The sequence below is a fragment of the Streptomyces sp. SPB074 genome, from assembly GCF_000154905.1.
GTDB lineage: Bacteria > Actinomycetota > Actinomycetes > Streptomycetales > Streptomycetaceae > Streptomyces.
This window is the reverse complement of record NZ_GG770540.1, coordinates 93,411-148,568: the sequence shown is the minus strand read 5'-3', so window position 1 is coordinate 148,568 and position 55,158 is coordinate 93,411. Positions and strand designations below refer to the sequence as shown.

48 protein-coding genes, 1 tRNA gene, 6 pseudogenes and 3 CRISPR repeat arrays (1 of these 58 cut by a window edge) are annotated in these 55,158 nt (G+C 71.3%); of the genes and pseudogenes, 23 read left to right on the top strand and 32 right to left on the bottom strand.

From position 1 onward, the window contains the following. A protein-coding gene (locus SSBG_RS29960) for a replication-relaxation family protein (protein ID WP_037872342.1) crosses the window boundary here: on the bottom strand, window positions 1–783 show its 5' portion. 309 nt of this gene lie to the left of the window's left edge; 783 of the gene's 1,092 nt are visible here — the first part of the coding sequence; its start codon is at window positions 781–783; its stop codon lies beyond the left edge, outside the window. 428 nt (window positions 784–1,211) lie between these two features. On the opposite strand from SSBG_RS29960, the gene SSBG_RS29955 reads away from it, so the two are divergent. Further along, window positions 1,212–1,736 (top strand): DUF3223 domain-containing protein, encoded by a 525-nt coding sequence (locus SSBG_RS29955; RefSeq protein ID WP_234010805.1) that lies wholly within the window; start codon window positions 1,212–1,214, stop codon window positions 1,734–1,736. A 717-nt stretch (window positions 1,737–2,453) separates the two neighbouring features. Here SSBG_RS29955 and SSBG_RS29950 read toward each other — a convergent pair. The 5 genes from SSBG_RS29950 to SSBG_RS33930 all read right to left on the bottom strand — a co-directional run bounded on the left by SSBG_RS29950 (window position 2,454) and on the right by SSBG_RS33930 (window position 8,326). Continuing rightward, window positions 2,454–2,645, bottom strand: a complete 192-nt coding sequence (locus SSBG_RS29950) for a hypothetical protein (protein ID WP_037872391.1) — start codon at window positions 2,643–2,645, stop codon at window positions 2,454–2,456. A 125-nt stretch (window positions 2,646–2,770) separates the two neighbouring features. Beyond that, entirely contained in the window at window positions 2,771–4,675 is a 1,905-nt protein-coding gene (mobF, locus tag SSBG_RS32015; protein WP_008749757.1) for a MobF family relaxase, read from the bottom strand. A 771-nt stretch (window positions 4,676–5,446) separates the two neighbouring features. Beyond that, on the bottom strand, window positions 5,447–6,580 hold the full coding sequence (locus tag SSBG_RS32005) for a ParB/RepB/Spo0J family partition protein (protein ID WP_008749755.1): 1,134 nt from the start codon (window positions 6,578–6,580) through the stop codon (window positions 5,447–5,449). Beyond that, entirely contained in the window at window positions 6,577–7,749 is a 1,173-nt protein-coding gene (locus SSBG_RS29935; RefSeq protein ID WP_008749754.1) for a ParA family protein, read from the bottom strand. Before SSBG_RS29935 ends, SSBG_RS32005 begins: the two co-directional genes overlap by 4 nt. 304 nt (window positions 7,750–8,053) lie before the next feature. Then, on the bottom strand, window positions 8,054–8,326 hold the full coding sequence (locus tag SSBG_RS33930) for a hypothetical protein (protein WP_008749753.1): 273 nt from the start codon (window positions 8,324–8,326) through the stop codon (window positions 8,054–8,056). A 225-nt stretch (window positions 8,327–8,551) separates the two neighbouring features. On the opposite strand from SSBG_RS33930, the pseudogene SSBG_RS31995 reads away from it, so the two are divergent. Then, a pseudogene (locus SSBG_RS31995) lies at window positions 8,552–9,555 on the top strand (IS5 family transposase). On the opposite strand, the gene SSBG_RS29920 reads toward SSBG_RS31995, so the two are convergent. The 3 genes and pseudogenes from SSBG_RS29920 to SSBG_RS31990 all read right to left on the bottom strand — a co-directional run bounded on the left by SSBG_RS29920 (window position 9,556) and on the right by SSBG_RS31990 (window position 11,891). Continuing rightward, window positions 9,556–10,047 carry a hypothetical protein gene (locus SSBG_RS29920; protein WP_008749752.1) on the bottom strand — a complete coding sequence of 164 codons (492 nt, stop codon included), beginning with the start codon at window positions 10,045–10,047 and terminating at the stop codon, window positions 9,556–9,558. It lies immediately after the preceding pseudogene. A 102-nt stretch (window positions 10,048–10,149) separates the two neighbouring features. Next, a complete protein-coding gene (locus tag SSBG_RS29915) occupies window positions 10,150–10,695 on the bottom strand; it encodes a S1 family peptidase (protein WP_267880288.1) in 546 nt (181 codons plus the stop codon). 192 nt (window positions 10,696–10,887) lie between these two features. Then, window positions 10,888–11,891 (bottom strand): annotated as a pseudogene (locus SSBG_RS31990) (IS5 family transposase). Window positions 11,892–13,381: 1,490 nt separating this feature from the next. Between SSBG_RS31990 and SSBG_RS29900 the strand changes: the two are divergent. Next, the gene (locus SSBG_RS29900; RefSeq protein ID WP_234010804.1) at window positions 13,382–15,808 is read left to right on the top strand and encodes a hypothetical protein; all 2,427 of its coding nucleotides are present in this window, start codon (window positions 13,382–13,384) and stop codon (window positions 15,806–15,808) included. A gap of 488 nt (window positions 15,809–16,296) precedes the next feature. After that, window positions 16,297–17,046: a CRISPR direct-repeat array (repeat unit 28 nt; unit sequence CGGCTCACCCCCGCAGCGCGGGGCGGAC). A gap of 26 nt (window positions 17,047–17,072) precedes the next feature. Here SSBG_RS29900 and SSBG_RS29895 read toward each other — a convergent pair. After that, on the bottom strand, window positions 17,073–17,342 hold the full coding sequence (locus tag SSBG_RS29895; RefSeq protein ID WP_008749749.1) for a sigma factor-like helix-turn-helix DNA-binding protein: 270 nt from the start codon (window positions 17,340–17,342) through the stop codon (window positions 17,073–17,075). Window positions 17,343–17,419: 77 nt separating this feature from the next. Here SSBG_RS29895 and SSBG_RS35545 point away from each other — a divergent pair, with 77 nt between their 5' ends. Both SSBG_RS35545 and SSBG_RS33505 read left to right on the top strand, forming a co-directional pair. After that, window positions 17,420–17,545 (top strand): hypothetical protein, encoded by a 126-nt coding sequence (locus SSBG_RS35545; RefSeq protein WP_267880287.1) that lies wholly within the window; start codon window positions 17,420–17,422, stop codon window positions 17,543–17,545. Between the two features lie 96 nt (window positions 17,546–17,641). After that, window positions 17,642–17,818, top strand: coding sequence for a hypothetical protein (locus SSBG_RS33505; protein WP_158677855.1), 177 nt, complete (start codon window positions 17,642–17,644; stop codon window positions 17,816–17,818). 56 nt (window positions 17,819–17,874) lie between these two features. Here SSBG_RS33505 and SSBG_RS29890 read toward each other — a convergent pair whose 3' ends face one another. Then, window positions 17,875–18,219, bottom strand: coding sequence for a DUF6233 domain-containing protein (locus SSBG_RS29890; RefSeq protein WP_008749748.1), 345 nt, complete (start codon window positions 18,217–18,219; stop codon window positions 17,875–17,877). 111 nt (window positions 18,220–18,330) lie between these two features. Here SSBG_RS29890 and SSBG_RS29885 point away from each other — a divergent pair, with 111 nt between their 5' ends. The 5 genes from SSBG_RS29885 (at window position 18,331) to SSBG_RS33925 (ending at window position 20,917) form a co-directional block, all read left to right on the top strand. After that, the gene (locus SSBG_RS29885; RefSeq protein WP_037872341.1) at window positions 18,331–18,564 is read left to right on the top strand and encodes a hypothetical protein; all 234 of its coding nucleotides are present in this window, start codon (window positions 18,331–18,333) and stop codon (window positions 18,562–18,564) included. A 151-nt stretch (window positions 18,565–18,715) separates the two neighbouring features. Then, a complete protein-coding gene (locus SSBG_RS29880; protein WP_008749746.1) occupies window positions 18,716–19,924 on the top strand; it encodes a helix-turn-helix domain-containing protein in 1,209 nt (402 codons plus the stop codon). A 161-nt stretch (window positions 19,925–20,085) separates the two neighbouring features. Continuing rightward, a complete protein-coding gene (locus SSBG_RS29875; RefSeq protein ID WP_008749745.1) occupies window positions 20,086–20,538 on the top strand; it encodes a hypothetical protein in 453 nt (150 codons plus the stop codon). Continuing rightward, window positions 20,535–20,741, top strand: a complete 207-nt coding sequence (locus SSBG_RS29870; RefSeq protein WP_008749744.1) for a hypothetical protein — start codon at window positions 20,535–20,537, stop codon at window positions 20,739–20,741. Before SSBG_RS29875 ends, SSBG_RS29870 begins: the two co-directional genes overlap by 4 nt. Next, complete coding sequence (locus tag SSBG_RS33925) at window positions 20,741–20,917, top strand: hypothetical protein (RefSeq protein ID WP_199781487.1); 177 nt, start codon at window positions 20,741–20,743, stop codon at window positions 20,915–20,917. The genes SSBG_RS29870 and SSBG_RS33925 overlap by 1 nt, the downstream gene beginning before the upstream one ends. A 617-nt stretch (window positions 20,918–21,534) precedes the next feature. On the opposite strand, the gene SSBG_RS29860 is transcribed toward SSBG_RS33925, so the two are convergent. The 9 genes from SSBG_RS29860 to cas3 form a co-directional block, all read right to left on the bottom strand. Next, window positions 21,535–21,762 carry a helix-turn-helix domain-containing protein gene (locus SSBG_RS29860; RefSeq protein WP_008749740.1) on the bottom strand — a complete coding sequence of 76 codons (228 nt, stop codon included), beginning with the start codon at window positions 21,760–21,762 and terminating at the stop codon, window positions 21,535–21,537. A gap of 51 nt (window positions 21,763–21,813) precedes the next feature. Beyond that, a CRISPR array of direct repeats spans window positions 21,814–23,946; the repeat unit is 28 nt; unit sequence CGGCTCACCCCCGCAGCGCGGGGCGGAC. A gap of 24 nt (window positions 23,947–23,970) precedes the next feature. Then, the gene (gene cas2e / locus SSBG_RS29855) at window positions 23,971–24,270 is read right to left on the bottom strand and encodes a type I-E CRISPR-associated endoribonuclease Cas2e (protein WP_324603600.1); all 300 of its coding nucleotides are present in this window, start codon (window positions 24,268–24,270) and stop codon (window positions 23,971–23,973) included. Between the two features lie 10 nt (window positions 24,271–24,280). After that, on the bottom strand, window positions 24,281–25,300 hold the full coding sequence (cas1e, locus tag SSBG_RS29850) for a type I-E CRISPR-associated endonuclease Cas1e (protein WP_008749734.1): 1,020 nt from the start codon (window positions 25,298–25,300) through the stop codon (window positions 24,281–24,283). Next, the gene (gene cas6e / locus SSBG_RS29845; RefSeq protein WP_008749733.1) at window positions 25,297–25,950 is read right to left on the bottom strand and encodes a type I-E CRISPR-associated protein Cas6/Cse3/CasE; all 654 of its coding nucleotides are present in this window, start codon (window positions 25,948–25,950) and stop codon (window positions 25,297–25,299) included. Before cas6e ends, cas1e begins: the two co-directional genes overlap by 4 nt. Continuing rightward, the gene (cas5e, locus tag SSBG_RS29840) at window positions 25,947–26,846 is read right to left on the bottom strand and encodes a type I-E CRISPR-associated protein Cas5/CasD (protein WP_008749732.1); all 900 of its coding nucleotides are present in this window, start codon (window positions 26,844–26,846) and stop codon (window positions 25,947–25,949) included. The genes cas6e and cas5e overlap by 4 nt, the downstream gene beginning before the upstream one ends. After that, complete coding sequence (cas7e, locus tag SSBG_RS29835) at window positions 26,843–28,024, bottom strand: type I-E CRISPR-associated protein Cas7/Cse4/CasC (RefSeq protein ID WP_008749731.1); 1,182 nt, start codon at window positions 28,022–28,024, stop codon at window positions 26,843–26,845. The genes cas5e and cas7e overlap by 4 nt, the downstream gene beginning before the upstream one ends. Before the next feature lie 92 nt (window positions 28,025–28,116). Beyond that, on the bottom strand, window positions 28,117–28,995 hold the full coding sequence (gene casB / locus SSBG_RS29830) for a type I-E CRISPR-associated protein Cse2/CasB (protein ID WP_008749730.1): 879 nt from the start codon (window positions 28,993–28,995) through the stop codon (window positions 28,117–28,119). A 132-nt stretch (window positions 28,996–29,127) separates the two neighbouring features. After that, a complete protein-coding gene (gene casA, locus SSBG_RS29825) occupies window positions 29,128–30,642 on the bottom strand; it encodes a type I-E CRISPR-associated protein Cse1/CasA (protein WP_008749729.1) in 1,515 nt (504 codons plus the stop codon). Window positions 30,643–30,840: 198 nt separating this feature from the next. Then, on the bottom strand, window positions 30,841–33,729 hold the full coding sequence (cas3, locus tag SSBG_RS29820) for a CRISPR-associated helicase Cas3' (protein WP_234010808.1): 2,889 nt from the start codon (window positions 33,727–33,729) through the stop codon (window positions 30,841–30,843). 352 nt (window positions 33,730–34,081) lie between these two features. Then, window positions 34,082–34,770: a CRISPR direct-repeat array (repeat unit 28 nt; unit sequence GTTTTCCCCGCGCTGCGGGGGTGAGCCG). 81 nt (window positions 34,771–34,851) lie between these two features. Between cas3 and SSBG_RS29815 the strand changes: the two are divergent. The 3 genes and pseudogenes from SSBG_RS29815 to SSBG_RS29810 form a co-directional block, all read left to right on the top strand. After that, window positions 34,852–35,642 (top strand): annotated as a pseudogene (locus SSBG_RS29815) (IS5 family transposase); the annotation flags it as partial. Window positions 35,643–35,693: 51 nt separating this feature from the next. After that, window positions 35,694–35,786: pseudogene (locus SSBG_RS36310) on the top strand (hypothetical protein); the annotation flags it as partial. 20 nt (window positions 35,787–35,806) lie between these two features. Further along, window positions 35,807–36,016 (top strand): hypothetical protein, encoded by a 210-nt coding sequence (locus SSBG_RS29810; RefSeq protein WP_037872338.1) that lies wholly within the window; start codon window positions 35,807–35,809, stop codon window positions 36,014–36,016. 27 nt (window positions 36,017–36,043) lie between these two features. Here the strand turns inward: SSBG_RS29810 and SSBG_RS29805 are convergent. Next, window positions 36,044–36,128, bottom strand: a tRNA-Leu gene (locus SSBG_RS29805). A 508-nt stretch (window positions 36,129–36,636) separates the two neighbouring features. Between SSBG_RS29805 and SSBG_RS29800 the strand changes: the two genes are divergently transcribed. After that, window positions 36,637–36,846 carry a hypothetical protein gene (locus tag SSBG_RS29800; RefSeq protein WP_037872337.1) on the top strand — a complete coding sequence of 70 codons (210 nt, stop codon included), beginning with the start codon at window positions 36,637–36,639 and terminating at the stop codon, window positions 36,844–36,846. A 21-nt stretch (window positions 36,847–36,867) separates the two neighbouring features. On the opposite strand, the gene SSBG_RS29795 is transcribed toward SSBG_RS29800, so the two are convergent. The 3 genes and pseudogenes from SSBG_RS29795 to SSBG_RS29785 all read right to left on the bottom strand — a co-directional run. Further along, on the bottom strand, window positions 36,868–37,296 hold the full coding sequence (locus tag SSBG_RS29795; RefSeq protein ID WP_106429468.1) for a serine/threonine protein kinase: 429 nt from the start codon (window positions 37,294–37,296) through the stop codon (window positions 36,868–36,870). 95 nt (window positions 37,297–37,391) lie between these two features. Then, a complete protein-coding gene (locus SSBG_RS29790) occupies window positions 37,392–37,778 on the bottom strand; it encodes a hypothetical protein (RefSeq protein WP_037872335.1) in 387 nt (128 codons plus the stop codon). Between the two features lie 143 nt (window positions 37,779–37,921). Continuing rightward, window positions 37,922–38,692, bottom strand: a pseudogene (locus tag SSBG_RS29785) (ATP-dependent DNA ligase); the annotation flags it as partial. 275 nt (window positions 38,693–38,967) lie between these two features. Between SSBG_RS29785 and SSBG_RS29780 the strand changes: the two are divergent. After that, a complete protein-coding gene (locus SSBG_RS29780; RefSeq protein WP_008749723.1) occupies window positions 38,968–39,882 on the top strand; it encodes a transposase family protein in 915 nt (304 codons plus the stop codon). A gap of 56 nt (window positions 39,883–39,938) precedes the next feature. Here the strand turns inward: SSBG_RS29780 and SSBG_RS29775 are convergent. Together SSBG_RS29775 and SSBG_RS35300 are read right to left on the bottom strand one after the other, a co-directional pair. Next, a pseudogene (locus SSBG_RS29775) lies at window positions 39,939–40,280 on the bottom strand (helix-turn-helix domain-containing protein); the annotation flags it as partial. 405 nt (window positions 40,281–40,685) lie between these two features. Beyond that, window positions 40,686–41,345 carry a hypothetical protein gene (locus SSBG_RS35300; RefSeq protein ID WP_008749721.1) on the bottom strand — a complete coding sequence of 220 codons (660 nt, stop codon included), beginning with the start codon at window positions 41,343–41,345 and terminating at the stop codon, window positions 40,686–40,688. 333 nt (window positions 41,346–41,678) lie between these two features. On the opposite strand from SSBG_RS35300, the gene SSBG_RS30435 reads away from it, so the two are divergent. The 3 genes from SSBG_RS30435 to SSBG_RS29760 all read left to right on the top strand — a co-directional run bounded on the left by SSBG_RS30435 (window position 41,679) and on the right by SSBG_RS29760 (window position 45,512). After that, window positions 41,679–41,990 carry a hypothetical protein gene (locus SSBG_RS30435; protein WP_050776955.1) on the top strand — a complete coding sequence of 104 codons (312 nt, stop codon included), beginning with the start codon at window positions 41,679–41,681 and terminating at the stop codon, window positions 41,988–41,990. After that, window positions 41,959–42,366 (top strand): hypothetical protein, encoded by a 408-nt coding sequence (locus SSBG_RS29765; protein WP_008749719.1) that lies wholly within the window; start codon window positions 41,959–41,961, stop codon window positions 42,364–42,366. The genes SSBG_RS30435 and SSBG_RS29765 overlap by 32 nt, the downstream gene beginning before the upstream one ends. Window positions 42,367–42,455: 89 nt before the next feature. Then, window positions 42,456–45,512, top strand: a complete 3,057-nt coding sequence (locus SSBG_RS29760; protein ID WP_037872333.1) for a Tn3 family transposase — start codon at window positions 42,456–42,458, stop codon at window positions 45,510–45,512. A gap of 45 nt (window positions 45,513–45,557) precedes the next feature. Here the strand turns inward: SSBG_RS29760 and fabV are convergent, their stop codons facing one another. Then, a complete protein-coding gene (gene fabV / locus SSBG_RS29755; RefSeq protein WP_037872332.1) occupies window positions 45,558–46,772 on the bottom strand; it encodes an enoyl-[acyl-carrier-protein] reductase FabV in 1,215 nt (404 codons plus the stop codon). 250 nt (window positions 46,773–47,022) lie between these two features. Continuing rightward, window positions 47,023–47,997: a tyrosine-type recombinase/integrase gene (locus SSBG_RS29750; RefSeq protein ID WP_008749716.1), complete on the bottom strand. Its 975-nt coding sequence runs from the start codon at window positions 47,995–47,997 to the stop codon at window positions 47,023–47,025. A gap of 87 nt (window positions 47,998–48,084) precedes the next feature. On the opposite strand from SSBG_RS29750, the gene SSBG_RS29745 reads away from it, so the two are divergent. Further along, entirely contained in the window at window positions 48,085–48,642 is a 558-nt protein-coding gene (locus SSBG_RS29745; RefSeq protein ID WP_158677854.1) for a GNAT family N-acetyltransferase, read from the top strand. 589 nt (window positions 48,643–49,231) lie between these two features. Beyond that, window positions 49,232–49,702 (top strand): DUF6233 domain-containing protein, encoded by a 471-nt coding sequence (locus SSBG_RS29740; RefSeq protein ID WP_008749714.1) that lies wholly within the window; start codon window positions 49,232–49,234, stop codon window positions 49,700–49,702. 106 nt (window positions 49,703–49,808) lie between these two features. Here the strand turns inward: SSBG_RS29740 and SSBG_RS29735 are convergent, their stop codons facing one another. From SSBG_RS29735 to SSBG_RS29720, 4 genes are all read right to left on the bottom strand, one after another. Continuing rightward, window positions 49,809–51,071 carry a tyrosine-type recombinase/integrase gene (locus SSBG_RS29735; protein ID WP_008749713.1) on the bottom strand — a complete coding sequence of 421 codons (1,263 nt, stop codon included), beginning with the start codon at window positions 51,069–51,071 and terminating at the stop codon, window positions 49,809–49,811. Between the two features lie 139 nt (window positions 51,072–51,210). Beyond that, window positions 51,211–51,567 carry a hypothetical protein gene (locus tag SSBG_RS29730; protein WP_008749712.1) on the bottom strand — a complete coding sequence of 119 codons (357 nt, stop codon included), beginning with the start codon at window positions 51,565–51,567 and terminating at the stop codon, window positions 51,211–51,213. Beyond that, entirely contained in the window at window positions 51,564–52,550 is a 987-nt protein-coding gene (locus SSBG_RS29725) for a ParA family protein (RefSeq protein ID WP_050776954.1), read from the bottom strand. Before SSBG_RS29725 ends, SSBG_RS29730 begins: the two co-directional genes overlap by 4 nt. 182 nt (window positions 52,551–52,732) lie before the next feature. After that, on the bottom strand, window positions 52,733–53,095 hold the full coding sequence (locus tag SSBG_RS29720) for a hypothetical protein (protein WP_008749710.1): 363 nt from the start codon (window positions 53,093–53,095) through the stop codon (window positions 52,733–52,735). A gap of 362 nt (window positions 53,096–53,457) precedes the next feature. Here SSBG_RS29720 and SSBG_RS32370 point away from each other — a divergent pair, with 362 nt between their 5' ends. The 3 genes from SSBG_RS32370 to SSBG_RS30430 are packed head-to-tail and all read left to right on the top strand — an operon-like array spanning window position 53,458 to window position 54,907. Further along, complete coding sequence (locus SSBG_RS32370; RefSeq protein WP_008749709.1) at window positions 53,458–53,658, top strand: hypothetical protein; 201 nt, start codon at window positions 53,458–53,460, stop codon at window positions 53,656–53,658. Then, window positions 53,655–54,269 carry a sigma-70 family RNA polymerase sigma factor gene (locus tag SSBG_RS29710; RefSeq protein WP_008749708.1) on the top strand — a complete coding sequence of 205 codons (615 nt, stop codon included), beginning with the start codon at window positions 53,655–53,657 and terminating at the stop codon, window positions 54,267–54,269. The genes SSBG_RS32370 and SSBG_RS29710 overlap by 4 nt, the downstream gene beginning before the upstream one ends. 2 nt (window positions 54,270–54,271) lie before the next feature. Further along, window positions 54,272–54,907 carry a hypothetical protein gene (locus SSBG_RS30430; protein ID WP_158677853.1) on the top strand — a complete coding sequence of 212 codons (636 nt, stop codon included), beginning with the start codon at window positions 54,272–54,274 and terminating at the stop codon, window positions 54,905–54,907. The last annotated feature ends 251 nt before the right edge of the window (window positions 54,908–55,158 follow it).

Below are 55,158 nucleotides of genomic sequence, written 5' to 3'. Positions count from 1 at the left end.
GTTGCGGTAGGCGTCGTAGCGTTCCAGCTTGGCGAGCAGGCGGGCGTAGGACATGGTGCGGTCGATCTCCACGAACGCGCTGGAGCCATCGGCCAGGAGCGCTACGGCATCGGGCAGAAGGTTCCCGGCGGGGGTGGGGTGGGGAACTTCCACCTGCCAGTCGGCGTGGTCGGCCAGCCCGGCCTGGTGGAAGGCGATGACGGTGTCGACCAGGGCGAGGCCGTGCTCGCGCAGGCCCGTCTTGCTGGCCGCGATGCGCTTGCCCGTCGTCCGTCCGGTCGTCGGCGCGAGCTCACCGGAGGCGGCGGCTTCGGCGAGGCCCGCCGGGGTGCAGTACCAGTAGCTCTGCTGGGCGCGGTGGGTCCGGCCGACCAGAGCCGGGGATTCGCCGAGCAGGTTGCGCAGCGCACGGCGGACATGGTCGGTGTCCTGCTGATGGGGCAGCAGCAGCGCCTTGAGCTGGCGGGGTGTGGCCAGGCGCAGCTGGGCGAGGGTGAGCAGGACCTCCCCGCGGAGGTCCGCGCCGGCCTTCGACGCCGCCTTCCGGGGCCGGGACGCTTCTCCAGGGGCATCAGGAACAGGAGAAGAGGAGTTGCAACCGGCAGGGGCAGGCGAATCGGGGGTCTGATCAGCAACAACCGTCAGACAACGGCTGGAGACTGCGGGGCTGAGAGCGGGGCTTGTCTCAGGGCTCGGAGCGGGGCTCGCCGTCGCAGCGGTGTCCGTCGGAGCGGGCGGAGTGTGCGGGTCGGGCGGAGTGTGCGGGTCGGGTGCGGTAGTCATCGCGGCCTCGGGTTTCTCCGGCCGTACGTGGCCGGGTCGGCGGTTGTCCGGCCCGAGCGCGGGTCTGCGCGCGGGCCGGAGCCACCGTGAGGAAGGACCCCTTGTCCGCGGTCTGCCGATCAACGACGGCGGGTGTCCGATTCCTCCTTGACCACCCCCATGTCCTCCTGTTTTGTCCGTGAGCGGCATCATGATCGGCTCCCTGTCCCCCGCCAGGCTGACAGCAAGAGCAAAGCTCCCGCCGGACCGGGGAATGTGCTCTAGCGTGAGCGTCCCGTCACCCGCTTGGCAGAGGAGCTCAACGTGCCCGAGGTATGGATCGGCCCGCGCCGCTACGCGACGAAGAAGGCCCGACAGGAAGCGGCGCAGGCGGTTCTGGGCCGCTACGGCTTCGGGCAGGCATCGACCGGGAGGACGACGACCTGCTGTTGCGGGACCTGCTGGACATGCACCCCGACGCGGCGGAGAAGGTCGGCCCGGGGGTGGACCGCTTCCGGATCATCCCCACCCCGCGCGGTCACCACAAAGGCCCGGAAGCGGTCCAGGTCGACGGCAGCAAGGTCGCCTTCTCGTACAAGAAGTGCCTGGCCCCTCCCACCCACCGGCAGCGCGTGCTGGCCTCGATGCGCACCGAGGTCCAACCGCAGGTCAACGCCTACTACGAGTCGCGCAAGGCGTCGAACACGCTCGTGTCCGACGAGAGCGGCCAGCCTCTGGCCACCGACGCCACGCACGTCGCCTACTTCCAGGGCCCGCGCTTCCACGACATCGCGACGGAGTTCGTCCAGGCCGCCGGCGGCTTCGATGCCGTCGACCTGACCGCAGAGACAGCGCGGGGGCTGGCCCTGTTCACCGACCGGCCCCTGGCGGAACGCTGGCACGCCCACTACCAGGAGCACGCCGTACTCGGGCTCCTGTCGGCCAAAGAGAACCTGCGCCGCCCGCGCGTGTAGCGCACTGGATGTCCGGGCTGGCAGCGCGCGGGTGCGGACCGGCACGCATGGTGCGTTGAGTTGCGCGCGTTCCCCACCCGGTGGAGCGCACCGGGTGGACTCTTCCCGCGCCTGGTGCGCTTCGCGGCGGCCTCCACTCTCCACTCGGCGCGGACGGTGTCGTGCGCTTCCACCCGGTGGACCGCACCGCGATGCGGCGATGCACGGCATCCTCCGCGCCACGCACTGCCCCTACGGACGGTGACGGTGCGCGGTGCGGCGGGAGGGAGAAGTCTCCCCTCGCGCATCGGGCATCAAGGGCGCGATGCGAGGCGTTTCCGTGGGTGGTAGCGGAGTGTGTCAAGGGGAAACGTCGAAGATCACGCCGAAACTCGTAGCTGGACAAGGGTTGCTTTCCACCGGATGGGCTGGATGGAATTTGGCGGCGCACCCGGTCAAGGGGGGGGCATCGAGTGGAGCGGACGGGAGTGGCGGTCACTCCGACGCGCGGCAGTGGAACGCGCGGTGCGGCGCACCGGTGCGGTGGTGCGGCGGGTGGGAGTGCACGGCATCGTCGGCGGCCGCACCGGTGCACCCGATGCACCGCACCACCGCACCGGATGCCGGGTGTTCCGCACCCCACCGGGTGGAGCGCACCGAATGGAGCGCCCGATCCACGCCACCGTGGCCTCCACTCCCCTCGTGCAACGGCCGCGCGATGGAAGCCACCGCGTCCACTCATCCTCGGCGGCGGCCCCGTACGGTGCGCCACGGGTTCGACCGGCCGCCGGGGTACTGCCGGGAGCGGCGCCAGGCCGGCTGCGGCTTCGGCGACGGGTACAGCGCCGTCCGCAGGCGGCTGGCGTCGGCCAGGTGCTCCAGGCGCTCGCGCTGCTTCGGCGAGAGCTGTATCAGGATCAGGTCGGCCACGGGTTCCTCCTCGTTCACGGGGGCAGTCCCCGTACTCTCGCCGCGCCCTGGTGTCTGCGGGGCCGGGGCGCCGGGTGCGTGCCGGGTGCTGGCGCGGCGGCTTCGATGTGCGTCCCGCCGGGCGGTCACGGCCGTGGACCGGGCCCCTGGCCGTGACCGGGGTGCCGGTGCTGCTGCTCGTGCTGCTGGCGGTGGCCGTCGGCGAGGTCGTCGGGCGCGGCCGGGGGCTTCGTGTCTTCGTAGGTGCGGCGGCGGGCGTCAGCGGCGCGGGTGAAGGCGGCGAGCCGCTCCAGGTTCTTCGGCGTGCGCAGCCATGTCCCCGCGTCGGTCGTGCGGCCCTGGAGGTACTCGTCGGGCATCGCGGCCTGCTGGTGGGCGTGGACGGCGGCGGCCTGCTGCGCCGGGGTGAGGGCGGCGTCCCGGCCGGGGTGGTCGACGGCGTGCGGCGGGGCTGACGGCTGGTCGTGGTGCTGCTCGCCGGTGTGCGCGGCGGCCGACGTCGCGGCCGAGGCGTCAGCCTGCCCGGCGGAAGTGGTGCGGGCGGCGCGGATCGCGTTGCGTACGGCGAGGCTGGCAACCCGGGCCCGCTCGTAGCGGGACGACTCCCGGGGCGGCGTGCCGTCGGTGCCGGCGATGAACCAGGGATCGGGCTCGGGGAAGTCGGCGGTGTAGAAGATCTGGTCGGCGGCCGGGGCCCGGCGGTCGGGCTGAGGGTCGGTGGTCTGGCGGCCGTGGTCGGCCAGGGCGCGGCCCGCGATGTAGTCGTCCAGGCCGCGCGTGAACTCGCGGCCGCGCAGGGTCTCCAGCAGATGCCGGCGCGCTTCGGCCAGGACGTGGCGGCGGGCGAACTTGCCGCGCACGGTGAAGACGACCGCGGCGACGTCGACGGCGGCGAGCACGACGTCGACGTGCGGGTCCACCCGGGCCCGGATCGCCGCACCCGCCGCGCGGCAGCGGTGAAGGAGCCCGTCGACCACCTGCTTGCCGAACTTCAGCAGCGCGGACGCCTTCCACCACGCGAGCAGCTGCTCCAGCGGGCGCGGGGTCTTCTTCTCCCGGCGGGTGTCCTGCGCCGCCCACCACCCCAGACCGTGCCGGGCCTGCTCGCCGGGCAGCCGCCCGTGCTCCTGCGCGTACTTGTAGGTCAGGCCCTCCAGGACGCCCTCGATCTGCTGGCGGCGGGTGGCCGACCAGTCGATGAGCTCGGAGTCGACACCGGCGATCTCCATCACGGGACGCAGGCCCGGCGTCACCTCCCGGGGCACCGTCGCCAACCCGAGCTCCTCGCACACCTCGGTCGTCATCGCGAGGGTGTAGAGCGTCCCGGCGGCCACCACGTGGCGGTAGAGGCGGCGGGTGTCCAGCGCGCCCCACTTCGGATCACCGTTGCCGTCCAGGCGCTGCACGCGGTTGAGGACCAAGCAGTGCTCGTGCAGGAGCGGGAAACCGTCCCGGTTGTCGAAGTGCCGGAACGCCGCGACCACGAGGGCCGGCGTCTTCGCGCGGCTGCGGCCCGATGACCACCGGGTCTCGGCGACTTCGTCCTCGAGCCAGCGCAGTGCCCTGTCGACGGCCCGCTCGTGCGCCCGCTCGATGACCCGGCGCGTGTGGGCGTCTCCCAGCGCCCACAGCACGATCAGGGACGCCTGCGGGCGGAAAGTGAAGTCGAGGGCGAGCAGCGGGGTCTGATTGCAAGCCTCGATCTCCTCGATCGGCTGCCCGAGCACGGTCGCCCGCCGCGCGGTGGCCGGGTCGGCGCCGTCGTCCAGGAGGTGCTGCTGGATCCGGTCGGCGTCCGGGTGCCGGCCCTGCCCGAAGGTCAGCTCCATCTGCCGCTCGGACACCTCCGCGCCTGCGGTGAGCCCGAGGGCGGTCAGGCCGCGCCCCCACCACCGTCCCGGCGGGAGGCCGGCCGTTTCCTGGGCGTCCTTGAGGGACTGGCCGACCGGGCGGCGGCCGTCCCCGAAGGCGACTCCGCGTACGTAGTAGCGCCAGGCGTTACGCCTCTGGACCTTCGCGACACTCAGCATCCCGACAGGGGACACCGGTCCTGACCTGTACAAAAGCCCGATCTCGTGGGGCGGGAGGGTTCACCGGAACTTCACGGCCGATCCCGTCGGGCGGACGTTTCCGGCGGCGCCGCGCCCGCCCGGCGGACACCACCCGGGCCATGCAAATGCTGCGCGCCACCAGTCCCACACGCCACACGCCCCGAAAACGCCAAGTAGCCGACTGCAGCGGTATCCAGCGCCCCTTCACGTACAGCTCCCCCGCGCGACAGCCAAGAACGCCGCCGCCTGCACCACGTCACCCCGTCTCCCGCCCCCGGCAACACCGGGGACTCCTTGCTGCCAGGAGGACCGACGCGCCCACCTACGAAACCCTGCCGTGCTTCACCACCGACCTGGACCGCCTCACCTCAGAGCAGCGCCACCGTTTCCGCCAGACCGTGGCGGCCTTCGTCGAGGATCTGCGCACCGGCCGCTTCCGCACCGGCCTCCGCGTCAAGCTTGTTCAGCGCGCGCCCGGCATCTACGAGCTGATCTGGTCCATGGGCACCGGCCCCGCAGGACGCGCAAAGACGAACCGTCAGACCCCTACCGGCTTTTCCCAGACCGGCGCGACATCTGCGGAGGGTGGCAGGGGATCCAAGACGCGATGCTCCCCGCCACGAGACCCGACGACGAACGTGCGAATACAGCGCCCCACGCGTCTCGCATATCCATCATCTGTGGCCTCCGTGCCTCTCCTTTGTGGTGGTCGCGCAACGCGAGCGTCGCCGCGCGACCACCACAGCAAGATCACGCATCGCGTAGCAGGCCTGCGGCGACTTGTTGCAGGATGCGTGCGAGCGATTCACGCGCGGGCACATCAAGGTCGCCGCGCATGTCCGCGATGACCGCGTCGACTCCGGTGCTGCGCTGGAAGTAGTGCAGGATGAAGGCGCTGCGCTGATCGGCGGTGAGCTCCTCGAAGGCGGCGTTCATGAGCGTCTCGCCGTGCTGGCGTGGCAGCGCCGCACTCGGCCGAGGCGCTGCCACCGTTCGCTCTTCCTCGAGGGGTGGCGCTACCTGGGGTGGGGCTGCCGATGAGCGAGGCTTGGGATTATCACGCCGTGATAGCTGACCTTGCTCAGCCGGTGCCGGAACTTGCGGCTGGCCCCCGGGTGTGGAAAAGGGCTCGGGATTATCACGGCGTGATAGTTGGCCCGGCTGTGCGACTTCGGGTGAAGCGGCGGCGCGCTCGTCGGCTTTCCTTTTCTGCTCTGTGGGGGAAAGCTTGCCAAGGTTGCGGACGTGCTCGCTCTTGCGTGCGCCGGTGGCGAGATCCTTCTGGAGTTCGGGAGAGAGCTTGAGGAGGGAGAGCTTGCTGGAGATCGTGCTCTGTGGCAGGCCGAGTCGTTTGGCTGCCTTCGTCTGGGAGCCGTAGTAGTCGACGAGCTGTTTGAGCGCGTTCGCCTCCTCGAGGTCGGTCATGTCGTCGCGGTGGTAGTTGGCGATGAACGCCGATTCGAGGAGGGCCTCGTCGGTGGTGACGCGGGCGTTGTCGACGCGGACGGGGATGGTGGCGAGCCCGACGCGGCGGGCGGCTTCGAGGCGGCGGTGGCCGTCAACGACGACGTACTGGCTGCCCGCGTCGAGATCGGTGACCCGGTCGGCGCGGTCCTTGAGGTAGGCGTCGGTGGTGGCGATGACGATGGGGAGGATGATCCCGACCTCGCGGACGGTCTCGACGATCTCCTCAAGGTTGCGCAGGTGGTTGCGCGGGTTGTCGGGGTTGTCGCTGACGAGGGTGACGGGGAGCTCGGTGACATGCGTGCTGGCGGCATCGTCGCCGTTGATGGTCCGGTCGATGGCGGCGCGGCGGGAACTGCGGGCGCTCCGCGCGGTGCCGAAGGCGGGTGCGCTGCCGAGGGTGTCGGCCTTGCTGGTCATCGGGTCGCTCCTCGCGCTACTTGCCGCATGGCTTCTGCCTGGTCGCTGTGGGGGGCGTAGGAGAGGAGCGGCATGCGTTTGCGTACGGCTTCGCGTTGCTCTTTGAGGTCGCCGATGACGGCGAGGACTTTGGGGTCTCCGATGGCCTTCCAGCTTTCGAGGGAGGAGGTGGCGACGTAGCCGCGGCGGGAGTCGTAGAGGTTGACGACGAGGCCGAGGTAGTCGATCTCTTGGGAGAGGTCCTCGCAGAGGTCCTCGATCTGCTGGGCGAGCATGCCGTAGGCGGTGGCGGAGGAGTCCTCGGCGAGGACCGGGATGATGACGCCGCTCGTGCCGGGGGGTGTGTCGCGGCGGCGGCGGCCGTAGTAGAGGGCAGCGTCCATGGCGATGCCGAGGCTGGGCGGGCAGTCGATGATGACGACGTCGTAGTCGGTTTCCAGGGGGCGCAGGGCCAGTTCGAGGGCGGCTTCTTTCTGGAAGCCGCGCTTCTGGGTGGCGACGACGGCGATTTTCGCGTCGAGGAGGAAGCCGTCGAAGCAGGCGGGCAGGACGTTGAGGCGCTTGCCGTAGCGGGGATCCTCTATGGTCACGACCAGGTCGCGCAGCTCACCCTTGCTGTCTCCGCACATGTGGGAGACGAGGCTGTCGTGCTCGGGCTCGATCTGGGGGACGCCGAGTTGTTCGCTGAGGTGGCCCTGGGGGTCGAAGTCGACGATGAGGACGCGCTTGCCGGCCTCGGCGTAGGCCTGTCCGATGCCGGCGGAGACGGCGGTCTTGCCGACGCCGCCTTTCTGGTTTCCGACGATCTTCCGCTCCGGTTCTACGGCGATCGTCGTGGTCTGGCGGGGGGAGGGGTTGACGGTGAGCCAGACGTTCACGGACTGGGCCAGGCCCTGGGTGTAGGAGACGTTCCGCTCGGCGCAGGTCGCCTTGAAGTCGTCGTACATCCCTGGGGGAAGCCATGTTGAGAAGGAGCGGGCCCCGGTCGTGTCGACCGTGTCGGGGTCGTGGGGGCTTGATAGTGCGCGCCAGGCAGTGATGCCGGCCTCGACCGCCTCCTGGATGTCGAGAGCGAGTTCCGCGGCCCGGATTTTCAGTGCTTGCTGGAGCGGGGCTGGCAGCTTGGACGCCACCTTTTCCCGGTCTCCGTCAGGGTATGGAGAGGCCATGACGTCACCTTACTTACTCGACGGCCTCACGGTATATCCGCTTCGCTCCAACTGACGAGGTTTCATCCCATCGCCGCGCTCGTGATTATCACGGCGTGATAATCACGAGCGCGTCCTGTCCGACCGGAGCAGCGTTGGAGAGCTTGCACATCCCATGCTGGATACGGGTGGTGCGGGCCTGGTGGCGCTTGGAATGACCGATGACCTGCGACGCTGATGCCGGAGGAGAAGAACGCGGCCATCGCCACCATGACCAGGAGCCCGGACCGACCGATAGGCCCGGAGGCGTCAACTCTGACTCGGACTACGACGAGATTCCTTGCAGGCCCTTATAAGAAACGGGGCGACCCGTGTGTGCATCGAGCACCGGGCGGTCATTCACAGGGTGGGCCAGTTTCACCGTCACCTGCTGCATTTTCGCCTGCTTGGTGCAGCTGCTGCCCTCGCCATGGCCCTCAACAGTAGCCGACAGCACAACGCTGCCGCGCGTTTCGAGCACGTCCACCTTAGCGCCGTCATCACAGATGCCGTGGAGGGCGACTACAGTCACCGAGCGCCCGCCTGCGGAGATCTTCACGAGCCGGTTGAGGGGATACCCGGGTATGTCGCGGGCTGCCTTGATCGGCGCTGAGGGAACCTTCGACGGGACGGCCGCTGCATGCTTGAGAGGGGTGGCGTAGCCGTCCAGAGTAAGGAGCCAAGCCGGAACCGTTGCCAGTCCGCGACTAGGGAGCGTATCGAGTCGTGATCAATCTGCGGGATGTGCCTTCGTGGCACGGTCTGGTCCGGTAGACCGTCGTACGTGACGCGAGTGCAACTGACCGACCCGGAGTGGGATTTCATTGAGCCGTACCTGCCGATCGGCGAGTACGGCCCGTACCCCGAGCGGCTGCGGCAGCAGTTCGAGGGCGTGATCTGGCGGTTCAAGACGGGCGGCCAGTGGCGGGAGATACCGGCAGAGTTCGGCGCCTGGTCGACCGTCCACAACCGCTTCCGGCAGTGGCGTGACGCCGGGGTCTTCGAGGCCCTGCTGGAGGGCCTGATCGCGGAAGCCGCGAAGCGCGGTGAGGTGGACCTGTCCCTGGTCAGCATCGACTCCACCACCGCCCGTGCCCACCACGACGCGGCCGGGATGCACCTCGACGAGGACGTCGTCACCGCCCTGGAGAAAGCCGCCGCCGAGGAGGAGAAGGCCAGGTCAAAGGGGGCGGCTGCGACGAACAAACCGGGCAGGAGACCGAAAGCGATCCCGCGCGGGAAGAACGACGACGCGTCCGGCGTCGGCGCAAACTCCGGCTGAAGGCCGCCCTCCTCGGACGCTCCAGGGGCGGGCAGACCAGCAAGATCCACCTCGCCGCCGACCGCAAGTGCCGCCCGCTGGCGTTCATCCTGACCGCGGGCCAGGCAGCGGACAGCCCACAGTTCATCCCCGTCCTGAAGAAGGTGCGGATACGCGGGCCCGTCGGCCGCCCCCGCACCCGGCCGGACGCAGTCGCCGCAGACAAGGCTTACTCGTCTCGCGGCAACCGTGCCCACCTGCGCAAACGCCGTATCAAAGCGGTCATCCCGGAGAAGAAGGACCAGGCCGCCAACCGGAAGAAGAAAGGCAGTGGAGGCGGCAGGCCCGTCAGTCACGACACCGAGCTCTACAAGGAACGGAACACCGTCGAGCGGACGATCAACAGGATGAAGGCATGGCGAGGCATCGCCACCCGCTACGACAAGACCCCGGGGAGCTACCTCGCCGGACTCCACCTCCGGGCCTCCATGATCTGGATCAAGGACCTCACACGAGCAGCCTCTTGATCACAACCGAATACGCTCCCTAGTGGGCAAGGTCATCTTGCCCAGTTTCGCCCCGGTCACCGTGAGGTGCGGCTGCCCGCCGATGTGAGTATCTGCCAAGGCCCTGTAGGACTCGTCCGCATCCACCAGCGGCCGGGCGAGTGAGTCGTCCTTAGTCCACGTCACCCGCCCATCCTTCGGCCCGGTGCTGGGCAGCTCCCCCCTCAAGATGAAGTTCCGACTTTCGTAAGCCTGCTTGTCGGACTGGCTGCGCAGGCCGCCGCGTGGCAGCTGGACCGTTTCCCCCATCGGGTAGTAGCCAGCCCTCCACGCGGCAGCCGCAGCCGAGCCGTCCCACGCCGCAGCGACCTTCTGGGCGCGGTCTGCGAGTCCGTCCGTGTCCCCGCCAGCAGCTTCCTTGTGGCTGCCGCAACCGGATACGGCCCCCAAGCCAGCCACGGACAAGGCAACCCCAGCGAGCAGACTGACCGAGCGGAATGCCCTGATGCGCATGTGTCCTCCCAGACAACGGAGCGGCGGTTAGCTTCTCTGTCCTGTGACGTGGCCGGGCGAAAAAGGGTTCACGGGTCGCGACGGCTGAACTGGCCGGTCCCGTCAGTACACGTGGAGGCCGCGCTCGTTCAGCACGGACTGTACCTTCGTGAAATAGTTCCGGTAGGTGCCACTGGTGTCAGAGGTGCATGTGGTCTCGGAAGTGCCGCCGGAGAGGAGACCCAGGGCCGTAGTTCCGTTGAGCGCTGGCCCCCCGCTGTCGCCGCCCAGCGCGCAGTTGTTCGTCTCCATCATGCCGTACAGGGTCTTGCCCTCGATGTTCACGGTCACGCTTGTTTTGGTGACGTTACCCGTCAAGTCCTGGCTGTTGACGCCGATCCGGTCGATGTGCTCGCCCTCTGCCGGGTAACGGGATTTGTCGACCTGCTTATAGATGCCACCCCAGTACCGCACGGTCCCGAGCGGATTGATGTCAGAGCCGTCCGCCTTGATCGTGGCCCAGTCGCAGCCGCGCGTCGCATCGCAGTATCCGCCGGTGCCCGTACCGTAGTTGTACGCGGTCTGGGTGCCGATTTTGGCACCGTTCCAGTCCATGTACCAGGTGTTGCCCGTCCCCGGTACGCAGTGGCCAGCAGTTAGCGTGTAGATCGTCCCCGATGAGTTCTTGGTGTTGAACCCGGCGCTGCACAGCCAGCCACTGGAGGTGATCCCGTTGGCGCCGCGCAGGTCGGTCGCCTTGAACTTCAGTTCGTTGTCGACGCTCTCGATACGTATCGCGCCGGGGTAAGCTGCCGCGACCTTCTCTATTCGGGCCCGGCTAGGGAGCGTATTCGGTTGTGATCAAGAGGCTGCTCGTGTGAGGTCCTTGATCCAGATCATCGAGGCGCGTAGGTAGAGTCCGGCGAGGTAGCTGTCGGGGGTCTTGTCGTAGCGCGTGGCGATGCCTCGCCATGCCTTGAGCTTGTTGATCAGACGCTCGACGGTGTTCCGCTCCTTGTAGAGGTCTGCGTTGTGGCTGACGGGCCGGCCGCCGTGGGAGCCCTTCTTGTTCCGGTTGGCGGCCTGGTCCTTCTTCTCCGGGATGACCGCTTTGATACGGCGTTTGCGCAGGTGGGCACGGTTGCCGCGGGACGAGTACGCCTTGTCTGCGGCGACCGCGTCCGGCCGGGTGCGGGGACGGCCGACGAGCCCGCGGACCCGTACCTTCCCCAGCACTGGGATGAACTGCGGACTGTCGGCGGCCTGCCCCTCGGTCAGGATGAACGCCAGCGGGCGGCACCTCCGGTCGCCGGCGACATAGATCTTGCTGGTCTGCCCGCCCCTGGAGCGTCCGAGCAGGGCGGCCTTCAGCCGAAGTTTGCGTCGGCGCCGGACGCGCCGTCGTTCTTCCCGCCCGGGATCGCTCCCGGCCTCCTGCCCGGTTTGTTCGTCGCAGCCGCCCCCTTCGACCTGGCCTTCTCCGCCTCGGCGGCAGCCTTCTCCAGAGCGGTGAGGACCTCCTCGTCCAGGTGCATGCCGGCCGCGTCGTGGTGGGCACGGGCGGTGGTGGAGTCGATGCTGACCAGGGACAGGTCCACCTCACCGCGCTTCGCGGCTTCCGCGATCAGGCCCTCCAGCAGGGCCTCGAAGACCCCGGCGTCACGCCACTGCCGGAAGCGGTTGTGGACGGTCGACCAGGCGCCGAACTCTGCCGGCATCTCCCGCCACTGGCCGCCCGTCTTGAACCGCCAGATCACGCCCTCGAACTGCTGCCGCAGCCGCTCGGGGTACGGGCCGTACTCGCCGATCGGCAGGTACGGCTCAATGAAATCCCACTCCGGGTCGGTCAGTTGCACTCGCGTCACGTACGACGGTCTACCGGACCAGACCGTGCCACGAAGGCACATCCCGCAGATTGATCACGACTCGATACGCTCCCTAGTCCGGCCGACCGCCAGGCCGCTGCCCTGCGAAGACATATGCGGCCAGTGGCAGCGCAAACCTGCGAGAGAAAGCACCGTCATGCGCAGCGTAGCTAAATCTCGGTTCAACCGAGATTTCCCTCGGGATGGGTGGAGCCGATGACCGCCACCCACCCCACCTTGCTGGCGATGCTCCCGTTCGTAGAGATTTGCGGTGATGTGCCGTCTGTTCCTGTACGCGCAGTGGCGGGTGGGGCACCGGAGCGCCGCCGCCGGGGTAGGGTGATCCTCGCGCCAATGATCTCTGCGGATCGAGGGCGTGCGCAGAAATGTAAGCGGCTCCGCTCCCCTGGGCTGGTAACCCAGGATCGACGCGGAGCCGGTGCCGGAGGCGGTTTGCAAGAACCCCTCGGGCTGGCCGCAACCGCGAAGAGGAAGCGACATGAAGCAGGGTACCCGGAATTCATCCCGGTCAGACAGGCGGAGCGACAGTTCCGGCGTGAGGATCACACCGCCGATGCACGTCACCCCTGTCCCTCCTACCGCCGCACACGCGTGACCGCCCGGAGCGGGGCTGCCCCCGCTCTCGCCGTCATGCCCACACGCCTCATCCCCGAGGTCCGCGTTGTCGGGGCCTCGGGGCAAACCCCACTCGCTGAGGGGGGTCGGATGACGTAGGGCTTGTGAGCGGGAGGTTTCCTCGTCCCCCTGCCAGGGGGGACTCGCGCCTCTACCGCTCGGCCGCTGAGCGAGTTCGATGGTTCCACCCATCGGCCGTCAACGGCCCTTCGTGCTACTGCTCGGCCTGCCAGGGCCGGGCTTAGGCCCACCGGATGCCAGTCCGGACGGGCGACCTTCAGGTTCTCCCAGAACCGCACCCCATCGAGATGGGGCCTTTCACGTACCCGGCGCAAGCCGAGAACGGAGTTCATAGTGCCGTACGTTCCCGACCCCTGTCATCTCTCAGGCCCCCAAGTGGGCGTTTCGCGCGAAAAGTACCTTCATCAGTCGGGTGAGGCTTTTAAGTACCTTCATTCGTTCATGTTCTCGCGTGGGCGGGGTCCGCAGGGTGCCGTCACGAGCGAGGGGGCTGCTACCGGTCTCCGGTGTCGTGTCCCGTCGCGCGGGACACGACCGCAGGTTGTGGCTCGGGGGTCGGGAACCAGTGGGGTCCTCGGCCTCTCCCGGTCTCTGTCCACAGGCAGCCCGCGTGAGGCTGCCAGGATGATCACTGTCTCGTACGTGCGGGTGGGTCGGTGAGTGCCGTGGCGGCGTCGGCCGCTGGGGTGCCGGTCCCGCGTTCGTTTTCCGGCGCGTCGTCGCGGAGTGGGTTGCGGTCTGTTCCTGCTGGGTCTGCTGTGGGCGGGCCGGAGCGGGGGCGGGCGGCGGGGGCGCTCTCGCTGGGTTCGGACATGCAAGCTCGGTTGCGGGGTGTGGTGCGTGCGTTGCTGGATGCGCCGGGGCTGGAGGGTGCTCCGTACGCGGTGCAGCTGGCGGTGGTGGTGTTGGCGTCGCGTACGCCGTGGGGGTCGGGTGTGGTGGAGATCCGTACCTCACAGGTGGCCCGGTGGGTGGGCTTGTCCCGGTCGTACACGGCCTCGGTGGTTGTCCCGTGGCTGCGCGCGTCGGGCGTGGTCGAGGTGGAGTCGGATCAGGGGGAGTTCAAGGAGGACGTGGGGTTGCGGTGCCGGGTGGTGCCGCTGCTGGAGGCCCGGGGGGTGGTCGGTCATCCGCTGAACCTGCGCCGCTCCGAGCTGGCGATGATGTTGTTCGTGATGGAGGCGCTGATGGCGCCGGGCTGGACGCTGAAGAGCGGGGAGGTGATCCCGTCCGGGCTGCTGGCTGCTCGGACAGGGAAGGGCGCGCCGACGGACCGGCTCGCGCTGCTGCTGCTGGTGCTGGAGGCGCGGGAAGACGGCCGGGTCCGTCAGTGCGGCGGCGTCGTGAAGGGCCAGCGGGGCCGTGCGGCGGTGACGCTCGCGCGGCTGCTGGGCTGCACGGCGGCAGCGGCGGAGCGGGTGCTGGAGCGCCTGGAGGAGTGGGGCGTGGTGGTACGGCCGCGCGCGGGGACGGGCTCGGGGCTGGGGCAGCGGGGACGTCTGGTGGTGCCGGCGGTGGCGGCCGCGCGCGGCGGCCAGATCACGGCCGGGCGCGGGACTCCCGGCATGATGGGGGCCCCTTCGGAGGGGGCGGTGGCTGGGTTTTCAGGCCCCGACGTTGCGGCAACCCCAAGTGAGGAGTCCGAGGCCGGGGAAAAGCCGCAGGTCAGTGAGGTGCCTGAGGCCGATAACCCCGCGATTGCAGACCCCGACGATGCGGCAACCCTTCACGCTAACCACGCTTCTGGGGTTCCTGTCGTGGGTGAGGTTGAGGAGGTGGGCGGTTTTTCCGGCGTAGCCGGTCTGGGGTCCTCGCCGTTTCCGGAGCGCGTGTGCGTGGGCGAGGAGCCGGAGCTCGGCGAGGAGGCCGAGGGCCTCTGCGGGTCGTCGGGAGCGGGGGAAGGCCCGCTGCGCGGGGAACAGCCGAACACCTTCCCGATCCCCTCGCAGCACCAGCAGCCCGCCACCGCTGGCGCGGGCCACACGCGCACCGGTAGCGGGAAGGTTCCCGGGCCTCGGCTGCCTCGTCGGCGCCTGGTCCAGGTCCCGGAGCTGGGTGATGCGCTGCGGCCGGTGGGGTGGCTGTGGGACCGGCTCTCCGGCTGGCAGCAGCAGCAGATCGAGACCGCCGCCCGCGCCGAGCTCGTACGGCTGGCCGGGCTCGTGCCGCTGCCGCAGGACGCTCCGCGGGCGCTGGCCGAGCGGCTGGAGGCCCGGATCGCGCAGAGCCGGGGCCTGGTGATGATCCGCCAGCCCTACCCCTGGCTGCTGCACCGCGCCCTCGTCCAGCGCCCGGCCTGCTCGGACACGCGGTGCGACGACGGGATCAGCCTGGACACCGGCCAGGCCTGTGAGAGCTGCGGGAACGTGATCCACCTCCGCCGCGCGCACCGGGCCCGCCTCGGTGCCGAGCTCGACCAGGAGCAGCCCGACCTCCCCGCCGCCGAGCGCCGGCGTGTCCTCGAGGAGCGGCTGCGCGCGCACACCGAGCGCGAGGCCGAGGCCCGCGAGCGGCGCCATGCCGCCCAGCGCGCGCGCAGCGACCGGATGCGTGCCGCCGCACGGGAGCGAGCGGCCCGGGAGCAGGAGGAGGCCGCTGCCCGCGAGCGCGTCCGGCAGGCCCTGCCGTGTGCGGACTGCGGCCGCGAGGATGCGGCCGGGCTGTGCCAGGGGTGCGGCCGCATCCGCGAGCTGAACGCCCTGATCGTGGAGGCCGGGATGTGCCAGGTCTCCTGGACCGTCAACCCCCGCCACACAGGCGAAGTCGCCGCCGTCATGGACCAGGTCCGCGACGACGTCCTGGCCCAGGTCGCGGTGAGCGTGGGCGAGCTGCGCGCCGCGCTCGACGCCGACGGCGTCAACGTCGCCGACGACCCGTCCTTCCCCGACGTCGCCTCGGTGCGCGGCCTGCGGGCCGCCCGGGAGGCCGCCGCCGACTACCGGGCCACCGCACTCGCGCAGCTCGCCCGCACCCGCCACGCGCAGACCGAGGGCCGCTACGCCCACGCCGCCGAGCAGTCCCGCAGCCACCACCGCCACGACCCCACCGGCCCGCAATCCCTCGCCGCGGCCGCCCGCGCCGCCGAAACCGCCCGCACGCGCACGGCCGAGCACCTCCTCACCCAGCGCCTGACCCACCTGCGCGAACAGCACCTCCCCACCCCCGCCGCATCCGACGAGGAGCGTCTGAGCGAGGCCTTCGCCTGCGTCCCGGGAAGTGCCGCACGGGACCGGCCCGGAGCGGACGACCTCCGTGCGTAGGGAGCGAGCGCGTTCCGCGGCTCACCTCCGCGCGTGCGGAGCGGACACGGAGCCTCGACATGGGTGACGCCTGGCAACCGACTCACCTCCGCGCGTGCGGAGCGGAAGCCGTAGGTCTGCTCCTCCATGAAGGCCGGAAGATCCTCCGCGGAGTCGACAGCACACCGTCCGCCTCCAGCCGCGCGAGGACCGGAGTATCCCCGCGGGCGCTGGGTCGACGGGCTCATCGAGCAGATCACCCCTGTTCGGCGGAGGATCCTCGCGTGGGCGAGGTCGAAGGGGACATCGACGAGCCGCGCCGCGAGCACCGGGGAGGATTCCGCACGTGCGGAGCGGACGAGGAAGGGGGCGGGCGGAGCCGGGGCCGTGATGGCTCACCGCCGCGCGTGCGGAGCGGGCCAGAGGCTGCCCATGACGCTCGCCGCCAAGGGCGGTTCCCCGCAGCGCGGGGCGGATAGCCGGTGAACCGACGGGAGGGAGAGGGAGAGCGGCTCACCCCCGCAGCGCGGGGCGGATCCGGCCGGCTGCCCGCTGTCGGCCTCCTGGTACGGCTCACCCCCGCAGCGCGGGGCGGGTACCGTCACCCGCTCGCCCTCGCCGCCCCGCGTCGGCTCACCCCCGCAGCGCGGGTTGCGGGTCTGCGCGGCGGCCCTCTCCGCGCGCCGGGTGTCGGCTCACCCCCGCAGCGCGGGGCGGGTCGCAGGAGGCTCTGCTCGGCCTGCTCGGCCCGCGGCTCACCCCCGCAGCGCGGGGCGGGTCCCTCTGCCCCACCCTCAAATGCCTTGGTCCACGGCTCACCCCCGCAGCGCGGGGCGGGTATGGCGTGCGCGGTCTCGGCGAACTGCTTCGCCGGCGCACCCCCGCAGCGCGGGGCGGGTGGGCCTCAGACCACGGCTGAGGAGCGCGAAGACGGCTCACCCCCGCAGCGCGGGGCGGACGCCGGGAACTTGCTGCCGTACGGGGACGCGAGCGGCTCACCCCCGCAGCGCGGGGCGGACTCAGAGGCTGGCGTCGGCATGCCCTCGTCCGGCGGCTCACCCCCGCAGCGCGGGGCGGACTTGCTGATCGCGGTACCGGCGGCCTTCACCACCGGCTCACCCCCGCAGCGCGGGGCGGACTTATGGCCGCATGAAGTAACACCCTCGTACGTCGGCTCACCCCCGCAGCGCGGGGCGGACTACTTTCCGCGAGCTTTTCGGGTGCGTGCGGCCGGCTCACCCCCGCAGCGCGGGGCGGACCCCCTGCTCCAGCAGGTGGGCGGGGCTCAGTGCTTTGTGGAGCGGCTGACGCCCTTGGTGATCTGCGAGACGCGCGGCTGCGAGATGCCGAGGAGGTCGGCTGTCTCGGCGAGCGTGCGCGTCTCACGGATCGCGACGACGGCATCTTGCCGCATGGTGCGGAGTTCGCGTTGCAGGTCGGGGACTGCGTCGAGGACGGCGCTGACGGCGCGGGCGCGGTCGACGAGGTCGGGGATGGTGGCGAGCTGGGCGATGATCTCGCGGATCGCGGTGGTGGCGTCGGGGGTCTCGGACATGATTTAAGGGTACCCCTTGACAGCCTATTAGGGGTACCCCTAAACTGAGGGCACCTCAGCAGGAAGGGGGTGAACAAGTGAACAGTGGGGACATCACCCTCGCGGTGGGGATCGCGACCCTCGCGGTCAACGCGATCGCGGCGATCGCAGCCGTAAAGGCCATCCGGAAGCCCAAGCGCCGGGGCCGCCACCGCAAGGAGTGACAGAGGGCCCCGGAGATGCCGATAACAACTCCGGGGCCCGCCCCCCACAATCCCACGCCGGACACCGGCCACACAACGACATGAGAGGAGGAGAGGATGACGACCCCGATGAAGGCCCTCACGGTCAGCACCACCGCGAGCCTGATCGCCGTCGCTGCGGTCACCGCCAGCGGCGCCAGCACCCCCTGGCTCGCCGGCCTCTGGACCGCCTGGGCGCTGCTCGCCGCCACCACCATCGCGCTCATCGCCGCCGAGCGCCGGCATACCGGCTGAGCCCGCGGCCGGCCCGCGCCCCCGCTGCCCGCTCCGGGCGGCGGGGGCTTCGCGCGTCAGCCCATCCACCCGAGAGCCGTGTCCGGTCGGCAGTGGTCGCACGCCTCGACCCCCTCGGCGAGCGCGCGCAGCGCCTGGTCGCGGGAGATCCCCCGCGTCCGCTTCCCGATCATGTGGCAGTCCCCGCTGTGTACGAGGATCGCCCGCCGGTCCCTTCCGATGCTCAGCTCGGCCACCCACTCCGGCGGGGTCGGGCGGCGGGCCTCTCGCGCGGCGACCTCGCGCTCGCGCTGCTCTTCGGCGGCGATCCATCCGGCGATCTGCGTGAGCGACGCGCGCGCCTGCTGCTCCACGACGCGGTACGCGAAGCGGAGGAGATCGAGACGGGACGGTTCGGACACGTGTTCGATAATAGGAGCGTGCGGAACGCACGCATCCGCCGGGGGCGGGTGCCACACTGAGACCGGCCCGCCGTGCATCCCCCGTCGCGGCGGGCCACCCACGGAGGAGCCATGACGCACCGCCCCTACCCGAACCGCGACCGCGCGCTCCGACACCTGCGGCACATGCAGGCCGTCTACCTGTACGGGCGCGTCCCGGCGCGGTACGTCCTCGGCTTCGACCAGACGCCCACCGAAGAGGTGCTGGCCATCCAGGAAGCAGTGCGCCGAATGGCCTTCCATGCGGATCTCGCCAGTCACGGCTTCGGTGTGCCCGTGGACCTGGATCGGCTCGACGCCGCCTGACCTACTCCGCGTCCGCGTGCCCCCGACGACGCCAATCTGCCCCGCCCTTCCCTGCCGTGCGCGGGGAGGGGGAGCTTCGTCGTTTCTCCGCCACCCCTCAGGTGGCTGGCCCGCAGTACCGTGGACTCACAATCTCCTGGCGGGGGTCCACATGAACAGCACAGCGTCCATCGGCGACCGCATTCGCACTCTGCGCGAGCTGCGCGACATCACCCAAGAGCAGCTCGCCGCGCGAGCGGAGGTATCCGTCGACACGGTCCGGAAGCTGGAGCAGAACACTCGGCAGTCGGCCCGCATCACCACCCTGCGTGCCCTGGCGCGAGCCCTCGACGTGCAACTTGAACGGCTCGTCGGACAGCCGACCGTCAGTCCGCAGCTCTCCGAGGACGGCGGCCTCCTCGCGCTCCGCGACTCCGTCCAGGCGCTCGACGCCCTCCCTGGTGTCTCCTTCGACGCCGACGAGGACGCTCCCGCCGAACGGGCGTTCTCCGACGCCGTGGCCACCGCCACCCTCGCGTACTGGAAAGGGGAGTACGCGCAGCTCTCCAGCACGCTGCCGATGCTCCTGCGCGACGGGCGCGCAGCCGCGCGCGAGCACGGCACCGAGCTGGTGTGGTCCCGGCTCGCCCTCGCGTACCAGCTCGCCGCCAGCCTCTCAGTGCAGTCCGGTCACCCCGACTGGGCGTTCGCCGCAGTCGAGCGGCAGCTCGACGCCGCGCACCGCGCCTCCGATCCGCTTCTGGAAGGCATGGCCGTCTCCACGCTGTCCTGGGTGCTCCTGCGGCAGGGCCGCTGGGAGCAGGCCGCGACCGTCGCCGAGCGCAAGGCGGATGAGCTGGAGCCGAGCTTCCGGCGCGCGACCCCTTCGCAGTACGCCGTCTACGGCAACCTCCTCATCGCCGCCGCCACTCCGACCGCGCGCCACGGGGACCAGGACGTCGCGCAGCAGATGCTTACAGCGGCCGAAGCGGCCGCTGTTCGGTCCGGGCCGGTCCGCGCATACGGCAGCGCCTTCTCTGTGACGGACGTGCGGACGCAGCGCGTCAACGTAGCGCTCACCGATCCGGACACGGGTGCGGCCTCGGCGCTCGCCCTGGCGGCAGGCGTTGACACGGCGGCGATCAGCCGCCCCGTGCACTCCGCGTCGTACCGCACGGACGTGGCGCAGGCGCAGCAGCAGACCGGCGATCACCAGGGCGCTCTCGCGACGCTCCTGGAGGTCGAACACGATCAGCCGGAATGGATGCGCCTCCAGCCGTCAGCCCTCGCCACCGTGCGCGAGCTGCTCGACGCGGAGCGGCGCCGGAACTCGGGCCTTCGAGGGCTCGCGTCGCGTCTGGGCGTTGACCTCACGTTGTAGGACAACGCGTCCTAGTCGGCTCATACTTACCTCGCAACCTGGTGTCCTTTGTCGCTGGGGAGTAATGCCGCGCGCACCTAGCGTGACGTGCACGACAGGGCGGCGCCGGGCGATCCCCGCCAGGCACCCGGCGCCGCCACCCGTGCACGAGGAGGCGACCCATGGACCCCATGCCACACCTCGGTATCCCCCGCGCCGAGGGGATGAAGTGGCTCGCGGAAACGGCGGGCAACCCCACTGCCGTCCTCCGCTTATGGGACCGAGGCGAAACCGCGGCCCTTGCGTCCGTGGGCACTTGGCGGGTGGTCGAGGCGCCGCTCTACCCGAGCATCGATGCGCTCCTCGCCATCCGCCCGACCGGTAACCTCGGCCCCGTCCTGGGGTCCTCGACCGACCGGCTCGCCTGGTGGCTCGTGGCGGCCGGAACCGCCACGCTGCTCGACGCGATCCCGGGGGCCGTCGTCCATCCTGCCGGGTGGACGCTGGACTGCCCCGCACCCGGTGTCGGCGCTGGCGGGCGAACCTGGCTGCATCCGCCCTACGGCACCGGCCTGCTCACCCCCGCGCGCCTGCTTTGCGCGGCGCTCCTGGACGCCCGGGTGATGGCGCGGTGAGCACCTACGTGGACGAAGACCTTCTCCCCGCCGTCGAGACGCTCACGGCCGAGCAGCGGCGCGGCGCCGCCTGCGTGTGGTGCGAGACCCCGCTCCAGCCCGGCATCGACGACGTCGACCTCGGCGCCCGCCACGCCACCGCGCACGCCCCCGCCTGGTTTCCCCGCGGCTGCCGCCGCTGCTGCTACGGCAGGGACGATTGATGACCGCCAAGCTCGGCCGCACGATCGCCTGGTGCGCGTGGCACCGCGACCTCGCCGACGACGTCGCCCTCATCCAGCCAGCGCCCGAACCCGCCACCGAGCCCGGCGGTGCCCTCTACGCCTGCCGCCGCTGCCGCGAGACGTACCGCCTCACCCCGTGGGAGGACCGAACGTGAGAACCCGCACCTGTGAGCGCTGCGACCAACCGTTCGGGCCCGGCCAGGAGGTCGAGTCGATCGTCCGCGACGCGATCTCCGGAGCACGGCCGAACGCCTATGTGCACCGGATCTGCCCGCCGCGACACGAGCGGCTGCCGCGCGGCCTCCCGAGCATCCCGGCCAACCCCGCCTCACGGAGGGCATCGTGAACTGCCCCAAGTGCGGGGCGAGTACCAGCCAGGGCAGCGGCGGGGGGTGGGTCTGTTTCACCTGCGGATGGACCTCCGGGGTCGCCGCACACCCCGCTACGCTCCCGGTACTCGAACGAACACAGAGAGTGCACCATGCCGAACGCGCAGGCCGCGACACCCGAGCCCACCCCACCGCCCACTGAACCCGACGACGCCCAGGGGGCCACCCTCGAAAGCGCGGAGGAGCCCCCGACTCTCCGGCGGCTCACGTACATGAGGTGCCCGAACTGCGGCGTCCTGATGGCCGGCGTCGCCGACCGGTACGCGTGCACTGCGTGCGAGACCTACGTCAGCTACGAGCCGTAGCCCCGAACTCCCGCCCCACGCCCCCCGTCGAGGGCGGGACGCCGCAGCCCCCGGCCGGAGGCAAGACCGGCCGGGGGCTCACGGCAGCAAGTCGCGCACCTCGCAGTCGAGAGCGTGGGTGAGGCGGAAGAGGTAGCTGACCTTCGTCTCCCGGGTTCCGCTCTCGATGCGCTGCACGGTGTGGGCCGACAGGCCGGTGCGTTCGGCGACCTGCTCTTGGGAGAGGTTGCGCCACAGGCGGTGGTCGCGGATGCGGTCGGCTAGCTGGCGGCGGAAGGCGTCGAGGGCGTCGGGTTCGGGCGGCACCTTGGCACCGTCAGCGCCACAAGATCAACAAGCCACCCCAGAACTGGAAGAAGGCTCACCCCCGCAGCGCGGGGCGGACCTCCTGGCCGAGAGCATCGAGGCCGACCGCGTCGGCTCACCCCCGCAGCGCGGGGCGGACAACGGCGGTGGAAGGCCGCGCTCGAAGTTGGCCGGCTCACCCCCGCAGCGCGGGGCGGACCGTACGACATGGCGTACGGGACGGTGCGGAGGCGGCTCACCCCCGCAGCGCGGGGCGGACGAGCCGAGGGGCAGGGCGCCGAGCGCGTCGGTCGGCTCACCCCCGCAGCGCGGGGCGGACCGTGTAGAGGCCGCTGGACACGACCCAGTGGACGCCGGCTCACCCCCGCAGCGCGGGGCGGACACCACCCCCACCGACCAGGCCGCCCTCGACGCCGGCTCACCCCCGCAGCGCGGGGCGGACGGGCGGCGCTGAGGGCGACGTGCAGGCACAGGCGGCTCACCCCCGCAGCGCGGGGCGGACGCCTGGTTCGTCGCTGAGCCTGTCAGGTGGAGCGGCTCACCCCCGCAGCGCGGGGCGGACAGGTACAGCTCCCGGCCGAGGTAGTTGATCGCCGGCTCACCCCCGCAGCGCGGGGCGGACGTCGATGGGGCCCTCGTCGTCGGGGTCGAGGTCGGCTCACCCCCGCAGCGCGGGGCGGACTAATTGATCGCCTTGCCGAGCGCGAGGATGTCCGGCTCACCCCCGCAGCGCGGGGCGGACTCCGGCGGCGGTCTGCTTCACACGAAACGCCTCGGCTCACCCCCGCAGCGCGGGGCGGACGCGGACGTACGCGGATACCTCGTGCTGCGCAGCGGCTCACCCCCGCAGCGCGGGGCGGACTGCCAGCGCCACTGCTCTGTCGCGACGGCGTGCGGCTCACCCCCGCAGCGCGGGGCGGACGAGGGGCTGAATGTGGTGCTCAAGACGCGATCCGGCTCACCCCCGCAGCGCGGGGCGGACCCGGAGTGGACCGACGCGGGCGCCGACCGGGTCGGCTCACCCCCGCAGCGCGGGGCGGACTACGGGTGTGCGTTGCGACGGACTGCGCCCGGCGGCTCACCCCCGCAGCGCGGGGCGGACCGCTCCAGCTCCTCGCGGTTCCGCTGCACGATCGGCTCACCCCCGCAGCGCGGGGCGGACAGCAGGCCCTCACCCGCGTCCTCGGCCAGGACCGGCTCACCCCCGCAGCGCGGGGCGGACGGCCTGCAAACCCGGCCGTCCCGGTGCCACCCCGGCTCACCCCCGCAGCGCGGGGCGGACAGGTACAGCTCCCGGCCGAGGTAGTTGATCGCCGGCTCACCCCCGCAGCGCGGGGCGGACCTCGTGAAGAAGGCGGAGCGCCGGATCAGGCGCGGCTCACCCCCGCAGCGCGGGGCGGACGTCCTCCCGGAGAGCGAGGCCGCGCGCCTCCCCGGCTCACCCCCGCAGCGCGGGGCGGACCCGGCCTCGCCCACCGAGGTCACGGTGATGACCGGCTCACCCCCGCAGCGCGGGGCGGACTCGGCGTTCTCCAGCTTGGCCTGCCCGAGCAGCGGCTCACCCCCGCAGCGCGGGGCGGACGAGGACGCACGTGGTGCAGGCCCACATGAAGGGGGCTCACCCCCGCAGCGCGGGGCGGACCCCTGGTCGAGGGACCAGTTCCAAACCGCGAGCGGCTCACCCCCGCAGCGCGGGGCGGACACTGTGCCGCTCGCCGTCCACGGCCCCGTGCTCGGCTCACCCCCGCAGCGCGGGGCGGACCCGAGCCCGCCCGCCCGCACCCCCAGCGCCGCCGGCTCACCCCCGCAGCGCGGGGCGGACGCCGGGGCCGCGCAGAGCGTCCAGCACTCCGCCGGCTCACCCCCGCAGCGCGGGGCGGACGACTCGGCGGCGATGGTCTCCAGGAAGTAGAACGGCTCACCCCCGCAGCGCGGGGCGGACGTGGGCGTGGATCACCAGCAACCGCACGAAGCCGGCTCACCCCCGCAGCGCGGGGCGGACGCGCGCAAGTACATCGCGGACATCACTGAACTCGGCTCACCCCCGCAGCGCGGGGCGGACTCTGTCCGCTCGACCAGGGCGGCGGTGTGCCCCGGCTCACCCCCGCAGCGCGGGGCGGACTGCCCGCTCAGCGAGGCGAGCGACATTCTGGGCTTGGCTCACCCCCGCAGCGCGGGGCGGACACTTCCTGACCTGTACTGTTTCCGCTAGGTTGCCGATTCGTTATGTTCGCTCGGGTGGAACGCCACCAACACCAGGCCCTCCAGATCTAGCGGCTTCCGCCGCCGTTCGCCCGCGGTTCGGACTGCGTAGCCCTGTTCGGTGTCCGCTGGGTATCCCATGACCGCTGCGCCGTCGGCCACCGAGGCGGCGACGACGTCCCACAGGGCATCGCGGACCCGCGCTGAGAGTGTGCCGATGTAGAAGCCCGGCATCGGTTCGATCATCCAGCGGGTGAGGGCGCCGCGGACGTGTTCGGGGACGGCGGTCGTCGCGATGACGATCATCGATGACACGTCAGTTCTTCCCCTTTGAGCTGTAATTGCGGCCGCCGGGCAAGGCGCCGAGCTCTGGGTCCCACAGGTCGGTGATCTCCTCCAGGGCCTCTTCGGCGTCGTCGCGGCGGCTGTGGCCGTCCTGGGGGTCGAGGAGGTCTTGGAGGTCGGCGACGATGCGTGGCAGCAGCTTGAAGAGCCGCAGTCCCTCCCGGAAGGATCGCCGGGCTTCGCCCTCGGGATCGGTGCTGTCGTGCAGGCTGAAGGCGAGCGGGATGGTCAGTTCGCTCTTGTAGAGGTCGGCGATGTCGTAGACGAACGACAGCGTCGTCCCGGTGTGGACGAAGCCGAGTCCGGGGCTGATGCCGAGGGCCATCATCGCCGCGTGGACGATGCCGTAGAGGCAGGAGTTGGCGGCCGAGAGCGCCTTGTTGACGGACGTCTGCTCGTCCCAGTCCTCCGGGTCGTAACTGCGGCGGAACGGCGGGAGGCGGTGCTGCTGGGCGAGGGCCTTGTACATGGCCTTCATGCGGCTGCCCTCCAGGCCGCGCAGCGTGGCGATGGTGGCGTCCTGGGGCGCGGTCGGGCCGAAGCGCATCCGGTACATCCGCTCGGCGATCGCGGTGCGCGCGGTGGGGTCGGCCCAGGCCGTCGCCTGGGCCTGGAGCCACTTCGACGTCATGCCCTCCGGGACGAGTCCGGCGTAGCAGCGCACGCCTGCCGAGCCGGTGATGACGACGGAGGTGCCGTGCCGGGCGAGGGTGCGCAGTGCCGGCGCGGTGATCGAGGTGCCGGGGCCGAGGAGCAGGCAGGAGAGCGCGGCCGTCGGGACGGCGAGTACCGTCGGGCCGTCGTCGCTGGCCAGGACGGCTTTGACGCCGGTGGCGTCCTGTTCGACGCGTGCCTGGTCGAGGAACAGGAAGGACAGCGAGTCGCCGATCCGCGGGAGCATCGCGGCGTTGGGCTTGCTGATGCGTTTGCGGGCGGTGCCGGCCGCGAGGGCGGTGCGGCGCTTGGCGGGCCCGGCCGGTGGCGGGGTCACCGGGCGGGTGCCAGGCTGAGGAGGCCGCAGCCGTAGGACTTGCCGCGGCCGATGCCCGTCGTGACGCAGGTGCGCAGGGCGTCCGGGTCGGTGACGGTGGCGGTGCCGTCGAAGCGGGTGCGGGCGTGGCGGATGCGCTGCTTGTCGTGGCGGTTGCCGGCGGCGTCGTCGAGCTCGGTGGTGTGGATCTTGTGGATGTCCAGGCCGGCGCTTGCGGCGCGGCGCAGCCACCACTCCTCGGCGTCGGCGCCGTGCAGTGGGATGACCTGGTTGGGGCGGCCGGCGGTGGTGTCACGGCTGAGGGTGCGGGTGGCGTTGCCGGTCAGCCGGTAGTTGACGCGGACGCCGGGTCGCAGGCGCTGCAGGAGCGGGGTGATCTCGGTGCTGCGGACGGCGCCGTAGCGCGCCGGCAGCCGGGTCGGGTCGGGTGTGACGACGCTCTGCACGAGCAGGCGGCTGCCGCGGGTGGCGTCCTCCTCGAAGCGGAAGAGTGCCCCGGTCTGCTGCCGGGCCCGCTCGCCCAGGTCGTCGGGGAAGAGGCTCATGACGCGCTTGTGCAGGTTGACGGCGCTGCGCAGGTCGCGGGTGGCCTCGGCGCTGAGGCCGGTGTGCGGGACGATCTGGGTGAGCCAGACCCGGTTCTCGATCATGATGCGGCGCCTCGTGTCGTCGTGAGGTAGCGGGCGGCGTTGCCGAGGTAGGTCGCGCCCTGCCCGCCGCAGCGGGCGGCGGGCAGGTGGACGACCACGTGGTGGCGGGTGCGGTCGAGGTAGCGGCGGTCCAAGGTGGCGTAGGACTGCGGCTCGTCGGCGACCTCGCTGGTGCTGAACTCACTGGTAGTCAGCTTGTCTTGTGGGAGCATCGGCTGTAGCGGGCGGTCGGCGTCGAAGCCGACCGGAACGGTCTCGACGTGCCGGCCGGGGACGGGGCGGGCGAGCGGCAGATCCAGCAGGTACGGCATCGGCGGTCCGGGCAGCAGGCCGAGCCGCACCCGGCCGGTGGGCGGGCACGAGCGGCGGCCGAGGTACAGCGGCCAGCGGGGCCGGCGCAGCGCCTCGTCGCAGCGTTCCAGCAGCGCGGTGTCCGTAGCGGTGACGGCGACGGTGAACGCGGCGTCCTGCAGGTAGTGGCGGGTGGTGACGAGGGCGTTCGCACCTTTCCGGTAGGTGCCTTCGGCGGTGACGACGGTCTTCGTGCGGGGCAGGCCGCCGCCGACGGTGTGGAAGTCGCGCAGCCGGGTGCCGGGCCGGTCGGTGCGCACCAGGAAGGACAGGGTGCGCAGGTCGCCGTCGGTGTCGGGGTTCGGGCCGGTCAGGGCGTCGTCGCGACCGCGTCCGAGGGCGGCGGCGAACAGGCCGATGAGCGCGGAGCGGGTCGGGGTGACGCCGGTGTCGCGTTGGCTGGGGAAGCGGGAGCGTTCGCCCCAGGACTGCAACGGGCCGGCCAGGTGCATCAGGAGCGTGGGTCCGGTGGGTTGCGCGGGGGCGTCCGGCGTGGCGGCGTCCTGGGCGGCGTCACCCGAGGTGAGGGTGTTCGGGCTGGTCATCGGGCCTCGCCCGCCGCCTCAGCTGCGGCCGCGTCGACGGTCTCAGCGATCAGGGCGGCGAGGTTCTCCGTGGCGCCTCCCAGGCCGGCCGGCTCGGTGGCGGCCTCGTGCACGGCGATGTGCCCGCGGTGGCACACGTCCTCCTCGCCGAGGATCGCCGTCAGGCGGGTGGCGTAGTTGTCGAGCGCGGTGATCGACGCGGCGAGGTGGCCGCCCTCGTCGGCGGCCGCGACGGGGCGTTCGAACGCCGAGGCGTAGGAGACCGGCTGGTCGTTGCGGACGACGAGGTGGATGAGGTCGGGCACGGTGTTCGGGGCGGTGGAGTTCTTCTTCGCCGACGGCAGGGACCGGATGATCGCGTCGAGGAAGGCCGTCGCGAGTTCCCGGCTCGCCGCGCGGTCGCCGCCGAGGTTGTGCTCCAACTCCCGCAGGTCGACGACGGCGTAGCGGTAGAGGACGCCGGCGGAGTGCTCGGCGTGGCCGAGGTGGGCGCTGCCCGGGGCGTCGTCCCAGTCGGCGGTGACGTCGTCGACGGCGCTGAAGTAGTCGATCTCGACGTCGGTGGCGTGGGTGGTGAAGGCGTGGGCGACCTGGACGGCGCCGTCGACCTTCGCGTCCTCGACCTGGGCGAGCATCCGGCCGAAGAGGTTGATGACGCCGTTGCGCGAGCGCAGGATCGCGTCGACTTCCTTGCCCGGGACGATGAGGTTCTTCGCCGCGATCGCCGACTTGACGGGCTTTGCGGCCTCGAACTGCGGACGGTACTGCTCGGCGAGGTCGGCGAGTTCGACGACGGCGGTGTCGGGGAGGTAGACCATCGCCGCGGTCGGCCACGGGGCGGTGTCGGCGTCCTTCTTCGGGATGTCCGCGCCGGTGCTGCCCGCGGAGATCAGGTGTCGGCCGGCGAGGACGGCGGCCGCCTCACCCCAGCCGCGCTCCTCGACCAGGTGCTTCTGGACGCGCTCGGCCAGACGGCGGGTGCGCAGCGCCTGCTGCCCGAGGCGTTGCTGCAGTCGCAACCGGGCGGCGCGCTTCCAGCTCTGGCTGCTGACCCGGGTGCGCGGGGTGTCACCGAACACGACCGTCTTGACGGAGTTGTTGTCGTCGCGGTTGAGGTTCGCGTACGGGATGACCTGGAGGAGGTGGGCTTCGATGAAGCGCCCGGTGATGTCGGCCATGGTGGCGGGCTCCGTTCGTTGCGGTGGTCGTGGTGCCGGAAGGGCGCGGGGACGGCGAGGCGGTCGGGGCGCCGGCCGTCGTGGGGGCCCGGTCAGTCGGTGGTGGCGTTGCTGGTATCGGCCTGTTCCTGCGCGGCCTGTTCCTGCTCGGCCCGGTCGTCCGTCTCGGCCTGCCGGGCGGTGGCCGCGAAGACGGCGCGGTAGTAGCTCTGCTGCCAGCGGCGGGAGATCTCGGTGTGGTGGCGGTGCCACCACCGCAGGTCGAGGAGCAGTTGCGCGAAGTCCACGGTGCCGCGCTCACCGGCGAGGCGCAGCACGGTGGCGGGCAGGTAGCGGTGCAGTCCGGCAGCGCTCTGCCGCACCAGCAGGGCGAGGCGGTTCTCCGCGTAGGTCGCGGTGACCCGGCCGGCGGCGACGGCCTCCGCCAGGCTCTGCCCGAGATTGCGGGCCCGCGGTGGGCGGCCCGGCGTGCCAGTCGAGCCGGCGCTCGGGGTCGGCGCGGCCGCGGTGGCGCCGGGAGTCTGCGCCGCTTCCGCAGCGCTGCCTGGCGAGAGCGTAGCCCCTTCCGCCGGGGCGGCCGTTGGCTCCTTGTCGGGGACCGTCGCCGTGGAGTCCGCAGGTTCCCCGGCAGGTTCGTCGGCTTCGGTCGCGGCGGTGGTGCGGGGCAGCGCCGCGATGATCGAGGCGATCGCGTAGTGCGCCTCGGCTTCTTCGTGCGTCAGACCGGCGGGCACGTAGTGCGCGAGGGCGCGGTGCATGCGCTCCAGCGGGTCCCGCCGGTCACCCGGGACGGGCCGACGGCCGGTGCGCCCGACGCCGCTGCGCAGGGCGGAGCGGTTGCCCGGTTGCCCGACCTGCCGCCACACCAGGGCGACGAAGGTGCGCGCCGACTCGTACGGTGTGCTGTCCGGATTGCCGGTCGTGGGGGAGGGGGCGTCGGACGCGGCACGGGGGGTCGCCGATGTGGTCATGGTTCTCCTGGTGGCACGGGTCGGTCGCGGAAGCGCCGGTCGGACGGCCGGGCGGCCGGGCGGCCGGGCGGCCGGGCGGCCGGGCGGCCGGGCGGCCGGGCGGCGACAGGCAGGGTGCTGAGGGCGGATGCTTCACTTCTTCTTGCGGCGGCCGCCGGCAACGGCCAGCCGGGCTCGCTGCACGGCGCGGGCCGCGCGCATCGTGGGCGGCGCGGAGGCGGTCACCTTGTCGAACGCCCGGTACGCCAGCAGCCGGAAGGACTGCCACGGCTGGTCCATGTCCCGTGCGCCGACGCGGCGCCAGAACTCCCGCTCGGCGGCCGGCCAGTAGTCCACGGCGGCCAGTTCGCCCCACGGGCCGACGGCGTCGGAGTCGTTCACCAGCTCACGCCACGCCTGCCGGACGGCGAAGTCGAGCCGCCGCCCGTAGAGCTCGCCGGCCACCCGCATCGTCCGCAGCCGGGCGCTGAGCCGCGGCTCGCGCTCCTCGATGAGGTCCAGGACCGGGGGAGTGGTGCCGGAGATGTACTGGATGTCCTTGGTCCGGTCGTCCTGCTCGAAGCCGAGCGCCCGCACCCGCAGCGGTCCGCCGCCCTCCGGATCGAGTTCGAGGACCCCGTGGAAGGCAGCCGGCCGACGCGGCTTGGCGGTGCCGTACGGCTCCTGGATCAGCAGCGCGTCGATGTCGCGCCACAGAGCCCGGGCGGACTTGGCGCGCCGGGCGTAGATGTTGCCGGCCTGGCTCAACTGCAGCACGAGAAAGGGGTCTTCGGGACGTGGCAGCTTGTCGCGCGCTGCCCACGTGATGTACGCGTCGTCGACGGTGCCGGGCCGCGCGCCTTCCTGCAGGAGCAGGGCATGCTGCCAGCCGGCGGTCAGCTGCGACATCGGTCCGACGTTCGCGGTGCTGGGATGCAGCGGGTCGGGCAGCTCCGGCAACTCCCAGGGGCAGCGGTCCGTCGCCGGGTCGGTGCCGTTGCCCGGCCGGGGGATACCGGCGACCAGGGTGTGCAGCAGGGTCGGACCCTCCGGGTGGTAGGAGAGGCTGCCGCGCAGTGGTCCGGACCGGGAGTCCGCGGCCGAGACGGACCCGACGGTCCGGGTGCTGCATCGCCCCGCCGCGCCGTAGTACAGCCACATCAGCAGGTGCAGCAGGGCCTCGTCGGCGGGTACCGGGCGCGGGTCGGCGTCGCGGTGGTGACCGAACCACACCTGGTTGCTGCCGGCCGGACGCCCAAAGACCAGCTTATTCACGCCCGCCTTCTTCGAGCACTCCTCGGCGAGCCGCGGGTCCTGCAGGAAAGGCCGCGCACCGAAGAGGCGCAGTCGCTCGGCGTGCTCGGCCAGGTAGGCGTCGACGCGCTCCGGATCGAGACCCTCCTCGGCCACGTCGTCGCGGCGATCCAGCCAGGCGGACGGCGACGCCGCGGGCCGGTCCAGGCCGCTGACGCGTGCCGTGACCACGTAGAGGATTCGCAGCAGCGCCGCCTGCGCGGGCGGCGGGGTCACCGCGAGCGAGGCGATCGAGCCCGCCTCGACGAGCAGCCGGCGCAGACCGTACTTGACGGGCACCGTGTCCGCCGCGTCGACGAGGCGGACGGGGAAGAACTCGCCGGTGACGAGCGAGTCGTCGAACGTTGCGGTCAACGCGGCTCCTGTGGACAGTCGTTGCGTATCAGCCGGACGATGGTCCGGACGGGAGGGATGGAGGGCGGGTCGATGGTGACGGTAGGGCAGAAAGTGGTCACTGTGCGGCAGATCGAGTAAATCGGTTCGCCGCCCGCCCACTTCGTCCCGAATCGGCTCCGCCTGGTGTGCGTTCCGCCAGTTCGGGAGGGCCGTGGGTCAGTCCCGCGCGACGGCGTACAGCCCCAGGTCCGCGGCGTAGGCGACCGTCATGCGTGTGAGCCGGGCGGTGTGCTGGCCGTGGTCGACGCGGCGCATCGCCAGGGGGCGCCAGGCCCGGACGGTGGCGTTCTTCCGCCAGGCCGGCGGGGTCTCCAGCAGGTCCGGGAGGTCTCCGGCGAGGAGCCCGCCGGAGACGGGGACGACGTGCTCGGCCAACACCCTGGCCTGCTCCCGGGTCAGGGGCCGCCGTCCCTCGATGCCCGGGGCCGGCACCGTGCCGGCCGCGTCGAGGAACCAGCGGCCGTCGACGTCGTAGACGCAGACGACGCGCCCGGAGTCGGCGCCGAACCGGGTGGCGACCAGGTCGTCCGAAACCTCGGCCTGAGCGCGGCTCAGTTCGCTCAAGTCCGAGCCAACATCGGCGGGGCTGCTGATCGCCACCAGGCCGGCGAGTTGGGTCTCCACCGCCTCGCCGGCCTTGCTCTCCCTGTCCGCGATCCCGACCCGCTCGGTTGCCGCAGCCGTCAGGGCCAGGCGGTCGGAGAAGTCATCAGCGTAGACGTCGTCGATCGCCCCCTGCACGTCCTCCGGAACCCGCAGCGGCGTGCCGGCCCGTGCGGCCAGCAGATTCCGGGTCCGCAGCAGCGGGCCGTCGCCGTAGACGGACCTCGCGGCCCCCGGGAACCCGCCCTTCTTGCCGACCAGGTCCAGGACCTCGATGCGGACCTCCGTCAGGCCGCCGGTCGAGTGCGCCGACCACCACGACGGCCGGTGCGCCGCGTGCGGGTCGTCGCCGAGCATCGCGTGCCGGCAACACCGGCCGGCGCGCTGCAGCAGCAGCGCGAGCGGTGCGTGATCCGTGATCAGCATGTCGAAGTCGAGGTCCAGGGACTGCTCGACGACCTGCGTCGCCACCAGGATCGAAGCCGTCGGTCGAGCGGTACGCGAACCGTCCCTCGGGCGGCGCGGCCCGTAGTCGGCCTCGCACCGCGCGGAGAGGCGAAACCGGTCGTGCGCGGCGAACCGGGAGTGGAGCGTCGCGACCGGTACCGGATCGGGCCGGTCGCCCTGCTGCTCTTCCGCATACTCCCGCAGTGCTTCCGTCGTGTCCTGCGCGTCCGCCACCGTGGTGCACACGACGAGGGCGTTGCCCCCGTCGCGGAACACCGGCTCCAGCAACTTCCGCAGCTTCGCCAACCGCGCAGCCGACGGGTCGTCGGCGAAGGGGACGGCGTGCGTCCGGATCTGCAGGGTGTGCCGACGCGGGGTGGTGAAGGAGTGCGGCGCGCCGATCCGGCCGTCAGCGGCGACGAAACGCCACCCGGGGTAGGGCACGGCGCACTCGTCGTCCGCCGGCGCCGGAAGGCCCGGAGCACTGCCCCTCCGGTAGGCCCGCAGCAACGACGACGCCGTCTCGCCGGCCAGCGTCGCCGACATGACGACCACCGGAACGCGATGGGCCCCCAGCCACTCCAGCAGCCGCAGCAACAGAGCGTGCATCCAGGGTCCGTAGGCGTGCGCCTCGTCGATCACCAGGACCTTGCCGGAGACGGCGAGATGCCGCAGCACATTGTACCGCACCGGCAGGACGGCGCTGAGGACCTGGTCGATCGTCGCCACGAACGCCGGCGCGAGGTGCGGACGGTACCGACCGGACAACCACGCCGGTGCGGCGACGTCCGCCCGGGCGCCCATCGTCGCGTCCGTCCCGGCGGTGGCGGCGTCGACCTCGGCGTCCCTCGACAGCCACGCCATGCTGTGCACCTTCGTCACCGCGCCGTCCTGCGCGAAGGCCTTCGCGCAGAAGGCCGCCACGCGCCGGTGGGCCGCATCGGTGGTGGCCATCGTCGGGAGGACGACGCCGAGCCCGGTCGCCCCGCTGGCGCGAGCCAGTCCGACCGCGGCCGCCAGCGCACCCTCGGTCTTGCCGTCGCCGGTCGGGGCCGTCAGCAGAATCATCCCGGGACCGGTGAGCTCGTCCGGCAGCCCGGACAGCAGCGAGGACTGCAGGTCGTTCGGCTCGAACGCGAACATCTCCGCGAACGACGCGTCCTTGAACGCGGCCGGCCGCAGCCCGGCCTCCGCCAGCACCGCCGGCGCCGCGGCCACGGCAGAGCGCCAGTGCTCGTCGAGTGCGCTTTCCGTCGCCAGCCACGAGACGTCCGGCATACGGGACTTGATGAAGTCGGCCTGGCTGGCGAGCCAGTCCGCCAACACGATCAGACCGCAGACGATCACCGCCGTCTCCGCAGGCAGCATCTCCGCCAGCGGCGCCACCGGCTGCGTCACCCGCAGCGCAGCACGAACGTGCCGACGGGCCTGCTCCTCCCAGAAGCCGCCACCGAGCCCTGGAGCCAAGCCCCGAGGATTTCTCAGGAAGCGTTGGTCCATCTCCTCGTGGAATATGCCGTGATGCCCACCGAGGAGTTGCGCGACGTGATGGCCGAGATGTCGTCGGGCCCGGCGATCCGCCGGATAACCGATCTCAGCAAGCAGAGCGGGAAGAAGCCAGTGCGAGCCCGCGGAGTGATGGAAGGAGTCCGAGTCCTCGTCCGCTGTCGTCCGGGCACCGCTCTCCCATGCCAGCAACTGATCGAACAGCGAGGTGACCTTCTTCTGGAACGGCACGCTGATCTTGCCGATGTCATGCAGTGCGGCCCAGAAGCACAGCAGCGACCGAAACCCGTCCGGCTCCACACCCGCCGATGCCGCCAGGCGCCCAGCCTGTTCCCGGCCGATCCACCCGTCCCAAAGCGCGCCGACCACCGCACCGGTGTCGAACAGGTGACAGACCAGCGGGTATGCCTCGTCCAGCCCGTCCGCCTTGCCCCACAGATGACGACACGGCAGTTCTGCCGCCACGGCAACTGGCGGGCGCTTCTTCATCACGAGCGGATGACATCATGAGCCAGTGACAGCGGGGGCGAGGTCGAAGACGCGACCGATGCTCTTTGAGTTGCGAATTGGTAACGGGGCTGCTGCGCTGCAGGTCAGGAAGTGTTTTCCCCGCGCTGCGGGGGTGAGCCGCGCATGTACCGCGACCATCCGGTGCTGGTCCGGTTTTCCCCGCGCTGCGGGGGTGAGCCGCTGGCGTGCGAACAGTACGCCGAGTGGCGGGAGTTTTCCCCGCGCTGCGGGGGTGAGCCGCCGTTGTGGTCGCGGGACGAGAGCGCCCCGGCGGTTTTCCCCGCGCTGCGCGGTGAGCCGGCGTTCTTCGCCCGCCGCTCGCTGCTTCGTACGTTTTCCCCGCGCTGCGGGGGTGAGCCGTGGATCCGGCCGGATCGCCAGTGTCATCGCTCGTTTTCCCCGCGCTGCGGGGGTGAGCCGCTCACCCTAATCGACGAGGGCCGCCCCTGCGCGTTTTCCCCGCGCTGCGGGGGTGAGCCGCAGATCAACGACAAGCTCAACGGCAACCCGGTGTTTTCCCCGCGCTGCGGGGGTGAGCCGCCCACACAGCGTGATCATCCGTACGGCGCAGGGTTTTCCCCGCGCTGCGGGGGTGAGCCGGCGGGCGTCTGCTCGCGGGGCGTTTCCTCGGGGTTTTCCCCGCGCTGCGGGGGTGAGCCGGACGGAACCCGGAGCGAGTGGCGGCGCCGGGGGTTTTCCCCGCGCTGCGGGGGTGAGCCGTGCTGGGGCGCCACGACCAGGCCGCCGAGGCCGTTTTCCCCGCGCTGCGGGGGTGAGCCGGGCAGTCTGAGTCTGTTCCTCCAGGAACTCGAGTTTTCCCCGCGCTGCGGGGGTGAGCCGCGCTGTTGCCTTCAGAACGTGCGCCATCTCAAGTTTTCCCCGCGCTGCGGGGGTGAGCCGACCGACGAGGCCGCGAGCAGCGCCCGCGAGTCGTTTTCCCCGCGCTGCGGGGGTGAGCCGTCCGCTGGTAGGTCGATGCCCTCCACGTTCTGGTTTTCCCCGCGCTGCGGGGGTGAGCCGTCCGGAGCGGGTTCGCAACGACCTAGGCACTGTTTCTCGGATCACCGGACGCCGGTGGCGCGTTGGCGGCAGGCTGGCTGTATGGGCCGTGGTGATCTGACGAACGCGGAGTGGGATCGGCTGGAGTCGTTGTTGCCTCCTGGTGGTGCGCGTGGTGGTCGGTGGAGCGACCACCGTCGGGTGATCAACGGTGTTCTCTACCGGGTGCGGACCGGTGTGCAGTGGCGGGATCTGCCCGAGCGGTTCGGGCCGTGGGAGACGGTCTATAAGCGGCATCGCCGCTGGTCAGCGGATGGAACCTGGCAGATGCTGCTGTCTCGCATTCAGGCAGCCGAGGATGCGGCGGGCGGGATCGACTGGGACGTGTCGGTGGACTCGACGGCCGTGCGGGCCCATCAGCACGCCGCCGGGGCGCGGAAGATGCCCCCGGCCGCCGTTCCTCAAAAGGGGGCCGGGCAGGGGACGAACCAGGTCGATCCGGTACTTCGGAAGCTGGCCGTCCGGCTGGAGGAGGTGGTCAGATCGGCGAGTGCCTGGGGCGTTCCCGCGGCGGATTCACCACCAAGATCCACCTTGCCGCCGAGGGGCGATGCCGGCCCCTTGCCTTCGTCCTGACCCCCGGACACTACGGTGACGGACCCCAACTCGAGCGGGTCCTGGAGAAGGTGTCGGTGCCCCGAACCGGAGTCGGCCGGCCTCGCACCCGGCCCGACCGCGTCCTGGCAGACAAGGCCTACACGTCCAGGGTGAACCGCCACTACCTGCGACGACGCGGCATCCCGCACACGATCCCCGAACGCCTCGACCAGCAAAAACACCGCAAGAACCGAGGCTCCCGAGGCGGTCGGCCCACTGGCTTCGACAGCGAGCACCGCGCCGACTGCGCGCAGGCCCCTCCCGACGCCGAGCCCGCCGACGACGCCGTCCCCCTCCAGGCCGCCGCCGCAGGCGCCCGGCCCTGCCCCGTGTGCTGTCCCGAGACCGCGTTGCGCGCACTGGCCCCCGGGGAGTCCTGAGCCGCCGTACCGTACGGCTCATGACAACGAATGAGCAGGGCGAGGTGGAAGTCGAACTGCACGGCGGCACGCTCGACGGCTGGCGGGTGCCCGTGGACCCCGACGATCCAGATCCCTGGACCGCCATCATCAGCGACCACGGCCAGTACCCCGGCGGCCGGAGCCTCTACGCCCCCGACACGGCCGGCACCTGGTGGTGGGTCCGCGACCTGCGCCCCCAGGAGCTGTAGGCGGGGCACGGTCAGGACGCGGGGGCGTGCCCGGAGCGGGTCTCGAACCCGCATGGCCGCGAAGGCCGGAGGCTTTTAAGGCCTCTGTGTCTGCCTGTTCCACCACCCGGGCCGAGCGAGACCGGCGAGCCCCGCCCTGCGTACTGATCGTATGACTGGGGCAACGGGGAGTGCAGGAAAACGGGAAAATGCTCGCTCGTGCGTTCGGTGAGCGAGGGGGAGTGGTCGGCCGGGGGCCTCAGAGGCCGTACGGGCTGGTCGCCACCGGGCGGAGGCGGACACCGAGCGCGACGGACGGCACGACAGCTGCGCTCTTGGACTGTGGCCGGGCGCCTCCCCTGGGTCCCGAATGCGCCCGGCCACCGCCGCGCGTAACCCCGCCCCGTACGGGCGCGTTGACGTCACGAGCGTGTACGCCGCCTTGTTCCCCGCTTCGGAGCGCGGGGTGCACACCTGCCGCAAAACGCGGGGGCAGAGACCGCGCATACCACTGGTGGGGTCCTGGTTCTCCCTTCGGATCCAGGACCCCGCCCACGCGGCGGGGCGGCCCTCGTGCCGGGGCGTGCGGTGGTCGCGCTTCTGGCCTGATCGCCGTATGTCACCGCACGAAGGAAGACGGAATGGACGCCCTGCCTGACCGCGCGTTCCCCGTTGTGGCCTACCTGCACCCCCAGCTGTCGGGGGTGCTGTTGTGCCGCGAGCACGGTGCGCGCTGGGAGGGGTTGATCCCCCTCACCGCCCGCGACCTGGCCGGTGTCGGGTTCTGTTCATGGGCCACGGATGACGACGCGACGGTGTGCGGGCGCGCTCTGCCCGGCGCGTCCCGCTGAGGGCACACGCCCGGGCGGGGGTCAGAGGCCGTGTACGTCGGTGCTGGCGGGCCGCAGGCGCACGCTGAGTTCGGTGGCGGTCAGCTCGACGAGCCGCTCCGGCTCGGTGCGGTAGTCGATGCGCCCGCCCGGGTCCCCGGGAACGTTGTGGAGGGCGCGGGCCAGGCCCCGGCAGGCCAGGTGCACGAGGTAGGCGTCCGGCTGGAGCGGAAAGGCGCTGGGGACGGGGACGGGGACGGCCAGGGTGCCGTCCGTGGCGCGGGTCAGGGCGCCGTTGAGAGGGAGCTCCTCGGCGGGCAAAAGGACCAGGGGCCAGCCGATGTGCAGTGCGACGCGGACCGTCGCATCCTCGAGGCCCGCCCCGCGAGGCAGGTTCAGGGCCTTCACCGCCAGGCGCGCGGAGCGGTTGAGCGCGCGGGAGCGGCGCCGCTGCTGCCGGGTGGTCCTCATGCGCGCCTCACTTCGCTGCGGCCAGAAATTAGGTGTGGGCTGCAGCTTTTCACGCGGCGTGGTGGCGGGGCCAGAGCGTGGGCAGGTGAGCGCACTCACCCTCTGGCCTGCGACGGCGGCCCCTGCGGGCCGCGCGGGCGCGGCGGCTCCCCGGCGCCGCCCGCCTCGGCCGCGCCCGATGCGGGCGTGGGCGAGGCCTGGGGCGAGGGCTCGGTGGCGCGGGGCAACTGCTCGCGGTCCTGCGGGCCGGGCTGGACGGGGACGCGCACTTCTCTCCCCGCGACCGGCCCGGGGGCGGGTCCGCGTGCGGAGCGATGCGCGGCCTCGTCCGGGTCGCCGAGCGGCCGGGTCAGCCCCTCCGCCTCCTCGCGCCGCTCTGCCGCAGTGGGGCGGCTGGTGCGCTCGCCCGCCAGGTAGTCCAGGTCTTCGGGCCCGCCCGGCTCACCCGGCTCCATCTCGCCGCTGTCGTCGTCCTCGCCCATGAAAGCGACGATCCGCCCGGGGGCCCGGTGCGGGTGAGGGCGCTCGGTGGGTGCACCGGTGCAGTAGCAGGGCACCCCGCTCCCCACGCCCCGCGGACACTCGCCCGCCCCTCCCGAAGCGGCACGGGCGTGGTGTTGTGGGGTCAGGTGCGCAGGCGGGTGACGGTGGCGGTGGCGTGCCGGGTGGAGCCCGCGAGGACCTCCACCACGAGTGCGGCGCCGGTGAGGCGCAGGGGGCCGGTGTCGGGGTCGTGGGCGGTGCCGGTGTCGTGCCCGGGCAGGCGACGGCCGAGCTCGGCGGCGAGCGCGGCGGGCAGGCGCTGCGAGCGCACGATCCGCCCGCCGTCCAGGAGGACGAAGAGGTGCGAAGGCCGTGAAGACCGGCCCTGGTATCCGGTGACGACACCGTCGACGGTGTCGGCGTGCCGCACCTTCACCCACTCCCGGCGGCCCGTCCGGTATTGGCCTGTGCCGCGCTTGGCGACGATGCCCTCGATGCCCTGCGGGCGCAGGCTTGTCATCCACACGGTCGCGACGTCGCGGTCGTCGGTGGCGGGGGTGGCCTGGAGCGGGGGCCCGAGCGGCTCGAGGACGTCCAGGAGCAGAGCGCGCCGCGCCTGGTACGGCAGGCCGCGCACGTCCTGGCCCTGGTGCATGAGGATGTCGAAGGCGGCGTAGTGGGCGGGGTGGCGGGCGACGAGGTCCTGCAGGCGTCGGCCGCGTGAGGAGGCCCGGGCCCGTACGGCGCCGAAGTCGAGCACGCCGTCGCGGTAGACGACGAGCTCGCCGTCGAGGACGGTTCCGCGCGGCAGGTCCATGGCGGGGGTGGTGATGTCGGGCCAGGCGGCGGTGATGTCCCTGCCCGTACGGGACTGGAGACGGACGGTGTCCAGCCGCCACAGGACGCACCGGTCGCCGTCGTACTTCGGTTATGCGCTGTGGACCTGTCCACGGATAGTGTCCGGCTCCATGTCGAGCACGGGATGGCGGGTGCACTTCACCCGCCGGGAGCCGCTGTGGCCGCGCGAAGCCACCCCCTTCATGCGCGAGTTCAGCGATCTACTTGCCTCCCTCGAAGGAAAACTGCACGACTGGTGTGTTCCTGAGGGGCAGCCCTTCTTACGAGTTGGTGCGTGATAGCGGGTGAGGTGTCGTGCCACGTGGATGGCATGATCCCGCTGTGGCGATCATGGTCAATCGGGCGGTGCTGGCGCATCGACTGTTCACGGGGCTCTCCCGGCGTCATCTTGCGTGCTTGGTCGAAGAGTTGGCCGAGCCGTGGCAGGCCGGGGTCGAGGGTCGCCGCCATGCTGTGCGAGGCGGGGCCCGCAAGCGGGCCGAAGGCGCCGGCGCCCGCCATCAGCTGGTGTTCGTCGACCGGTTGGTGGCCACACTCATCCACCTGCGGCACGACCTGCCGCACTCGGTGCTGGGGCTGCTGTCAGGTGTCGACCGATCCACGGTCACCCGGGCGATCGGAGAGGTGCGCACGCTCTTGGCGGAGCGGGGGTGCGCGGTTCCCGACCGTCCCGGCCTGCGGCTTCGGACTCCGGCGGATGTGTTTGCCTACGCCCAGGCCGAAGGTGTCGAGCTGCGTCTGGACGCCACCGAGATCCAGGTCCGCCGGCCACCGGCCGGCCGCGGCGGCCGGCGCGCATTCGTCTCGGGCAAGAAGAAGCAGAACACGATGAAGGCCACCGTGATCGCCGGCTGGCGGGGCCGCACGTTATGGACCGATGCCCTACGACCTGGGCGTATGCACGACGCCACCGCCGCCCGCGACGAAGGCATCGCCATCTGCTTCCAGCACTTCCCCGACGTCGAGGTCCTGTTGGACGACGGCTACCTGGGGCTGAGCCGCGACCATCGCGGGCAGGCGATCACGCCGCCGAGAAAACCCCGGCCGGGAGCACTGCCCGACAGAGTCGAACAACGGGGACGCGACCGCCACGGCCACTCGTCCGACCGCATCACCGTCGAACACGCCCTCGCTGATCACAAACGCTGGAAGCAACTGACCCGCTGGACACATCGCCGCGACCGCCTGCCCGACACCTACCGCGCCATCGCCGGCCTCGTCTCCGACCGCAACACCAGCATCTGAAAACGGCCGTGAGCAGGGCAAACACACCTCACCCCCTATCACGCACCAACTCGTTAGTCGGCCTTGCCGTCGCCGACGCGGTCGCACTCCGCGAGGGTGCCGTCCAGGAGGACGAAGTCCGGGTCGTGCGCGCGCAGCGTCTTCAGCAGACCGGGCGCTTGGCCGGAGAGCAGGCCGGTGACGGAGGTGACGTAGGCGTGGGCGGTACCGACGGATATCCCGAAGCCTGCCGCGATGCGGGCGAGAGTGTCGTGGCGGCGTAGGTACACGAGCGCGATCAGCGCACGACGGTGCGGCGGGAGTTTGCACCGTCGGTCGCCCTCACGGGTGACGATGAGCATGGTGACCCACTCGACCAGGGCGTGGGGCAGGTCGAGTGCGGCAGGATACGGAACCAACAGGGCTCCTGTGCTGATGAGTTGAGACTTCGAACACCTCCCTCAACGGCACGGGAGCCCTGCCCGTTGCGCACCCAGTCCCCGAACCCACCTCATCACCCGATCAGTGGCCACGCTGAAAAAGCTCAGTGCTTCATCTGGGAAGTGCCTCCGGCGGTGGCAGGAACAAGGACCTCGACAATCCTCATTCTTGCTGGTCAGAGGCACTTTCTGCTTTCCTGACCGCCTGCCGGACAGCCCGCTTCATGAAAGCGCGAGGCTAACAGGCATGCCGGGTGCGGTAGGCCGGCGTGGCTGTGGCTGTGGCTGTGGCTGTGGCGAGGGCATGGGGCGGGTTATAACCCGGCGAAGGTGCCGGGTGGGACGCACCGAGGGCGTGAGCGCGCTCCCCTGCCCAGGCCCCGGCTACTCCACTTCCACCGTGAACGCTCCGGTGGCCCGGGCGGCACACGGCGCCACGTCCGACTCCGCGCCGGCTGCTGTTCCCGTCTCACAGAGGGTGCCGCCCTCCTGGCGCAGGTCGAGGTGGAAGCGGGTGCGCTCGCCGTCCTGTGCGAGGTCATGGATGTGCGCGTCGATGTATCCGAGTTCGTTCAGGACCCGGCGGACCTTGGCAGGAGTGGGCTCCGGGATCGCTTGGAGCGCGAGCAGAAGGCGGTGTTCGTGGCGGACGCTCGCGCACCATTCGTGGGCGGTCAGCACGGTCTCGGGACCTGTGGGGCTGAGTGGCTCGATCGGTTCGGCCGGAGGCGTCTCACCTGGTGCGATACGCCGCTCCCGCTGCGGGGCGGGTGGCTTCGTGGCGAGCGGGCCCCCGCCGGGGGAAGGGCACGACCGGGCCATTTCGTCGAGCATGGCCGTGAAGGCCGCCTGCTGCGCGGACGGTGCCGGGGCGCTCACCGCCGAATCGGCGTTCGCCTCAGGCCCGCCCTGAGGACGTACACCACTGATTTCTTCCGTACCGCAGGCGGCAATGGCGAAAGCCGTGAAAGCAGCTAAGCCGCCCAGAGCCAGCGGGCGGGAAACGTGCGCGAAGGCGCTGCGGAGGGCGCGGTCTCGTGTCATGGGAACAGTCTCCGAATGCGGCCATGGGGTCGTCATGAGTACTGCTACTCATGAAAATCCGTACCCGCCTTGACGGCCATCCCTGCTCATAAATAACCGGGGCACACATGAGTACGCGTACTCATGTTGCCGGTGAGAATTTACGTGGCCTTGTAACGTAAATTCTCGATGGCCTTTACAGCTAAAAGGCGGCGCGAAAAATGGGAGGTGGGGTTCCGTTTTTTGGTGCTTGCAGAATCGACCGGGTGTCGCTCACTATTCCGGCTTGATCTATTCGGATCATTCACGTTTTCATTCTCGTGGGGGGAATCTGTGCGCAAAAGTGCGCTTCCTGTGTTAGTAATCCTGTCCCTCTCCCTCGCGCTTTCGGAGGGAATGGCCGTAGCGGCGCCTGTGGACCCGCCGTCCGCCGCGCCGGCGGCGGTCGTCGATCCGCCTCTGGCGGACGGCGAGATCGAGCAGGTGGGTCCGGGCGTGTACTCGACCTCGGACAAGACCTTCGAGGTCTACGAAACGGACGTGGCGGAGGGCGTCATGGGCCGTAGCCACACTGTCACCGCCCAGGCGGGGGGGCGATTCGAAGCCGAAGCCGGCACCCGCGTCCCGCGCCGACATGGGGGCCTTCGGTCCGGGCTGGCAGGCTGAGTTCCTGGGCGGCCAGCTCAACCGCCAACTGAAGCAGAACGCCGACTCCGTCGTCGTCACCGACCTCAACGAGGGCGTTGCCCTCACATACGCCCTGAAGAGCAGTATCGACTACCCGAACGGGGGAGGCGTCAAGAAGTACACGTCCTCTCAAGGGGACACACTCACCGAGACCACCAGGTTCGACGAAGCAAGCGGCACGATGGTGTCCACCGCTTCGGAAGCTATCAACGCGGCAACGTCGGTACCGGACGCCGATCTGTCCGGCGACACCGACGCCGGCACCCCCCTCGAACTCGGCGAGCTGACGCCCACCTACACCTGGAAGCAGGTCGCTTCGGGGGTTGAGGAACATCCATGTCAGATCGTGCGCTAATCCCTCGCGGCCTCCAATGACGCTTTGACCTGGGCTGATCGTACGGCGCAGCCTTCGCGGGTCGATGTTGTCGATCTTCGGAGGACCTGGTGGCGGTCGAGTTTCTGTCTGATCAACAGGCAGCCCAGTACGCGGCGTTCAACGGAACGCCGTCACGTGCGGAGCTGGAGCGGTACTTCTTCCTGGATGACTCGGATCTGGAGAAAGTGCAGGCCAAACGGCGTTCGCACAACCGGCTCGGGTTCGCGGTCCAGCTGACGAGTGTGCGCTACCTGGGCCGGTTCATGCCGGACCCGCGGCAGGTGCCGGCGGAGGTCGCCGAGTACCTCGCCGAGCAGCTGGGGATTGCCGATGCGTCGTGCCTGAAGGAGTACGGCGAGCGGGACGGGACGGCCCGTACACACGCCGGGGAGATCCAGGAGGCCGGAGGCTGGCGTGACTTCGCCGAGGTGCGGGACGAGCTGAGCGAGTGGCTGGATGCGCGAGCCTGGACGACCGGCGACGGGCCGAAGTCTCTGTTCGACGCAGCGGCCGGGTGGCTGCGCGAGCGCCGGGTGCTGCTGCCCGGGGCGAGCCGTCTGGCCCGGCTGGTGGGCACGGTTCGGGAGGCGGCGAACAACCGCCTGTGGGACACCCTGTACGGCCTGCTGAGCACCGGCCAGCAGGCGGTGCTGGACTCGCTGTTGTCTGTTCCGCCGGGCGCCCGGGTCTCGGAGCTGGACCGGCTGCGCCGGGGGCCGGTGCGGATCTCCGGGCCCCAGATGAAGTGGGCGCTGGAGCGGGCGCAGGAGATTGCAGCCTTCGGGATGGGCGAGGTGGACGTGTCCGCGATACCGCCGCGGCGGCTGGCGGAGCTGTCGCGGTACGGGATCGATGGCAAGGCGTCGCTGCTGCGGCGGCACGGTGACTCCCGGCGCCTGGCCACGCTGCTGGCCACCGCGGTCTACCTGACGTCCCGGGCGGTCGATGACGCCCTGGACCTCCTGGAGGTGCTGATCGCGACGAAGCTGCTGGCCAGGGCGGAGCGGGAGACGGCGAAGGAGAAGCTGAAGACCCTGCCACGGGTGGAGAGGGCGTCGGCGAAGCTGGCCGCGGCGTTCCAGATCGTGTTCGACAGCACCAGCGAGCAGGTCGACACCGACACCGGGGAGATCAGCCCGCCCGAGGTGGAGACGTTGGAGGCGATGTGGGAGCGGATCGAACAGGTGGTGCCCCGGCACGAGCTGGCGGCGGCGATCGCAGCGCTGTTCGATCTGACTCCGCCGCTCGACTCGGATGCGGACGAGGCATGGCGGATCCAGCTGGTCACCCGGTTCAGCACCGTGCGGCCGTTCCTGAAGCTCCTGGTGACGGTGGTCGACTTCGACGCTACCCCGGAGGGACTGCCGGTCCTGAAGGCGTTGAAGTCGCTGCCGGACTTGATGGGGCGCAAGAAGGTCGGGCCCGCCGAGATCGACACGGGCCTGCTCACTGGCTCGTGGCGGCGGCTGGTGCTGTCCGCGCCGCACCTGGAGCCGGGCACGGTGGACTGGAAGGCGTACGCGTTCTGTGTGCTGGAGCAGCTGCACCGGATGCTGTGCCGGCGGGAGGTGTTCGCGAAGAACTCCTCCAAGTGGGGCGACCCGAGGGCGAAGCTGCTGGACGGGGAAGCGTGGGAGCAGGCCAAACCCAGCGTGCTCGCCTCGCTCGGTCTGCCGGCATGGGCGGGTGAGCACCTGGCCGCGCGGGCGGCGCTGCTGGACGGCACCTACCGGGAGGTCGCCGCACGGGTGCCGGCGAACTCGCAGATCGAGTTCGACGACGACGGTCGCCTGCACTTTGCCCCGCTGGAGCCGGAGCCGGAACCCGCATCCCTGCGCCAGTTGCGGGAGGCGGTGGACGCGATGCTGCCCCGGGTCGATCTGCCGGAGGCCCTGCTGGAGGTGTTCTCGTGGACCGGCGCCGACCAGGCGTTCACCTCGGTTACGGGCGGCGAGGCCCGGCTGAAGGACCTGCACGTGACGATCGCCGCGCTGCTGGTCGCGCACAGCTGCAACGTCGGCTACACCCCCGTCATCGGCGCCGCGGACGCGCTGAAGTACGGGCGCCTGTCCCATGTCGATCAGACGTATCTGCGGCTGGCGACGTATCGGGCCGCGAACGCGACGCTGATCGACTGCCAGGCGTCGATCCCGCTCGCGCAGGCGTGGGGCGGCGGCCTGGTCGCCTCGGTGGACGGCATGCGGTTCGTCGTGCCGGTGCCATCGGTGTACGCGCGGCCGAACCCGAAGTACTTCGGGCGCCGGGGCGGGGCGACCTGGCTGAACATGATCAATGACCAGGCGGCGGGGCTGGGCGGGAAGGTGGTGGCTGGCACCCCGCGCGACTCGCTGTACGTGCTGGACGTCCTCTACGACCGCGACGGCGGCAAGCGCCCGGAGATGATCTTCACGGACACCGCCTCGTACAGCGACATCGTCTTCGGGCTGCTCACGCTCGCTGGGTTCGCATACGCCCCGCAGCTCGCTGACCTGCCGGACCAGAAGATGTGGCGCATCGACCGCACGGCTGACTACGGCGCCTTCCAGGACGCGGCTCGCGGCCGGGTCGACCTCGCCAGGATCGAACGGCACTGGGAGGACATCCTGCGAATCATCGGCTCCATCCACACTGGCGCCGTGCGCGCGTACGACGTGATCCGGATGCTGTCCCGCGACGGCCGCCCCACCCCGCTCGGCGACGCCATCGCCCACTACGGGCGGATCTCGAAGACCCTGCACATCCTGCGCCTGGCCGACGAGCCCGGCTACCGGCGGCAGATCAAGAGCCAGGCCAACCTCCAGGAGGGCCGTCACTCCCTCGCCCGGAAGATCTTCCACGGCCGGTCCGGGCAGCTCTACCACCGCTACCAGGACGGCATGGAGGACCAGATCGGAGCCTTGGGCCTGGTCCTCAACGCCCTCGTGCTGTTCAACACGCGGTACATGGACGCCGCAGTGAACCAATTGCGGGCGGACGGCTTCGACGTCCGCGACGAGGACGTGGCCCGCCTCTCACCATTCGTACGGCACCACATCAACATGCTCGGCCGGTACTCCTTCCACCTTCCGGACCTTTCCGGCGGCATGCGGCCCCTACGTGACAAGGACGCCATCGACGAGGAGTGAGAGCCTCCCAACAGGGGCGTTCCGCATGGCGGACCCGTGCCGGGATCAGGACGTGGGAGCAGGCCAGGGAATGTCGGTGGCCACCGCGGCGGTGTAGTCGACGCCCGGGACGGAGAATCCGTACAGGCGTTGGACTTCGGCATGGAACCAGCCGAGGTCGGCGAGACCGGCGATGGTCTCGGTCGTGGCGGCCTCCCAGCGTTCGGCAACGGCTGCCTGCACGTCGTCAGTGAGTTCCCAGGTGTCCAGGCGGATTCGGCCTTCGTCGTCCAGGGCGAGCGGGGCGGCACCGGTGAGCTGGTCCCACAGGGCGGCGAGCTGATGTACCGGCGGGACCAGGTTCTGTCCAAGGACGCCGCGCAGCAGGCCGGTGTACAGGGCGATGCCGGGGATGGCGGTGGAGGACTGGGTGACGGCGGCGCCGTTGACGGAGGTCACGGCCCGCCCGCCCACCGTCTTGTCGAGCCGCTCGTTCAGGGTGCGGGCGGTGGCCTCCAGGTGAGCCTTGGCCGCGCCGATGGTGCCCTGCCGGTAGATGGCCGCGGTCAGCGGCGATCCGATGTACGACAGCGCGGCGGTAGCGAAGCCCTCGCCGAGCAGTCCCCGACTGGCCAGGTGGTCGACCCAGCGTTCCCAGTCCGCACCGCCCATGACGGCCACAGTCTGCTCGACATCATCGCCCTCGGCCGGCCCGGTCTCGACCTCGCGCACTTCGGGAACGCCCTGGTCGTCAAAGACAAGGGTCTTGGTGCGGTTCGCCTGGCCGATCGGCTTGAGAACGGAGGCGTACGTGGTGCCGGTGTCCGGGTCGGTGCGCCGTGGCGCGGCCACCGAGTAGATCAGGTAGTCCAGCCTGCCGCCGAAACGCTGCTCGATCAGGTCGGCGACCTGGTCCTTCATCGTGTCGGAGAACGCGTCGCCGTTGAGAAAGACCAGATCCCGCCCAGCTGCACGGGCGATCTCTGCGGTGGCGGCGGTGCGGTACCAACCTGCCGTAGCGGTACGCCGTTCGGTGGGGGCCTTCTCAAAGGAGACCATGATGCCGCGGACGCCGGCGCGCTTGAGTCCGGCGACAGCGGCCGCCAAGCCATATCCGGCCGAGGAGCCGATGATCAAAGCCACCGGACCGTCACCCTGCGGCACGTCGACAGAGTCGGGGCATGCCTGCCACATGTCGGCCACCAACCGCGCGCAGCCCGCCGGGTGGGAGTCGAGAAAGAGGAAGCCCCGGTGGCGGGGGGTGAGAACGCGCTCGCTCACGATTGCAGTCCTTGGGTCGACTGGGCCAAAGCCGCGGCAACCAGCCGAGGTCACCACGCCCTGCAAGTCTGCGACAGGCCGGACACGGAAAGTGGCCCCACCGGGGACAAGGATCATCAGCCGATCTTGGAGTGTTCCACTACTTCCAGCAGAGCCAGACACAGCTGCGACCAGGCTCAGCATCACCGTTCACCACTTCGCCAACACCCCCTGATGCGCCACCGGGCCGGACGAACCGCCCAGCCCGCCCTCAGCGCCGGGTGTCGCCAGGGGCGAGCAGGCTGGTGAGCTCGGCGATCGCCTCGGGGGACGGCTTGAAGTAGCGGCGGACGTTCTCCGGCTTTTTGTGCCGCGACTTCGCCATGAGCATCAGGAGCGAGGCGCCCTGCTCGCCGAGGTGGGTGAGGGCGGAGTGTCGATACTCGTGTAGGTCCCAACCCGTGCCCGGTCCGCGCAGGGCAGTGTGCTCGTCGAGCAGAGCGCGGGCCTGCCCGTACGACAGCCGGGCCAGTCCGGTGTCCGGGCAGACGTCACGGGGGCTGACGACTTTGCCCGGCCCCGGGCGGCGGTGGGTGACGAATACCGGGCCGTGGGTGCGGCCTTTCAGCAGACGGGGCAGGAGCCGGGCGGTGCCGGCGTCCCAGTACACGGGCTCCAGCACGTAGTCCTCGCGCGCCTGGCCGCGGCGGCGGGCCTTGGTCCGGGCGCCCTTCGCCTTGACCGGGCAGCGGCGCGCGGCGAGGTCCAGGTCCTCAATGTTCACGCCGAGGATCTCCTCGGCCCGCCCGGCGGTTTCGTAGAGCATCCGCCACAGCGTCTTCTCCCGCAGGTGTACCTCGCGCCGTGCGATCAGCCGGTCGACCGCCATCTTCGAGCGGGCTGGGGTCTCGGAGTCCGGCACCGTCAGCCGCTTCGCCCAGGCCGGGACCATCGGCCCCTCGTAGCCCCGCTCCCGGCACCAGCCCAGCCAGGACAGCACCCCCGCCCGGCGGGAGTTCCACGTGTTCACCGCGGCGGTGCCCCACAGCAGTTCCAGGGCCTCGCCGATCTCGTCGTCCGCGACCGACGCCAGCGGCCGGGCCTCGCCGAGTCGTTCGGCGGTCTTACCGACCCCGATCCCGTAGTTCCGGACCGTGTTCGGGTTGCCGAGCGAGTCAAGAAACACATCCGCCGCCGCGCGGACGGTCAACGCCTTCCCAGCCGGCAGCTGTATGACGGTGGGCACCGCTTCCCCTTGCCACAGATAACAGGGCCGCTTCACGCAGCGGCCGGAGAACGTCACCGCAGGTGACACATCAAGATACCGCAGATATTGGGGTGTTATCCGTGGGAAGGCTTCAGACCGATCCAGCCGCCGACACCCCGCCAGCCGCCCGCCAGGGCCGACGAGGGCTTAGCGCACGATCTGACATGGATGTTCCTCAACCCCCGATACCTGCTGACCACGTTCATCCGTGTCGAAGGCCAGGACGCCGGTTTCGTGGCGCTGGACCCAGCCCGGCGCGCGATTGAGGTCATCTACATCAACCCTGAGCACCGCCGCCGCGGGCTCGCGGCGCGCGCACTGCGTCACATCGCAGATGCGGCACTTCCTCAGCGACTGGCGCTGAAGACCCCCCTGTCACCCGGCGGCGACGCCTTGGCCGACCGCCTCGACCTGGCCCGGGCCGACAACCTTCCTCACGAGCAAGCGAAGAACGAGGAGGCGCTGCGCGTCATCCGGGACGGCATCAAGGCCACCTGTACACACGGCAAGAAGGGCGGCGGAGACCCGAGGAAACCGTGCCAGCGTTGCTACCGGAAGACACTGCGCCGATACGCGGCGATGGTGATCGACAAGTACGTCACCGAGCGCAAAAATCTGCGCTAGGTCACAGCTTCCAACCTCGTTGAGGGCTCACGACGGCTTCCTGGCGAACGCGACGAGACGCGTTCCTCCAGGTTCTCGTTGCACCACTGCACGCACATCAGCTAGCACCTCCGGGCCTACCGCGCCTGTACGAGCGGCGGGCCCGGATCGCTCTCGCCCTTCTTCAACTGTGCAGACCACAGCCGATTGAACCTATTGCCCCCAACAGATCTAATCGCCGCGATGACAGGCGGCCGGACGGTGCGCCCCGGTGAGAGCGGCAGCGCTGGAGAGCGTCGGCGGCCTGAGCCACTGCGCGGCAGCAGCTGCTCCCCGCCCGCCACGGCGGACCCGCACACCGGTCGGCACGGCGGCGCGGTCGGGACGGCCGCCGTCTGGCGCCCGGCCCCGTGCGGGCCCGGCGGTCCGCGTCGCGCCCCCGGCCGGGCGCCCCTCCCCTCGCCGGTGCCGTCTTCTGCCCACCCCGACGACGGCGCGGCCGCCGGGGGACGGTAGCCACGCGTGAGTACGGCGAGTAGGCGCCCTGGCGCGCCCCGAGGGACGGGCGCGGCCGCCGAGAGCGCCGCGAGTCCGTGGCAGGCTCGGCGGTATGAGCAGTGCGTCGCCCGAGCCGGGCCCCGCCGCGCAGGCCCTCGTCGGCGGCGCCTGGGTCCAGGTCGCCGTCCTCGCCCGTGAGCGGGACATCCACGGGGCGTGGTGGTACGCGGTGGAACTCGTCCTCACCGACCGCGTCGACACTGCGGCCGGCCCCGTACCGCAGGAGCGGGCCGTGCGTTTCACGGCCCCGGCCGCGCTCGTGCGCCCGCTCGACGGCCAGGACTACCGCGTCCTCGACGAGCCGACCGAGGCGAGGGGACCTGAGGGCGGGTTCGGCGGGCGGTGGCTCGTCGACGAGGACTACGCCACCGGGCAGGCACGCGTGCACCGCGCGGACTGCGCCCAGGCCGGGTCCGGCGCCCAGCCCACCGACACCGAGGGCGCGCTCCACGCCGTCGCCGCCGGAGCCCTCCCCTGTCCCGTCTGCCGGCCCCAGGCCGCGCTGCGCGCCCTCGACCGCTGACGCCCCGGGGGGGGCACGCCCCTTCCGCGATTCGCGGAACCCGTACGACGAAGCCCCGCTCCTCCGGCAGGAGCGGGGCTTGTTGGCCCTGTTATCCCCAACAGGGCTACAGGGGGGCGAGGCGGGCCGCCCGGTCAAGGGCGCGCAGGAGTTCGGGCTCCCATCCGGCGCGGTGGGTGTCGTAGGCGGCGAGTCCGGCGGCGGCGAGGGCGTCGAGCTGGACCTGGTGCTCGATGCCGAGGCGCCACGCCTCGCGCAGGACGTGCCGGGCTTCGTCGCGGGCCCGGCGGCCGGTGGTGGCCGTCGCGCGGTGGTCGGGGAGGGCGGCGAGCGCGCGGCCCGCGCTCTCCAGACGTTCCATCAGCGCGGCCGCCGCCTCCGCGTCCGGGGCGGGCGGCACCAGGTGGGCCTCGGGCACTGCGACGCCGCGGCGCAGTTGCTCCATCCGTACGGGCAGCGGGCTCCAGCCCTCGCTTCCGGCGAGCTCGATGTTCACGCGGGTGACCGCGGCGGTGTAGGCGCGGCCGGCACCGCGGGGCTGGAGCGGGGTACCCGCGGGCCGCAGCCGCGGACCGCCCTCGGGCACGTCGCCGGAGTGGTTGCCCCGCACCGAGACCCACACGGCGTCCGCGCCCCCCGTGACCTCGCTCATCAGCAGGCGGCGCACGAAGAGCCAGCGTGCGAGCGCGGTGCGGGAGGCGCGGCGCAGGGGGTAGACCTCGACCACGAGGGGGTCGCCGGGGCGGGCGCCCTGGGGACGGCGCACGATGCGGACCTCTTCCATGGCGGGGGAGAGGTCGGGCAGGCGCAGTGCGCACAGCTCGCCGACGCGGGCGCCGGTGTCGAGGGTGACCGAGGCCATCGCGAGCGCCCGTACCCAGCGGGGGAAGCCGTGGGCGAGCAGGCCGCCATCAGCGCTCCAGCCGGTGACGCGGCCGACGTGGTCGGCGGCCGTCTGCAAACTCGTACGCATCCGCTCGCGGCGCGCGACGTCGACGGGCGCCTTGGGCTGCTGCTCCTCCTGGGGACGCAGAGGCACGGCCTCCAGGCCCAGCTCGCGCTGGAGGAGCACCATCACGCCGGAGCGCACGTTCGCGGTCGCTTCCGACGTGGGCCGCACCCCGCCCCGGTCGCGCAGCTCCCCGGCGAGCGCGAGCCGCTCGTAGGCGCGCAGCGCGTCGAGAGCGAGGATGTCCGCGAGCGGCGACTCCACGCCGAGCGGGAAGTCCGGGCGCTTCAGCGCGCGGACCAGTTCGCGGGCGTGGGCGCGGATCTGCCGGGCGCGGGCCTCCGAGGGCGCCTTCCCGCAGGCGGTCTCGACCGCCTGCCGCAGCTCCGGCAGCTCATCGAGGACGTCCTTGTTCTTCACGCCTCGCACGGTAGTCACCTCCGCCTCCCCGTACGGCACGCACAACGAGATAGACCCATTAGGACCAATAGACCCAATGGCGTTGACCTGCGACGAAAGGGCCCCGCCGGTCCTTCCGACGGGGCCCTTGTGGCGCGGCTCAGCTACCGATGGGCGGGCCGGTCTTCAGCTTCGCGTGGGGCCGGGCCGGGAACGGGGCCCCGCCGTTGTACCGCTCCTCAGCCTCCTCGACGGCGACGGCGACAGCGGCCTCGACGAACGCCGAGAGCGAGAGCGGGGGAACTTCCACCTGCGGGTCGCGTTGCAGGGCCACGACCGTGTTCCGCAGCCGCTCCAGGAGCTCGTTGTTGACGTACGCGGGGACCTTGGTCTTCCCGCCGGGCACCTGCTGGCCGCCGATCAGCTTGCCGAGGATGCTGCTGCCGCCGGTCGCCTGCGCGGCGCCCGCGCTCTCGCTCGTACCGTCGTTCTTGTCGCCGAAGGGCTTCGGGCTCATGCGGCTGCTCCCTTCGGGGGCAGGAGGAGGCGGGCGAGCTGGTCGTAGTCGCCGCTCGTCGTGGCCCGGGGGTGCAGGGCGCGCAGCGGCAGACCGAAGTCGGCGGCCGCGGCGACCTGCACGTTGCGGCGGGCGGGCGCGATGATCGCCTCGGGGAAGTCGCGGCGCAGCGAGGCGCCGACGAGACCGGCGTAGTTGCTCTTGTCCCACGACGTCATGACCGCGGCCGCGACCACCAGGTCGGGGTTCTCGTCCTCCTGGACGCGACGGATCGTGCGGTGCAGGTCCTGGAGCGCCTTGCGGTCCAGCGCGCCGACCCTGAGCGGGACAAGGACCTGGTCGGCGGCGATGAGCCCGTTGATCGACAGCTTCCCCAGCGCGGGCGGCGCGTCGATGATCGTGATGTCGACGGGGGCCTTGGACTTGCGGATCGCGGTGCGCAGGCTGCCGTCCCGCGCGGCGCGCGGGTCGTACTCGACGGTGCCCAGGTCCATCCCGCTCGGCACGAGGTAGAGACCCCGCACGGACGTCTCGTACGTCGCCTCGTCCAGCGGCTGACGGCCGAAGAGGACGTCGGTGAGGGTGTGACGGTCCTTCGGGGCAATCCCCTCGAAGTCCGGGAGGAGCCACTCGCCCGACAGGGAGGCTTCCTGCGGGTCGGCGTCGATGAGGCGGACCGTGTAGCCCATCGCCACCCACCCGGCCGCGAGTTCGACGGACGTCGTGGTCTTGCCCGCGCCGCCCTTCTGGTTCACGCACACGTACGTGCGGTGCCCGCCGGTGAACGCGACCGGGACAGTCAGCTGGGGCGGCACGAAGAGCTGGGCGCGCAGGTCTCGGTTGTAGTCGAGCCGGGCGAAGGCCGCCTCGACGACCTCCTTCTCGCGCCCCAGGACGTCGATCAGGTCGTCGATGCGCCACTCGTGGACCACGTCCAGGCGGTCGGCGGTCTCGGGCAGCGGGCCCAGGACGGTCATGGACATGCGGTGCTCCTCATCGGCCGGCCTGCGGCGCTCCCGTACGGTTCACGCCCCGACCGTACCGTCCGCCCTCGCTCCCGCTCCGCCCCGGTTCTGCTTTCAGCTCAGATAACCGCAGTACAGAGCATGTTCCCCCCATTGGGCCCAATGGATCTAGACCTGTTGGCCCCAACAGCGAGAGCCGCTTAGCGATCCGTACGGATGCCCTGGTACCCGGGCCCGAGCCCTCTTCGTCGCGGGGCCCGGTGCGGGGCGGGCACCGCCGCCGAGGCGGTGACCGGTCCCTCGCCCACGGATGCGGCGGGCCCGATGCCGAGGATCCGTCGCGCGCGGGCGGTCGCCGTTGAGCACGCGGCAAGGGCCTGGGCCAGATCCGGGCCGGCCGCGCCCATCGCCTCGGTCAGTGCGTCGATCGCGTCGAGGACGTCCTCGGCGGCCGCCGCGTTCCACCCGTCCGGGCCTGCGAGGTCCGCGAGTTCACACGCGGCCTCCGCAGCGCGCTCCGCGTACCGCTCGACCCCGGGCGCGGCCCGCCCCAGCAACTCCATACCCGGACAACGCCGGCGACGACGGCAAGGACACTGCGGGGCCCGCGCCGTCCGCGACCGACTGGCCCGCGTGAGAGAACAACCCTGCCGAGATTGTGAGCTCGCTCACGTCGCACTGGCGTACGTCAGCTTGAGCAACCGCCCCGCACCCCCTCCCGGGGGCTTGCCGGAGGGACGTTTCACCTGCTCAGGCGGCTACTCTCCGCGTTTTCATGATCGCGAGTCGTTACGCATGAGGGGCTTGTTGACCGTTGAATCGTCAGGGCCGCCCGGATTTGGTCCAGTTGGGACCGCGCGTTTGCCGCCTTCCGTTCGCCAATCTTTTCGCAGGGGGACAACGACGTCCATGAGAAAGGAAGCGCGTGAACCTGACCAACCACCTGGCCGACGCGCTGGCCGCTGCCGCCGCCGTACGGGTCTTCGGACCCGACGCGGTACGGCTGGGCAAGCGCGCGCTCGGCGCCGGTGTCCGCCTCGGGGCGATGGAGCTTGCCGAGGAGCAGCGGGCCCGTGCCGCGGCGGTCGCCGCCGCGGGCGGCGACCGGATGGAGGGGGAGCGATGACCGACCTCCCCTTCCGCCGCACCCAGCAGGGCCAGGGGCCGGTGGCGCCGGCCCCCGAGGCGATGGCCGACCTGACGTCGCTGGTGGGCCGTCAATACACCATGCCGCCCACTTTGGATGCCTTCTTCCTGCTTTACGCTCGCGACTACCTCCGCTACGCGAGCATGATGCTGAACGACCCGGACGCGGGCCGGGCTCTGGTCCGCAGGCTCTTCGGGCAGCTCGCCACACGCTGGGAGGAGGTGCTGCGGGAGGAGAACGTCGAGGCGTTCGTCTGGCGCCTGCTCAAGGAGCGCGTCCAGCTGCATCTGCTGCTGCGCTCCCCCGACGCCTACGAGACCGTGACGCTGGGCCTGGCCGCGCGCACGATGCTGGACGAGATGCGGGAGTGGTTCCGCACCGCGGAATCCACGATCGGCCTCTACCGGGCGATAGCCGCTCTGCCCTCCAAGCAGTTCGACACGATCGTGCTCATGTACGTCCTGGGCTATTCCAGCGCGAAGACGGCCAGCATCATGGGCATCGCCCCCGACACCGTCCGCGGCCACCGGCGTACCGCTCTCGGCCGGATCGCGCTGAAGCTGAACCCTGAAGAACGAGAGAAGGAATGACCGTGCACGGTCGCAGCACCGAAGGCTTCCTGAACCGCCTCGCGATACCGGACCCGTTCACCGACGCCGACCTCGACGAGCTGCGCACCGACATCGAGCGGGACGTGACCGCGACCCTCATGCTCGGCCCGGCCCGGTTCGCCGAGGAGGAGCCGCTGTTCCCCGGGACCGGCATCGATCCCGTCCAGCAGCTCCTCGACCTGTGTGCGCAGGTCCTGCGGGAGAGCGAGGCCCCCCAGCGCCTCGCGGACCTCGCCCGCGGCCGCGTCTTCGAAGGCGCGACCGACTTCGGGTGCCTGCTCAACCTCGGCGGCCGCACCGAGGGCGCGCGCTTCTGGTGGCAGTTCGGCGCCGGTGCCGGCAGCGCCACCGCCGCCCACTGCCTCCAGCTCCTCCACCTCGCGCACGGCGAACTGCTCGACGCCCGCCACTGGGCCCTCCAGGCCGTCGAGCTCGTCGACCGCACCGACACCGCCCGGCTGCGCGCCACGCCCGTACGGACCGGACGGCCGCCCGCCGCCCTGCGCGAAGCGGTCCGCGACCTCGCCACCGACGACGCCGGAGACGGCATCGGCCCCGTCCCCCACCCCGACGTGGGCGTCGCCCGCCGCCTCGGCGAACTCGCCCACGCCCTCTGAGGGCCTGGAGGGCGGGCTCACCCCCTCCGGGATGGGCCCGCCCTCGCACGCCACGCGCAAGCGCGTCAAGCCGCCTCCGTGCCCACCGGAATCCGGCGGGCACGGAGGCACCGGTCTTGCGGAAGACCGCCCGAAGCGCCGGCCCTCGCACAAGTGATACGCGTGCGAGACGTACTACGCGTGTCATGCGTAGCACTTGTGCTTCTTCTTCGGTTCGGGGCCCGCAGAGCGTGGGACCGCTCGGTGCGCGC

What these genes read in the sequence shown, in the direction of transcription:
- SSBG_RS29935 (WP_008749754.1), bottom strand. Translation starts at nt 7,749, where the DNA reads ATGGCCTCTCCATACCCTGACGGAGACCGGGAAAAGGTGGCGTCCAAG.
- SSBG_RS29710 (WP_008749708.1), top strand. Translation starts at nt 53,655, where the DNA reads ATGACCGACCTCCCCTTCCGCCGCACCCAGCAGGGCCAGGGGCCGGTG.
- casB (WP_008749730.1), bottom strand. Translation starts at nt 28,995, where the DNA reads ATGACCACATCGGCGACCCCCCGTGCCGCGTCCGACGCCCCCTCCCCC.
- SSBG_RS33925 (WP_199781487.1), top strand. Translation starts at nt 20,741, where the DNA reads ATGACCGCCAAGCTCGGCCGCACGATCGCCTGGTGCGCGTGGCACCGC.
- SSBG_RS35300 (WP_008749721.1), bottom strand. Translation starts at nt 41,345, where the DNA reads ATGACACGAGACCGCGCCCTCCGCAGCGCCTTCGCGCACGTTTCCCGC.
- cas7e (WP_008749731.1), bottom strand. Translation starts at nt 28,024, where the DNA reads ATGGCCGACATCACCGGGCGCTTCATCGAAGCCCACCTCCTCCAGGTC.
- cas3 (WP_234010808.1), bottom strand. Translation starts at nt 33,729, where the DNA reads ATGAAGAAGCGCCCGCCAGTTGCCGTGGCGGCAGAACTGCCGTGTCGT.
- cas5e (WP_008749732.1), bottom strand. Translation starts at nt 26,846, where the DNA reads ATGACCAGCCCGAACACCCTCACCTCGGGTGACGCCGCCCAGGACGCC.
- SSBG_RS29920 (WP_008749752.1), bottom strand. Translation starts at nt 10,047, where the DNA reads ATGCGCATCAGGGCATTCCGCTCGGTCAGTCTGCTCGCTGGGGTTGCC.
- SSBG_RS29885 (WP_037872341.1), top strand. Translation starts at nt 18,331, where the DNA reads ATGACGCACCGCCCCTACCCGAACCGCGACCGCGCGCTCCGACACCTG.
- SSBG_RS29720 (WP_008749710.1), bottom strand. Translation starts at nt 53,095, where the DNA reads ATGGAGTTGCTGGGGCGGGCCGCGCCCGGGGTCGAGCGGTACGCGGAG.
- SSBG_RS29800 (WP_037872337.1), top strand. Translation starts at nt 36,637, where the DNA reads ATGGACGCCCTGCCTGACCGCGCGTTCCCCGTTGTGGCCTACCTGCAC.
- SSBG_RS29730 (WP_008749712.1), bottom strand. Translation starts at nt 51,567, where the DNA reads ATGAGCCCGAAGCCCTTCGGCGACAAGAACGACGGTACGAGCGAGAGC.
- SSBG_RS29895 (WP_008749749.1), bottom strand. Translation starts at nt 17,342, where the DNA reads ATGTCCGAGACCCCCGACGCCACCACCGCGATCCGCGAGATCATCGCC.
- SSBG_RS29875 (WP_008749745.1), top strand. Translation starts at nt 20,086, where the DNA reads ATGGACCCCATGCCACACCTCGGTATCCCCCGCGCCGAGGGGATGAAG.
- SSBG_RS29880 (WP_008749746.1), top strand. Translation starts at nt 18,716, where the DNA reads ATGAACAGCACAGCGTCCATCGGCGACCGCATTCGCACTCTGCGCGAG.
- SSBG_RS29765 (WP_008749719.1), top strand. Translation starts at nt 41,959, where the DNA reads ATGGGGGCCTTCGGTCCGGGCTGGCAGGCTGAGTTCCTGGGCGGCCAG.
- SSBG_RS29740 (WP_008749714.1), top strand. Translation starts at nt 49,232, where the DNA reads ATGAGCAGTGCGTCGCCCGAGCCGGGCCCCGCCGCGCAGGCCCTCGTC.
- SSBG_RS29790 (WP_037872335.1), bottom strand. Translation starts at nt 37,778, where the DNA reads ATGGGCGAGGACGACGACAGCGGCGAGATGGAGCCGGGTGAGCCGGGC.
- SSBG_RS32005 (WP_008749755.1), bottom strand. Translation starts at nt 6,580, where the DNA reads ATGACCAGCAAGGCCGACACCCTCGGCAGCGCACCCGCCTTCGGCACC.
- SSBG_RS29795 (WP_106429468.1), bottom strand. Translation starts at nt 37,296, where the DNA reads ATGAGGACCACCCGGCAGCAGCGGCGCCGCTCCCGCGCGCTCAACCGC.
- mobF (WP_008749757.1), bottom strand. Translation starts at nt 4,675, where the DNA reads ATGCTGAGTGTCGCGAAGGTCCAGAGGCGTAACGCCTGGCGCTACTAC.
- SSBG_RS33505 (WP_158677855.1), top strand. Translation starts at nt 17,642, where the DNA reads ATGACGACCCCGATGAAGGCCCTCACGGTCAGCACCACCGCGAGCCTG.
- SSBG_RS29780 (WP_008749723.1), top strand. Translation starts at nt 38,968, where the DNA reads ATGGTCAATCGGGCGGTGCTGGCGCATCGACTGTTCACGGGGCTCTCC.
- SSBG_RS29725 (WP_050776954.1), bottom strand. Translation starts at nt 52,550, where the DNA reads ATGTCCATGACCGTCCTGGGCCCGCTGCCCGAGACCGCCGACCGCCTG.
- cas6e (WP_008749733.1), bottom strand. Translation starts at nt 25,950, where the DNA reads ATGATCGAGAACCGGGTCTGGCTCACCCAGATCGTCCCGCACACCGGC.
- SSBG_RS29810 (WP_037872338.1), top strand. Translation starts at nt 35,807, where the DNA reads ATGACAACGAATGAGCAGGGCGAGGTGGAAGTCGAACTGCACGGCGGC.
- cas2e (WP_324603600.1), bottom strand. Translation starts at nt 24,270, where the DNA reads ATGATCGTCATCGCGACGACCGCCGTCCCCGAACACGTCCGCGGCGCC.